General features: G+C 68.2%; 49 protein-coding genes. 26 read left to right on the plus strand and 23 right to left on the minus strand.

Annotated elements, in window-relative coordinates; genetic code table 11:
- Positions 1–8: 8 nt before the first annotated feature.
- The 8 genes from OMP43_RS18890 to OMP43_RS18925 all read right to left on the minus strand — a co-directional run bounded on the left by OMP43_RS18890 (position 9) and on the right by OMP43_RS18925 (position 12,702).
- Positions 9–4,229, minus strand: a complete 4,221-nt coding sequence (locus OMP43_RS18890; protein WP_280281091.1) for a translocation/assembly module TamB domain-containing protein — start codon at positions 4,227–4,229, stop codon at positions 9–11.
- Positions 4,229–6,496 (minus strand): BamA/TamA family outer membrane protein, encoded by a 2,268-nt coding sequence (locus tag OMP43_RS18895; RefSeq protein ID WP_280281092.1) that lies wholly within the window; start codon positions 6,494–6,496, stop codon positions 4,229–4,231. The genes OMP43_RS18890 and OMP43_RS18895 overlap by 1 nt, the downstream gene beginning before the upstream one ends.
- Positions 6,497–6,606: 110 nt before the next feature.
- Positions 6,607–8,640: a malate synthase G gene (locus OMP43_RS18900; protein WP_280281093.1), complete on the minus strand. Its 2,034-nt coding sequence runs from the start codon at positions 8,638–8,640 to the stop codon at positions 6,607–6,609.
- 77 nt (positions 8,641–8,717) lie between these two features.
- Entirely contained in the window at positions 8,718–9,167 is a 450-nt protein-coding gene (locus tag OMP43_RS18905) for a MarR family transcriptional regulator (RefSeq protein ID WP_280281094.1), read from the minus strand.
- Positions 9,168–9,383: 216 nt separating this feature from the next.
- Positions 9,384–9,701: a hypothetical protein gene (locus OMP43_RS18910; protein WP_280281095.1), complete on the minus strand. Its 318-nt coding sequence runs from the start codon at positions 9,699–9,701 to the stop codon at positions 9,384–9,386.
- A 32-nt stretch (positions 9,702–9,733) separates the two neighbouring features.
- Positions 9,734–11,149, minus strand: coding sequence for a coniferyl aldehyde dehydrogenase (locus OMP43_RS18915; protein WP_280281096.1), 1,416 nt, complete (start codon positions 11,147–11,149; stop codon positions 9,734–9,736).
- On the minus strand, positions 11,146–11,904 hold the full coding sequence (locus OMP43_RS18920; RefSeq protein ID WP_280281097.1) for an SIMPL domain-containing protein: 759 nt from the start codon (positions 11,902–11,904) through the stop codon (positions 11,146–11,148). The genes OMP43_RS18915 and OMP43_RS18920 overlap by 4 nt, the downstream gene beginning before the upstream one ends.
- A gap of 30 nt (positions 11,905–11,934) precedes the next feature.
- Complete coding sequence (locus OMP43_RS18925; RefSeq protein WP_280281098.1) at positions 11,935–12,702, minus strand: prepilin peptidase; 768 nt, start codon at positions 12,700–12,702, stop codon at positions 11,935–11,937.
- 120 nt (positions 12,703–12,822) lie between these two features.
- On the opposite strand from OMP43_RS18925, the gene OMP43_RS18930 reads away from it, so the two are divergent.
- Positions 12,823–14,010: an acetyl-CoA C-acyltransferase gene (locus OMP43_RS18930; RefSeq protein ID WP_280281099.1), complete on the plus strand. Its 1,188-nt coding sequence runs from the start codon at positions 12,823–12,825 to the stop codon at positions 14,008–14,010.
- Positions 14,011–14,054: 44 nt separating this feature from the next.
- Entirely contained in the window at positions 14,055–14,339 is a 285-nt protein-coding gene (locus tag OMP43_RS18935) for a hypothetical protein (protein ID WP_280281100.1), read from the plus strand.
- A 279-nt stretch (positions 14,340–14,618) separates the two neighbouring features.
- Here OMP43_RS18935 and OMP43_RS18940 read toward each other — a convergent pair whose 3' ends face one another.
- Both OMP43_RS18940 and OMP43_RS18945 read right to left on the minus strand, forming a co-directional pair.
- Positions 14,619–15,014, minus strand: coding sequence for a lysozyme inhibitor LprI family protein (locus tag OMP43_RS18940; RefSeq protein WP_280281101.1), 396 nt, complete (start codon positions 15,012–15,014; stop codon positions 14,619–14,621).
- A gap of 241 nt (positions 15,015–15,255) precedes the next feature.
- Entirely contained in the window at positions 15,256–15,732 is a 477-nt protein-coding gene (locus OMP43_RS18945) for an SH3 domain-containing protein (RefSeq protein WP_280281102.1), read from the minus strand.
- Positions 15,733–15,828: 96 nt separating this feature from the next.
- On the opposite strand from OMP43_RS18945, the gene OMP43_RS18950 reads away from it, so the two are divergent.
- Together OMP43_RS18950 and OMP43_RS18955 are read left to right on the plus strand one after the other, a co-directional pair.
- Positions 15,829–16,827, plus strand: a complete 999-nt coding sequence (locus OMP43_RS18950; protein WP_280281103.1) for a D-glycerate dehydrogenase — start codon at positions 15,829–15,831, stop codon at positions 16,825–16,827.
- A 294-nt stretch (positions 16,828–17,121) separates the two neighbouring features.
- Positions 17,122–17,559, plus strand: a complete 438-nt coding sequence (locus OMP43_RS18955; RefSeq protein ID WP_280281104.1) for a PilZ domain-containing protein — start codon at positions 17,122–17,124, stop codon at positions 17,557–17,559.
- 52 nt (positions 17,560–17,611) lie between these two features.
- Here OMP43_RS18955 and OMP43_RS18960 read toward each other — a convergent pair whose 3' ends face one another.
- Both OMP43_RS18960 and OMP43_RS18965 read right to left on the minus strand, forming a co-directional pair.
- Entirely contained in the window at positions 17,612–19,015 is a 1,404-nt protein-coding gene (locus OMP43_RS18960) for a nitronate monooxygenase (RefSeq protein ID WP_280281105.1), read from the minus strand.
- Between the two features lie 65 nt (positions 19,016–19,080).
- Positions 19,081–20,214 carry a glycosyltransferase family 4 protein gene (locus OMP43_RS18965; protein ID WP_280281106.1) on the minus strand — a complete coding sequence of 378 codons (1,134 nt, stop codon included), beginning with the start codon at positions 20,212–20,214 and terminating at the stop codon, positions 19,081–19,083.
- An 84-nt stretch (positions 20,215–20,298) separates the two neighbouring features.
- On the opposite strand from OMP43_RS18965, the gene OMP43_RS18970 reads away from it, so the two are divergent.
- Positions 20,299–20,814: a hypothetical protein gene (locus tag OMP43_RS18970; RefSeq protein WP_280281107.1), complete on the plus strand. Its 516-nt coding sequence runs from the start codon at positions 20,299–20,301 to the stop codon at positions 20,812–20,814.
- Here OMP43_RS18970 and OMP43_RS18975 read toward each other — a convergent pair.
- Positions 20,811–21,680: an alpha/beta hydrolase gene (locus OMP43_RS18975; protein WP_280281108.1), complete on the minus strand. Its 870-nt coding sequence runs from the start codon at positions 21,678–21,680 to the stop codon at positions 20,811–20,813. The two genes, OMP43_RS18970 and OMP43_RS18975, sit on opposite strands and share 4 nt — an antisense overlap.
- An 18-nt stretch (positions 21,681–21,698) precedes the next feature.
- Here OMP43_RS18975 and OMP43_RS18980 point away from each other — a divergent pair, with 18 nt between their 5' ends.
- The 12 genes from OMP43_RS18980 to OMP43_RS19035 all read left to right on the plus strand — a co-directional run bounded on the left by OMP43_RS18980 (position 21,699) and on the right by OMP43_RS19035 (position 32,143).
- Positions 21,699–23,048 carry a protein adenylyltransferase SelO family protein gene (locus tag OMP43_RS18980; RefSeq protein ID WP_280281109.1) on the plus strand — a complete coding sequence of 450 codons (1,350 nt, stop codon included), beginning with the start codon at positions 21,699–21,701 and terminating at the stop codon, positions 23,046–23,048.
- Between the two features lie 58 nt (positions 23,049–23,106).
- Positions 23,107–24,522 (plus strand): succinylglutamate-semialdehyde dehydrogenase, encoded by a 1,416-nt coding sequence (gene astD / locus OMP43_RS18985; RefSeq protein WP_280281110.1) that lies wholly within the window; start codon positions 23,107–23,109, stop codon positions 24,520–24,522.
- Positions 24,523–24,744: 222 nt separating this feature from the next.
- Positions 24,745–25,455, plus strand: coding sequence for a Bax inhibitor-1/YccA family protein (locus OMP43_RS18990; protein WP_280281111.1), 711 nt, complete (start codon positions 24,745–24,747; stop codon positions 25,453–25,455).
- 2 nt (positions 25,456–25,457) lie between these two features.
- Positions 25,458–25,739, plus strand: coding sequence for a zf-TFIIB domain-containing protein (locus tag OMP43_RS18995; RefSeq protein ID WP_280281112.1), 282 nt, complete (start codon positions 25,458–25,460; stop codon positions 25,737–25,739).
- Between the two features lie 152 nt (positions 25,740–25,891).
- A complete protein-coding gene (locus OMP43_RS19000) occupies positions 25,892–27,196 on the plus strand; it encodes a cellulase family glycosylhydrolase (protein WP_280281113.1) in 1,305 nt (434 codons plus the stop codon).
- A gap of 6 nt (positions 27,197–27,202) precedes the next feature.
- Positions 27,203–27,607, plus strand: coding sequence for a hypothetical protein (locus OMP43_RS19005; protein ID WP_280281114.1), 405 nt, complete (start codon positions 27,203–27,205; stop codon positions 27,605–27,607).
- An 88-nt stretch (positions 27,608–27,695) separates the two neighbouring features.
- Positions 27,696–28,493, plus strand: coding sequence for a uroporphyrinogen-III C-methyltransferase (gene cobA, locus OMP43_RS19010; protein ID WP_280281115.1), 798 nt, complete (start codon positions 27,696–27,698; stop codon positions 28,491–28,493).
- Entirely contained in the window at positions 28,490–28,786 is a 297-nt protein-coding gene (locus OMP43_RS19015) for a DUF2849 domain-containing protein (protein WP_280281116.1), read from the plus strand. The genes cobA and OMP43_RS19015 overlap by 4 nt, the downstream gene beginning before the upstream one ends.
- 190 nt (positions 28,787–28,976) lie before the next feature.
- Positions 28,977–30,608 carry a nitrite/sulfite reductase gene (locus OMP43_RS19020; protein ID WP_280281117.1) on the plus strand — a complete coding sequence of 544 codons (1,632 nt, stop codon included), beginning with the start codon at positions 28,977–28,979 and terminating at the stop codon, positions 30,606–30,608.
- A gap of 54 nt (positions 30,609–30,662) precedes the next feature.
- The gene (locus OMP43_RS19025) at positions 30,663–31,088 is read left to right on the plus strand and encodes a DUF934 domain-containing protein (RefSeq protein WP_280281118.1); all 426 of its coding nucleotides are present in this window, start codon (positions 30,663–30,665) and stop codon (positions 31,086–31,088) included.
- Complete coding sequence (locus OMP43_RS19030; protein WP_280281119.1) at positions 31,081–31,857, plus strand: phosphoadenylyl-sulfate reductase; 777 nt, start codon at positions 31,081–31,083, stop codon at positions 31,855–31,857. Before OMP43_RS19025 ends, OMP43_RS19030 begins: the two co-directional genes overlap by 8 nt.
- Before the next feature lie 61 nt (positions 31,858–31,918).
- Positions 31,919–32,143: a hypothetical protein gene (locus tag OMP43_RS19035; RefSeq protein WP_280281120.1), complete on the plus strand. Its 225-nt coding sequence runs from the start codon at positions 31,919–31,921 to the stop codon at positions 32,141–32,143.
- Here OMP43_RS19035 and OMP43_RS19040 read toward each other — a convergent pair.
- Both OMP43_RS19040 and OMP43_RS19045 read right to left on the minus strand, forming a co-directional pair.
- Positions 32,127–34,598 carry an ATP-binding protein gene (locus OMP43_RS19040; protein WP_280281121.1) on the minus strand — a complete coding sequence of 824 codons (2,472 nt, stop codon included), beginning with the start codon at positions 34,596–34,598 and terminating at the stop codon, positions 32,127–32,129. The genes OMP43_RS19035 and OMP43_RS19040 overlap by 17 nt on opposite strands.
- A gap of 97 nt (positions 34,599–34,695) precedes the next feature.
- A complete protein-coding gene (locus tag OMP43_RS19045; RefSeq protein ID WP_086129967.1) occupies positions 34,696–36,189 on the minus strand; it encodes a replicative DNA helicase in 1,494 nt (497 codons plus the stop codon).
- Between the two features lie 81 nt (positions 36,190–36,270).
- On the opposite strand from OMP43_RS19045, the gene OMP43_RS19050 reads away from it, so the two are divergent.
- The 4 genes from OMP43_RS19050 to dcd all read left to right on the plus strand — a co-directional run bounded on the left by OMP43_RS19050 (position 36,271) and on the right by dcd (position 39,447).
- Positions 36,271–36,753: a UPF0262 family protein gene (locus tag OMP43_RS19050; RefSeq protein ID WP_280281122.1), complete on the plus strand. Its 483-nt coding sequence runs from the start codon at positions 36,271–36,273 to the stop codon at positions 36,751–36,753.
- A gap of 188 nt (positions 36,754–36,941) precedes the next feature.
- A complete protein-coding gene (locus OMP43_RS19055) occupies positions 36,942–37,634 on the plus strand; it encodes a GH25 family lysozyme (RefSeq protein ID WP_280281123.1) in 693 nt (230 codons plus the stop codon).
- Complete coding sequence (locus OMP43_RS19060; RefSeq protein WP_280281124.1) at positions 37,631–38,071, plus strand: cytidine deaminase; 441 nt, start codon at positions 37,631–37,633, stop codon at positions 38,069–38,071. The genes OMP43_RS19055 and OMP43_RS19060 overlap by 4 nt, the downstream gene beginning before the upstream one ends.
- Positions 38,072–38,895: 824 nt before the next feature.
- On the plus strand, positions 38,896–39,447 hold the full coding sequence (gene dcd, locus OMP43_RS19065; protein ID WP_086129970.1) for a dCTP deaminase: 552 nt from the start codon (positions 38,896–38,898) through the stop codon (positions 39,445–39,447).
- Positions 39,448–39,540: 93 nt separating this feature from the next.
- On the opposite strand, the gene OMP43_RS19070 is transcribed toward dcd, so the two are convergent.
- The 5 genes from OMP43_RS19070 to OMP43_RS19090 all read right to left on the minus strand — a co-directional run bounded on the left by OMP43_RS19070 (position 39,541) and on the right by OMP43_RS19090 (position 42,651).
- On the minus strand, positions 39,541–39,906 hold the full coding sequence (locus OMP43_RS19070; protein WP_280281125.1) for a tetratricopeptide repeat protein: 366 nt from the start codon (positions 39,904–39,906) through the stop codon (positions 39,541–39,543).
- A gap of 188 nt (positions 39,907–40,094) precedes the next feature.
- Positions 40,095–40,517: a biopolymer transporter ExbD gene (locus tag OMP43_RS19075; RefSeq protein WP_280281141.1), complete on the minus strand. Its 423-nt coding sequence runs from the start codon at positions 40,515–40,517 to the stop codon at positions 40,095–40,097.
- A gap of 31 nt (positions 40,518–40,548) precedes the next feature.
- Entirely contained in the window at positions 40,549–41,028 is a 480-nt protein-coding gene (locus OMP43_RS19080) for a biopolymer transporter ExbD (protein WP_280281126.1), read from the minus strand.
- A gap of 97 nt (positions 41,029–41,125) precedes the next feature.
- Positions 41,126–41,887, minus strand: coding sequence for a MotA/TolQ/ExbB proton channel family protein (locus OMP43_RS19085; RefSeq protein ID WP_280281127.1), 762 nt, complete (start codon positions 41,885–41,887; stop codon positions 41,126–41,128).
- A gap of 86 nt (positions 41,888–41,973) precedes the next feature.
- Positions 41,974–42,651 carry an energy transducer TonB gene (locus OMP43_RS19090; protein ID WP_280281128.1) on the minus strand — a complete coding sequence of 226 codons (678 nt, stop codon included), beginning with the start codon at positions 42,649–42,651 and terminating at the stop codon, positions 41,974–41,976.
- Positions 42,652–43,017: 366 nt separating this feature from the next.
- Here OMP43_RS19090 and OMP43_RS19095 point away from each other — a divergent pair, with 366 nt between their 5' ends.
- A complete protein-coding gene (locus OMP43_RS19095) occupies positions 43,018–43,719 on the plus strand; it encodes a hypothetical protein (RefSeq protein ID WP_280281129.1) in 702 nt (233 codons plus the stop codon).
- A gap of 35 nt (positions 43,720–43,754) precedes the next feature.
- Here OMP43_RS19095 and OMP43_RS19100 read toward each other — a convergent pair whose 3' ends face one another.
- Entirely contained in the window at positions 43,755–44,126 is a 372-nt protein-coding gene (locus OMP43_RS19100; protein ID WP_280281130.1) for a dihydroneopterin aldolase, read from the minus strand.
- 192 nt (positions 44,127–44,318) lie between these two features.
- On the opposite strand from OMP43_RS19100, the gene OMP43_RS19105 reads away from it, so the two are divergent.
- The 4 genes from OMP43_RS19105 to OMP43_RS19120 all read left to right on the plus strand — a co-directional run bounded on the left by OMP43_RS19105 (position 44,319) and on the right by OMP43_RS19120 (position 47,386).
- On the plus strand, positions 44,319–44,840 hold the full coding sequence (locus tag OMP43_RS19105; RefSeq protein WP_280281131.1) for an N-acetyltransferase: 522 nt from the start codon (positions 44,319–44,321) through the stop codon (positions 44,838–44,840).
- 196 nt (positions 44,841–45,036) lie between these two features.
- Positions 45,037–45,603 carry a DUF1285 domain-containing protein gene (locus tag OMP43_RS19110; protein WP_280281132.1) on the plus strand — a complete coding sequence of 189 codons (567 nt, stop codon included), beginning with the start codon at positions 45,037–45,039 and terminating at the stop codon, positions 45,601–45,603.
- On the plus strand, positions 45,600–46,190 hold the full coding sequence (locus OMP43_RS19115) for a CoA pyrophosphatase (protein ID WP_280281133.1): 591 nt from the start codon (positions 45,600–45,602) through the stop codon (positions 46,188–46,190). Before OMP43_RS19110 ends, OMP43_RS19115 begins: the two co-directional genes overlap by 4 nt.
- Entirely contained in the window at positions 46,178–47,386 is a 1,209-nt protein-coding gene (locus OMP43_RS19120; protein ID WP_280281134.1) for a CCA tRNA nucleotidyltransferase, read from the plus strand. Before OMP43_RS19115 ends, OMP43_RS19120 begins: the two co-directional genes overlap by 13 nt.
- Here the strand turns inward: OMP43_RS19120 and OMP43_RS19125 are convergent.
- Together OMP43_RS19125 and parC are read right to left on the minus strand one after the other, a co-directional pair.
- Positions 47,356–48,972: a bifunctional diguanylate cyclase/phosphodiesterase gene (locus tag OMP43_RS19125; RefSeq protein WP_280281144.1), complete on the minus strand. Its 1,617-nt coding sequence runs from the start codon at positions 48,970–48,972 to the stop codon at positions 47,356–47,358. The genes OMP43_RS19120 and OMP43_RS19125 overlap by 31 nt on opposite strands.
- Before the next feature lie 159 nt (positions 48,973–49,131).
- Positions 49,132–51,372 (minus strand): DNA topoisomerase IV subunit A, encoded by a 2,241-nt coding sequence (parC, locus tag OMP43_RS19130; protein ID WP_280281135.1) that lies wholly within the window; start codon positions 51,370–51,372, stop codon positions 49,132–49,134.
- Positions 51,373–51,751: the final 379 nt, after the last annotated feature.

Below are 51,751 nucleotides of genomic sequence, written 5' to 3' on the forward strand. Positions count from 1 at the left end.
CGACAGGCTCAATAATCCCGCGAATATTTGAGGCTGACGCTCGAGCCGCCAAAGGAGCCCGCCTGGGAGAGCAGGCTCAGCGTGCGGCTGAGCGATATCTCGATCTGGGTGGCGGTGAAGCCCCGCGCATCGGTGATGATCTCCACATAGATGTCGTTGGTCAGATATTTGCCCGCCGCCAGCGCCGTGCCGCGGCCGGTCGCGTCGTCGGCGCCCAGGATGCGCAGCCGGTCGATGCCGGTCGCCGATTTGAGCTGGCCGAGCGGATTGAGCCCGCCGCCGGTGCCGCTCAGCGACTGGAGGGCCGCGGCGAGCTGGATCGCCTCGGTGGCGGAAAGGTTGGTCACATTAGTGCCGAAGAACAGGCGCGAGAGCACTTCCTCCTGCGGCAGCGCCGGCGTGGAGCTGAACGCGATCTGCGGCTGCTGCGCGGTGCCCGAGACGGTGAGGATCGCCGTGATGCCCTCCGCGGTGGTATTCGCCTGAATGTCCACCGAGGGGTTGGTGAGCGCGGAGCCCTGGAAGCGGATGGTGCCGCGCGAGATGTCGAAGCGGCGGCTGGCGAAGCTGTAGGTGCCGCGCACGATTTCCATCGTGCCGCGAATGTCGGGCGCCAGCGTGGTGCCGCGCACCGTGATCTGCGTGCGCCATTCCGATTCCAGGCCCATGCCGGTGACGAACAGCCGGTTGTCGGCATCGATGCGCAGGTTGAGGTCGAAATCGCCGAACGAGCGGCGGATCACGGGCGCCGGCCCCTGGTCCTCGCCGGTCGGGCTCTTGCGGCGCACGCCGGTGAGCTCGGGCACTTCGGCGGCGCCCTGGCGGATGATCTGGTAATGCGCCTCCGGGATCGTCAGCCGCCCCTCGATCCGCGAGACCTCGGGATTCTTGGTGATGCTGATCTTGCCCGTCGCCGTCGCCCCCAATGCGTCGCTGCGCGCCAGGCGGGCATTGTTGAGGTCCGCGGTGATCGCGATCGGATAGCCGTTGGCCGAGGACAGGCTGACCCTCCCCTGCGCGGCCACCGTGCCGTCCCCCGCCTTGGCGGTGAGCGAATTGAGGATGAACTCGTCGTTCGAAAAGGTGCCGTCCACCTGCATCGCGGTGAGTCGGGTGCCGAAATTCTCATTCTCGTAATGGAGGTTGGTCGCCCGGACGACGCCAGTGAGCCGGGGCTCCTCGACCTTGCCCGAGAAATCCGCCGCGATGCCGATCGGCCCGTCGAGCTGCTGGCCCGAAAGCCCCGCCAGCGAGAAGGGCACCGCCGCCGGCCCATTGTAGCGGATGCCGCCCGACAGCGGGGCGGCAAGCATGCGTTCGGTCCACGGCCCGGCCTCCGGGCCGAGCGGGCTCAGCGTCGCCACCACGCGGCCGATCGTGGCGTTGCCGCGCCGGATCAGCGCCCGCGCGTCGCCGCCATCGGGCAGCAGCTTGCCGACGAAGCTCACCTGCACCGGCGTCGAGAGGCTGGCCAGGCTGGCGCGGGTGAAATCGGCGATCTCGAGCCGCGCATCGGCACTGGGGAAGGCCTCGAACGAGGTCTGGGCGAAATCAAGGCTGCCCGTCGCGGTGCCGCCGATGCCGAGATCGGGGACGAAGGCGTTGACCACCGCCAGGTCCAGGCTGTCGAGGCGCGCCTGCAGCACCATGCCCTTGCCATAGCTGCCCGCCACCCGCGCGCTGCCCTTGTCGAAATCGACCTTGGTGGGAAGCAGGTGATAGATGCCCTCGCGGATCGCGACATGCGCCGGCTGGGCGGTGCGGAACTGCACGCCGCTCCCCTGCCCCTGCACCGCCACCAGCCAGGCGTCGGGCGCGAGCCGGGCATTGGCGGCGACCTGGAACGGCACCCCCGTGGAGCCATTGGCGAAGAGCTGGGCCGTGCCGTTGCCGCCGGCATAGGCGATCTTCGCCCGGGCGGTCTTGAGCACGAAATTGCCCTGGCGCAGGTTCGCGACCTGCACATCGCCATGGATCTCCGGCGTATCGGCCAGCACCACGCTGCCGTCGATCAGCGCGCGGCCGATGGTCAGCCCCGCGGCGCCCGGGATCTTCGCGTTGGCGGCGGTCGCCTTCACATCGGCGCGCTGCAGCTTGCCTTGCGCCGATAGCGTCGCCCGGCCCGTCACGCCCGACCCGTTGAACGCCAGTTCGCCTGCGAACGGCCCGGCCGCGGTCTGCTCGACCTTGCCGGAGACGTCCATGCCGGCGAAACGGCCCGAATTGACGTCGATCGCCAGGCGATTGCCGGTGCGCACCAGGACATCGGCGTCGAACGGCCCATAATCGGTATTGCCATTCGCCACGACCGCCCAGGCATCGCCGCGCCCGCGGATGCGCGCCTCGAGATCCACCAGTCCGATGCCCAGCCCGGGCTTCGGCGCCTTGAGCAAGATCGCGGGCGCGTTCAGCGTGCCGGTCACGCGCGCGGTGAGCGGGCCATATTGATCGGAAACCGCATCGGCATCGATCAGGATCGGTCCGGCGGGATCATAGCGGCCCGAGCCGCGCAGGACGCGGAACTGCGGCGCCTTCATCTTCACCTCGCTGATGCTGATCACCCCCTTGGGATCGAGCACCAGGCGCGCCGACGCGACGGCGTTGCCGCCCAGGAATTCCCGTGCGCCGTCGCTGAAGATCTTCCGGGACTGGCCCGCGATGTGGCCGCGTATGCCCCAGCCGCCGCCGGGGGCGGCGAACAGCTCGGCATCGGTCTTGAGGTCAACCACCCCCACCCCGTCGATCCGATAGTCGTTCACCCGCCCCTTGAGCGCGCCGGTATAGCGCCCGCGGCCGATATCGGCGGCGACGATCGCAGTCGCATCGATCTTGTCGGAACGGATGCGGAGATTGTCGGAGAGCAGCTGCTGGCCCGAGATCGCAAGGTCGCCGCTGACGGTCAGGTTGGTGACCAGCCCCCCAGCCGCCGCGTTGAGGCCGGAGACGCGCGCCGCCCGCGCCCGGATCGGCACCAGGATGCGCTTCGCGTCCACCCGCGCCCGCCCCTCGGCATAGAGCTTCTCGGCAACCGTCTCGCCAAAGCCGAGCGCGCCCGCGGCAAGCTTGTAGTCGACCACCGGCCGATCGAACGCGCCGTCCAGCGCCAGCGAGGCGTGCACCCCGCGCCCGACCAGGTTCGGCGCGATCGCCCCGGCCTTGAGCAGGATCGCATCGACCCTGAGGTCGTGGAACCGGTTATGGCCGAGATCGACCGTGCCGACCGCCTCTACCGACAGCGCGGCGGAGCGCAGCTTGACCACGCCGTCGGCGGCACGATCCGCCCATTTCGCGTCGAGGTCGAGATCGAGCCGCGGCGCCGCCAGCCGCTCGACCGGCCCCTTCATCCACACCCCGGGGTGCAGCGGCCCGCGCAGCTGGAAGCGGCCATTGGTCGCGATCAGGTCGAGATCGGCCAGCGCCGCGCCGCCCAGCGTGCCCCGGGCCTTGCCCTGCCAGCGCGCCCAATCCCCCTTGCCCGCCACCGTGAAGCCAAGCGGTGCCTCCAGCCCGGCCAGCCCGGCGACCAGCCCCCTGGCCGGCGCGTCGAGCTTCAAGTCGATATCCAGCCGGTTCTTCGCGGGCGTCGCGTCGAGCGTGAGCGCCAGCCTGTCGCCCCCCGGCACGCCGCGCGCGGCGATCGTGCCGCCGTCGAGCACGATCTGCGCGCGCCCGTCCGCGAGATGGGCCTTGCCGGCCAGCCGGCCGAGATAGCGCGCGCGGCCGTCCACTTCCCGGGCGATGTCGATCCGGGCGACGTCGAGCCTGCCCACGTCGATGGCGAGATCGGGCAGCAGCGGCGCGTTGGGATCGCCCGAGGGCTGGAGCGCCGGCAGCCGCAGCAGCTTCACTTCCGGGCTGACCAGGCTGCGCACGTCCACCCGGTTGCCCAGATAGGCGAGCGGCCGCCAGTCCATCCTGATCTCGCGCGAGCTGGCGAACACGCCCTTGGTGTCGCGCACCTGCACGTTGCGCAGGATCATCGCGCCGTAGAGCGAGCCGTCGATCCGGCCGATGCGGAAATTGAGGCCCGATTCCAGGGTGATCCCGGCGATCTGGTCGGCGACGAAGCGGCGGCCCGGCTGGGTGTCGAGCCCCAGCACCAGCGCACCGATCGCCAGCGCCAGGCCGGCCAGCACGATCCCCGCCCATTTCGCCGCGCGCTGCCACAGGGGCCGGCGGGCCGCCCCGGCCTCGCGCGCGGGCTCCGGCGCGGAAATCTCTTCCGCCATCAGAAGGCCTGCCCGATCGAGATGTAGAGCGAGACCTTGGATTCGCCCGGCTTGCGGTTGATCGGCGTCGCCACATCGACGCGGATCGGGCCGAAATTGGTGTAGAGCCGCCCGCCGATGCCCGCGCCGAAGCGGATGTTCTTGCCCGTCGGGTAGATGCCCTCATAGACTTGGCCGGCATCGATGAAGGGCACGATGCCGTAATTGCCGAAGCGATAGCGTGCCTCGATCGCGAATTCGTTGAAGCTGCGCCCGCCCACCGGCTTGCCGTCGGGCGAGCGGGGCCCGAGCTCCTGATAGCCGAAGCCCCGCACCGATCCGCCGCCGCCCGCATAATAGCGGCGCGACGGCGGCAGGTCGTCGCGCTCGATGCCCATGATCGATCCGGCGCGCGCCCGCGCGGCGATCACGATGCTGCTGGAGACCGGCTGGTAATAGGTGCCCTCGAGCATGAAGCGCGCATAGGGCCGGGCGGCGCCGCGCACCGACGTCTCCGGGCTGGCATTGGCCTTGATCCGGAAGCCGCGCGTCGGGTTCAGCAGATTGTCGGATCGGTCATAGCCCAGGAACAACGGCGCCGCCGCGATCAGCCAGGTGCCGCGATCGCGCCGGTTGCTGGCATAGTTCCAGCGGTCCTCGTTCGCGGCGACCAGCTCGGCACCGTAGAAATAGATCCAGCGCTTCTGCCAGATCGGCGTCGAATCGCGCGAGAAGCGGAACGAGAGCGTGCCGGTATAGCTCTCATAGGCGTCGTAATCCTGGTGGTTGAGCGCGGCGGCGATCTGGAAGGTCTTGTCGCGCTGCCCGGCGTTCGAGCGGCGGAAGGTGGTGCTGAGCCCCTGTTCCTGCGTGCCGAGCACGCCCGCGACGATCAGCGCCCCTTCGGGCGGGAACAGGTTGCGATGCGTCCAGCTGCCGGTGAGCCGGATGCCCTGGCCGGTGGAATAGCCCAGCTCCGCCGCCAGCGTGCGCGGGCGGCCGGGATTCTGGCGGACGAGCAGGTCGACCACTTCGGTGCCGTCCGGCCCCGCCTCGCCCGTGCGCACCGGCTCGACCGAGACGGTCGAGAACAGGCTGGTCGCGATCATCGCCTCGCGCAGATCGTCGACGGCGCGGACATCGTAGAGCGCGCCCGGCTTGTAGCGGCGCAGCACCCGGATGTGATCGGCATCGAACGCCGGCTGGCGCACGCGGCGCCGGCGTTCCTGCCGCCGCTCGCTGCGGCTCGCGCCCGCGCCCCGCCGCGCGCCGGAATCGCCCCCAACCTCGGTACGGATATCGCCGAACACCGCGCGGGGCCCCAGCTCGATCGGCAGCGTATAGTCGCCGATATGGGTTTCCTCGTCGAGCAGGATGTCACGCTGGCCGACCTTGACGAAGGGATAGCCCTGTTGCGGCAGCCGCAGCGCGACGTTCGCCTCGGCGCCCTGCACGCGCTCAGCCTCGATCGGATCGCCGGGATTGAGGTTGAGCTCGCGCAGTAGCAGCCCGGGCGGCACGGTGGGATCGCTCGCCACCTTCACGTCGCCCAGGCGATACAGCGGGCCGGCCGTGGCGCTGATCGTCGCGCGCACGGTGCCCGGCGTCTGCGGGTTCTGGTCCACGGTCGAGACCGCGGTGGCATCGTAATAGCCACGCGACTGGAGCAGGCGGATCGCGAGGCGCTCGTCCTCCCGCGCGCGCGCCGCGACCATCGCGGTGTTCGCCGCGCGCCCGCCGCCATTTTCCAGCGCCGAGAGATTCTCGAACAGGCCCGCGAGCCCGACCGCCGAGAGCCCCTCCTCGTGCGTGGTGTAGCGGATCGTCACCGATTTCTTGTCGGCGACCTTGTCCTCCACCGGCGGCTCGACCTTGAACTCGGCGAGGGGCGGCAGCGGCCGCGCGAATTCGGGATCCTCGGCCGGCGCCGCCGCGAAGCTCTCCTCGGCCTGTTGCCGCACTTGCTGCGCAGCCTGGCCCTGGGTGACGGGCGCCGGCATGGGCGTGGGTGTGCCGGTAGGCGACGGCATCGCCTCCAGCGGCGCGTTGATATCGCCCTCGATCTTCGGCATCGCCGCCTCGAACTGGGCATCGGGAACGATCGGGCTCTCGTCGACCGGCGCCACCCGCACCGTGCCGTCCTGCGCGGGCGCTGGAGCCGCGGCAGGCGCGGGCGCGGGTCCCGAAGGCGGCGCGCCCTGCCCCGGCTTGGGATCCGAGACCTGCGCATGCGCAAGGCCCGGCACGCATGCCGTGCCGGCGAGCGCCGCCAGCCAAATCCGCTTCACCCCTCTACGCAACTGGCTCCCTTTCGAGCCGCATCCCTAGACCGGCCCTCTCGCCAGCGTAACGACCCAAATGCGCTTTGGGTCCGCACTTTTACGAAAGCCCAGGAAATTCAGCGCGCTATCGCCTTCGCTTCGGCACGAAACCTGTGGAGAAGTGGTTCGGTATAGCCATTTGGCTGCGCCAGCCCCTCGAAGATCAGCGCCCGCGCCGCCTGGAAGGCAAGGCTCGTCGCTTCGTTGCCCGCCATCGGCCGGTAGCGCGGGTCGCCGGCATTCTGCGCATCGACCTTTGCCGCCATCCGCCGGAGCGCGGCATCGATGTCGTCGGCGCTCGCCACGCCGTGGAGCAGCCAGTTGGCCAGGTGCTGCGAGGAGATGCGCAGCGTGGCGCGATCCTCCATCAGGCCGATGTCATGGATGTCGGGCACCTTGGAACAGCCGACGCCCTGGTCGATCCAGCGGACGACATAGCCGAGGATGCCCTGGGCATTGTTGTCGAGCTCGCGCGCGATTTCCTCTTCCGACCAGTTGCGCCCCGGTGCCAGCGGCACGGCGAGCAACGGCGCCAGGCCGGGGATCGCCTCGCCGACGATCTCGCGCTGGCGGGCGAAGACGTCGACCTGGTGATAATGGAGCGCGTGCAGCGTCGCCGCGGTCGGGCTCGGCACCCAGGCGGTATTCGCGCCGCTCATCGGATGGGCGATCTTCTGCGCGAGCATGTCGGCCATCCGGTCGGGCGCCGCCCACATGCCCTTGCCGATCTGCGCCTTGCCCGAAAGGCCGCAGGCCAGGCCGATGCGGACGTTGCGGTCCTCATAGGCCTTGATCCATTCGGCGCCCTTCATCTCGCCCTTGGGCACCATCGGCCCGGCGCGCATGCCGGTATGGATCTCGTCGCCGGTACGATCGAGGAAGCCGGTGTTGATGAACACGATGCGGTCGCGCACCGCATGGATGCACGCGGCGAGATTGGCCGAGGTCCGCCGCTCCTCGTCCATCACGCCGACCTTGATCGTGTGGCGGGGCAGCACGAGCAGGTCCTCGACCGCGTCGAACAGCCGGTCGGTGAAGCCGCACTCCTCGGGGCCGTGCATCTTGGGCTTCACGATGTAGATCGAGCCGGTGCGGCTGTTGCGATACCGGCCCAGCCCGCGCAGGTCGTAGAGCGCGATGGTGCTTGTCAGGATCGCGTCGAGCACGCCTTCCGGCGCTTCGCCGCCCTCCGGCAGGCGCACCGCCGGCGTGGTCATCAGATGCCCGACATTGCGGACGAAGAGCAGCGCGCGGCCGGGCAGCGGGCCGCGATCCGGAGCGAGGCGCCGAGTGAGCGCCTGGCCACCCTTGTCGAAGCGCTCCTCCAGATCGCCGCGCATCAGCCCCAGCCAATTGGCATAGGCCGCGACCTTGTCCTCGGCATCGACCGCCGCGATCGAATCCTCCAGGTCGACGATCGTGGTCAGCGCCGCCTCGAGCAGCACGTCGGCGATCCCCGCCGGATCGTCGCGCCCGATCGGATGCGCGCGATCCACGATCACTTCGATGTGCAGCCCATGGTGGCGGAACCGCCAGGGCCCGACCTGTTGCGCGGGATCCGCCAAGGTCGGCGGCCCGGCCAGCGTGGCCCAGCTGCCCTGCGCCAGCGGCACCGCCGCGTCGAGGAACGCCCTGGCACGGGCGATCACCTGCGCGCCACGCTCCGGATCATAGCCGCCGGGCTTCGCGGCGCCGGGCAGCGCATCGGTGCCATAGAGCGCATCGTACAGGCTGCCCCAGCGCGCGTTGGCGGCGTTGAGCACGAAGCGGGCGTTGAGCGCGGGCACCACCAGCTGCGGCCCGGCCATATGGGCGATCTCGGCATCGACATTGCGCGTGCCGATCTCGAACGGCGCGGGCGGATCGACCAGATAGCCGATCTCGCGCAGGAACGCCGCGTCGCCGGCGCGCCCGGGCGCGGCGTCGATCGCCGCCTGCAACGCGTCCCGCTTCGCGAGCAGCGCACGATTCTCGGGCGCGAATCGCGCGAATATCTCGGCCACGCCCGCCCACCAGCCGGCCGCCTCGATGTCGAGCCCCGGCAGCACGCGTTCCTCGACGAAGCGCGCGAGCGGCTCGGCGACGGACAGGCCGGAACGAATGACGGTCATGAAGAATCCTCCTGCGGCACGGTTTTGCGTTCGCCTGGGGAGGGCACGCCCCGCTTAGGCGATAGCCGGGTCCGGGATCAAGGCCTGTCCTCGAGCGCTTCCACCGCGGCCTCGATCCGGTCCAGCATCCGCCGGAGCTGCAACCGCTCCTCGCGCGTGAAATCGGCGAAGACCCGGCGCTCCAGCTCGATCGCCTTGGGCGCGACTTCCTCGTACAATTCCCAGCCCGCCTTGCTGAGCGCCAGCAGGTGCGAGCGCTGGTCGCCCGGATTGCTCGCCCGGCTGATCAGCCCCCGTTCGGACAGCGCGATCGCCGCGCGGCTCACCGTCACCTTGTCCATGCGCGTCCGGCCGCACAGCGCCTGCTGGCTCATCGCCCCGCCCTCGGCGAGAATGGAGACCAGGCGCCATTCGGGAATCTTCAGTCCGAACAGCGCGCGATAGGCGCTCGCCACCGCATCCGACACCGCGTTGGAGGCGATCGACAGGCGATAGGGCAGGAAATCGTCGAGCTTCAGGGCCGTCATTGCGTCACCCTGCGCAGCAATTCCGGCATGCGCAACTGACAACGTTGGACAGTTGCAATTTCTGCAATGATATCGTTATCACTTCGCACTTGCGATATTTCCCGCTGCGATGCACAAAGATCGGGCCTTTCAGGCATCCTCTCCTAAGACTTTCACGGCCGTCCTTCGGGGCGGCCTTTTTTTTGGCATCGCGCCGCCTGCCCCGCAACCACGGGCTCAATTCGCCGGACGGCTCACTGTCCAGGCCGCCGTGAAATCCGGATCGATCACTTTCTCCCCCGTCTCGCGCAACCGGTAGATGCCCGGATCCGCCGGCGCGAAGGCATCGAGATCGGGCGGCAGCGCGAACAATTCGCCCCCGCGCGCACCTTCGAGGCGCAGCGTGATCCCGCCCGGCCCCACTTCCATCACCGTGCCGAAGACCTGCTCGCGCCGCTCTCCCTCCGCGCTGACGAAGGTCAGCCCGACCAGCACCGTCGCGCCGTCGAGCCTTGCGGCGGCGGCATGATCCCAGTCGGAGGATGCCTCGCTCATGCGTGATTTTCTCCAATGGCCGGCGTCACCGCTCACCCCTTCATCTGCCGCCTGACCGTCGCCCGAGTCGCCTTGCCATAGGGCGGCCTCATGCCCGCCAGTCCGGCCACGTCGATCCGCGGCTGGCGGTACACCGCCTTGGCGTGGCTGAACGTCCGGAAGCCGATCTCGCCATGATAGGCGCCCATGCCCGAGGGGCCGATGCCGCCGAACGGCAGCTCCTCCTGGCTGACATGGAAGATCACGTCGTTCACGGTCACGCCGCCGGAGATCGTCCGGTCGAGCAGTTGGCGCCGCTCGGCCCGGTCGTTCCCGAAATAATAGAGCGCGAGCGGCCGGTCGCGCCGGTTCACTTCGCCGATCGCGTCCTCGATGCGCGCATAGCCGCGCACCGGCAGCACCGGCCCGAAAATCTCCTCCTGCATCACCATCATGTCGTCGGTGGGATTGCGGATGATGTGCAGCGGCAGCTTGCGGGCATTGGCGCCGGCAAAATCCTCGTCCGCCGGATTCACCGCGATCACCTCGGCCCCCTTGGCCCGGGCATCGTCGATCCAGCCGGTGAGGCGCTGATAGTGCCGGTCATTGATCACCGCGGTATAGTCCGGATTCGACAACAGCGTGGGATACATGCGCGAGGCGGCGGCGACGAGGCCATCGACCACCGCGGCCTCCTGCTCCTCGGGCACCAGCACGTAATCGGGCGCGAGGCAGATCTGGCCGGCATTGAGCATCTTGCCCAGCGCCACCCGCTCGGCCGCCTGCGCGACATCCGCCGAGCGGCCCAGCACCACCGGCGACTTGCCGCCCAGCTCCAGCGTCACCGGGGTGAGATTGTCGGCGGCGGCATGCAATATGTGGCGGGCGATGCCGGTCGCGCCGGTGAACAGCAGATGGTCGAACGGCATTTCGGCGAACGCCTTGCCCATCTCCGGCCCGCCGCCGACAAAGGCCAGCTCGGCGGGATCGAAATAGCGCTCCGCCAGCGCCGCCAGCAGCGCCGAGACCATCGGCGTATATTCGCTGGTCTTCACCATCGCCCGGTTGCCCGCCGCAAAGACGCCGGCGAGCGGGCTCATCACCAGCTGCACCGGGAAGTTCCACGGCGCGATGATCCCCACCACGCCCTTGGGCTGATATTCGATCCGCCCGCGCCCGCCGAGCAGCCCCAGCGGGAACAGCACCGGCTTGCGCGCGGGCCTCGACCAGCGCGCCACATGCTTCAGCGCATGCCGCAGCGGCGCTACCGAGGCCGCGATGTCGGTGATCATCGACTGGTCGCGGCTGCGATGGCCGAAATCCTCGCTCAGCGCGTCACAGAGCCCGTCGGCATTGTCGGAGATCATCGCGATCGCCCGCTTCAGCCGGTCGCGCCGCGCATCCAGCGATACCGGCAGCTCGGCCATGAAGGCGGCGCGCTGGGCGTCGAGCAGGTCGCGCATGCTCATCGCGCGATCTCATAGACCAGCACGAGCCGCGCCGTGGTGCTGATCGCCTGGGGAGTGATCGTCACCACCACCGGCTCGGGCACGATGGCCTTGTCCCGCGCGGCGGCGCCGGCAATTCTCTGCAATTGCTCGACCATATAGCCACCATTCTGATCGCTCACCCGCAGCAACCGCCCGAGCTTGCTGCCCGATGCGGCTGCGATCGCCTGTGCCTGCTCCAGGCCGTTCACCACGGCGGCTGCCATCGCGCGCTGCCGCGCCCCACCCGGGTCGGTGGCGCGAAAGTTCGAAAGACGCACGTTGCTGGCCCCCGCCCTGCCGGCCAATCCCGCCAGCGTGCCCGAAAGCGCGACCGGACCGACATCGGCCGACGCGTCCATCGTCGCGACATAGCCCTGGATCGCGCACGCGCCGGTCGACAGGCGCGGTGCATCCTCGTCCTCGCCGGAGCCGCGGCAGTCGCGCCCGCGCACCTCGGTGATCGCGACATCTCCGGTCTCGACCCGGAAGCTGGCCTTGTCCAGCGAGCCCATCGCGGCTTCCACCGCCTCCTTGCGCGCCACCAGCGCGCGCAGCGCGTCATCCGATCCCTTGCCTTCGCCGCGCAGCGTGAAGGAAATATGCGCGAGGCTCGGCGCATCCTCCACCGTGCCGACGCCAAGCACCTGGATCGTCGCCTCCATGGGCTTGTCCTGCGCCAGCGCCCCATTCGCAACGAGCACGCCCAGCGCGGCTCCCAGCATCAAGCTCCGCATGCCGATTCCCCTGGCTGTCCGGAACGGAGCCTAACCCGGCATCGGCCCGATCGCCAAGCCGAGCCACACCGCGAACGCCGCCGCCGCCAGCATCACGCCAAAAGGCAACCGGTCGGTCCCGGTCACGCGCCGCCCGCCCAGCATCAGGCCCAGCACTCCCGCCAGCCCGATCAGGCAGGCGGCGAGCAGCACCAGCGGCAGGGCCTGCCAGCCGAGCCACAGCCCGATGCCGCCGAACAATTTGGGATCTCCCCCGCCCAGCCCCTGCCGCCCGCGCAGCCGCCGATAGCTCCAGGCGACCAGCCACAGCACGCCGAAGCCGGCCGCCCCGCCGATCAGCCGCGCCTCGAGCGGCGGGCCGAGGCCGGCGAGCCCCGCCGCCAGCCCGGCCGCCGCCAGCAGCCCGGTCAGCCCATTGGGCAGCCACAGCGCCGCCACGTCGAGCGCCGCCAGCGCGAGCAGCAGCCAGCCGAACACCGCCCCCGCCGCCCCGGCCGGATCGGGCGAGGCGATCGCCGCCGCCACGCCGATCGCGCCGCCCAGCAGCTCGGTCAGGACATGGCTCATCCGGATCGGCGCGCCGCAGCCCCGGCAGCGGCCGCGCTGGAAGAGATAGCTCATCACCGGCACCAGCTCGCCCGCGCGCAGCCCCTTGCCGCAACTGTCGCATTCGGATCGGCCACGGCCCACCGCCCGCCCCTCGGGCCAGCGGATCGCCAGCGTCGCGATGAAGCTGCCGAAGACGAGCCCCAGCACGCCGAGCAGCACGCTCCAGCCCCAGACCGGATCAACCGTCATGCGTCAGCATCCGAGAATCTCGATCGGGTCCATGGTCCATCCCGTCATGCCGGGGCGCGCGGCTTTTGCAAACCGTCGCGCGCGATACTAGATGCGCCCCAACCAACGAGAGGATCCAATATGTCCGCCGACGACATCGTCATCGCCTCCTATGCCCGCACGCCGATGGGGAGCTTCCAGGGCGTGCTGGGCGAGGCAAGCGCCACCGATCTCGGCGCCGCCGCCGTCGGTGCCGCGGTGGAGCGCGCCGGCCTCAAGGGCGATGCGATCGAGCGAATCTACATGGGCTGCGTGCTTCCCGCCGGCCTGGGCCAGGCGCCGGCGCGCCAGGCGGCGCTCAAGGCGGGCCTGCCCAGCCATGTCGAGGCGACCACGGTGAACAAGATGTGCGGCTCGGGCATGCAGGCCGCGATCATGGCGGCCGAAGCGCTCGCCGCCGGCTCGGTCGATCTGCTGGTCGCGGGCGGCATGGAGAGCATGACCAACGCGCCCTATCTCTCGCTGCGCCATCGCGCGGGCGCGCGCATCGGCCATGACCGGCTGATGGACCATATGTATCTCGACGGGCTCGAGGACGCCTATGAACCCGGCAGGCTGATGGGCAGTTTCGCCGAGGAAGTCGCGCAGGAATATCAGTTCACCCGCGCCGCGCAGGACGATTTCGCCATCGCCTCGCTCGAGCGCGCCAAGGCCGCCCAGGCCAGCGGCGCTTTCGATCGCGAGATCGTGCCGGTCGAAGTGAAGACGCGCAAGGGCGCCGTCTCCGTCACGCTCGACGAGCAGCCCGCCAAGGGCGATCCCGCGAAGATCCCCACGCTCAAGCCCGCCTTCGCCAAGGACGGCACGATCACCGCCGCCAACGCCTCCTCGATCTCGGACGGCGCGGCCGCGCTGGTGATGACGCGGCTCGGCGTGGCGGAGAAGCTCGGCCTGACCCCGGTCGCCCGCATCGTCTCGCATGCCGCGCATGCCCATGCCCCGGCCCGCTTCACCACGGCGCCGGTCTTCGCGATGAAGAAGGCGCTCGCCAAGGCCGGCTGGGCGATCGGCGACGTCGACCTGTTCGAAGTGAACGAAGCCTTCGCCGCGGTCGCGATGATCGCGATGAAGGAGCTTGGGCTCGATCACGCCGCGCTCAACGTCAATGGCGGCGCCTGCGCGCTCGGCCATCCGATCGGCGCGAGCGGCGCGCGCGTGCTCGCCACCCTGCTCTCGGCGCTCGAGGCGCGCGGCGCCCGGCGCGGCCTGGCCTCGCTGTGCATTGGCGGGGGCGAGGCGACGGCGATGGCCGTCGAGCTGCTGGACTGACCGCATGGCCGCCCCCCCTTCGCGGGGCGGCGAAGGAAGGAAAGATGGTCTTCGACTTGCGCGGCGCGCTGCTGAAGAAGGGCGAGATCGAATCGGCGCGCCTCGACGATTTCGAGTTCCGCCTGCGGGCCCGGACGATGCGCCTGCTCGCGCCGCTGCTGGGCGTTGCGCCGGGAGAGCTGGTCGACCGGGTCGCGTCCGAGACCGACGCGGCGATCCTCGCCTCGCTCCCCGAGACCGCCCGCGCCTGGTTCGACCAGGCCCGCATCGAAGCGCGCCGCCAACTCGTCGAGGAACTGGGCGACCCGACGCCTCACCGGCCGGCTTGAGGCGGGAAGCCCCGCCCTCCCGAGAAAGCGGGAGTGAGGGTTTTGTTGCCTGAACCAGCGGCCTAGGTTGAGAACCCAAACAAGCCCTTGAAACCACACCCGTCATCCCCGCGAAGGCGGGGATCCAGGGTAGCAGGGGACGATCGAAGCGATCACGCGGGTGCTTGCCGGAAACGGCAAGGCGAGCCGCGCCGTCCTTGCCCTTGGCCCTGGATCCCCGCCTGCGCGGGGATGACGCTGGAGAAGCGGGGATGACGCTGGAGAATATGAGTCCTCAACCTAGCGCCGCGCCAGCGCCTTCTCGCGGGCCCTGGTCACCTCGACCCAGCATTGCGCCACCACGACCGGCGCGATCGTCCCGCCGCGATAGGCGTCGCCCCGGGCGATGCAGCCGCGATCGCGCTCCGCCAGCCATTTGCGCTGCTCGGCCAGCAGCCGCTGCCGGGCCGCCGGCCCGGATCGCCCCCGCAATTCCGCATAGCGCGCGCTCATCCGCGCATCGGCGACGCGCAGTTCGTGCGCCGCGCAATGCTGCATGTCGAAGCTCGTCTCGCACTCGGCCGGCGCGGGATCCTTGAAGGCCGGGTTCTGCATGAAGGCGCCGGCGGTCTGCGCCGATGCGCCGGACGCGATCAGCGATCCGGCGAACACGGCCACGGCAAATCGAAAGGTCATGCTCTTCTCTCCCGCCGCGAAACGCCGACGCCCCGCCCCGGTTCGCGGCTTCCAATGTAGGGTTCCGCCTGTCATGCCGAACAGGCTCTTTCTCATCGCGAAGAAATGTCGTGCGGATTCCAGCCTCCGCCGGGCAGGGGATTCATTCCACCAGGGTAATCCCGATGCGCCGGAGATGGGTTTGGGCTTCTCTATTGACGTTAGGGCCTTTGCGACCTTTGGCGCCCAATTCGGGTAAAAATCAGTTCACCGCCTCGCCCGGATCGGTGCCCCAGATATGGCTCTGCTCGATATAGCCGCCGCGCCCGGCCACATCGAACCAGCACCAGTTGCTCGCGCAGCGGCTCACCCGGCCGACCACGCCGGGCGCTGCGCGCCAGCTCACTCGCGCATTGAAGCGGGGGGCGTCGCGCATCTCGCTCACGGTGCCGATCACCATTGCCGTGCGCACGTCGTCGAGCAGGTTGGCGAGCATCCAGCCCTGGGTGCCGTCCGGATCCTCGACCTTGCGCCATTCGCCATAGATGTCGATCACCTTCAGCGGCAGGCCGCGGCGCTGATAGAGCCAGTTCGAGGGATAGTTGCGCCCCGGGCCGGTGCGCATCCGGGCCTTCTCGGCCTTGATCGAGACGAAATAGGGCGTCTTGCGCTGGGCCGATGCGGGAACGGCCAATCCCAGCGCGACGACGCCGAGCACGGCCCATTTCCCAAAACGCATGCGACCCTCATGAACTAGTGTCCGCGCTATCTACGCCGAGCAGCGCCTCGCCATCAACCGTTGACTGGCGCCGCGCCACCGGCCAAGCCGCCCTTTATGGCACATGGCCCGCGCCCTTCCCGTCCCCGGGTGATCGTCACCCGCGCGCTGCCCGACGGCATCGAGGCGCGCATGGCCGAATTGTTCGATGTCGTAACCAATGCCGGCGACACGCCCATGTCGCCCGAGGCGCTCGGCGCGGCGATGGCGGATTGCGACGTGCTGGTGCCCACCGTCACCGATCGGATCGATGCCGCCCTGCTCGCGGCCGCGCCCGGCCGGCTGCGCCTGATCGCCAATTACGGCGCCGGCGTCGGCCATATCGACCTGAAGGCCGCCAGGGCGCGCGGCATCACCGTCACCAACACCCCCGGCGTGCTCACCGAGGATACCGCCGACATGGCGATGGCGCTGATCCTCGCCGTGCCGCGCCGCCTGGTCGAGGGCGACGAGCTGGTCCGCGCGGGCGGCTGGACCGGCTGGGCTCCCACTTCGATGCGCGGGCACCGGATCGGCGGCAAGAAGCTCGGCATCCTGGGCATGGGCCGGATCGGCCAGGCGGTGGCGATGCGGGCACGCGCCTTCGGTCTCCAGATCCATTATCACAACCGCCACCGCCTGCCGCAGGTGCTCGAGGCGCAGCTGGGCGCCACCTGGCACCCCGAGCTCGATTCGATGCTTGCGGCGGCGGACATCCTCACGATCCACACCCCGCATACCGGCGCCACGGGCGGCCTGATCGACGCGCGACGGCTCGACCTGCTCGGTTCCCGGGGCTGGCTGATCAACACGGCCCGCGGCGAGATCGTGGACCAAGAGGCGATGATCGCCGCGCTCGCCCAGCGGCGCATCGCCGGCGCCGGGCTCGACGTCTATGTGAACGAGCCCGCGGTCGATCCGCGCCTCGTCGCGCTCGACAATGTCGTGCTGCTCCCCCATCTCGGCTCCGCCACTTTCGAAGGGCGCGAGGATATGGGCGTCAAGGTGATCGCCAATATTCGGGTCTGGTCCGATGGGCATCGGCCGCCCGACCAGGTTCTCGATGGCTGGCTATAGGCTGGGGACCATTCTTCCTTCGGCACCCCGGCCTTGAGCCGGGCTCTTGCCGGCGGAAGCAGAAGCGGGATCGCGGCCCGGGGCCGGAACGACGGCGAAAAGATCAGACAATTGTTCAGGCCATGAACCTGCGATCATCTTGCCGATACTTTGCGGATTCTAGCGCGATACCTCCGATCCGGGGCATCTTCTTCGCGGTTAACCATGGCCGGCAAGGCAGCGGTAAGCGCGATACTGCGTAACTCCTCCCGCGCGATCCCCGCCATCGGGGCAGCCGCGCCGGGGGATCACCAGATGCAATCGAGAGAATCGCGGCGGGAAGTCGTCATCCCCGCCCAGATGCGCAGCAAGGGGGGATGGTGCGACGTGACCATCCGCAACATCTCGCCGCACGGCATGATGCTGCTGGCACCGTTCCCGCCCAGGCCGGGAACCTATGTCGAGGTCCGCAAGGCCTCGCTGGCGCTGGCGGGCCGGGTCGTGTGGGTGAAGGGGAAGACGCTCGGCATCCAGTTGCTGGAGCGGCTGAACTTCAACGCGCTGCTCCGCGCCGCCAACGAAAGCTGGGCCGCCGGCCAGGGCGGCACGCCCCGAAAGGGCGGCCGCCGGAGCGAATCCCCCGCGACCGACCGGCCCGCGCGGAGAACACCCCATGCCCTTCGCGGCTGGCTGCTCGCCGGCGTCGCGATCGCCTGTGCCGGCACCGCCGCGATCACGCTCTGGCACCCCTGACCAACGCTTGCCGATGCTCCCGAGACGCGGTCCGAACCGCGCCGGAAACCCCTTAGTCGCCCGTCAGAATCCGGTCCACCAGCTGCTTCACCGTCGGAACGAAGCCGTTCGAATAGAACGGGTCGCGCTTGAAGCTATAGGCGGCATGCCCCGCGAACATCAGATTCTCGTCGGTCGGGCCGCCATGGGCGATGTCCTGCAGCGTCTTCTGGATGCAGAAGCTGCGCGGATCCGCCAGCCGGCCGGTCGAGTTGGTCTCGGTATCGGCCCAGGACGAGAAGGCGCACTGGCTCAGGCAGCCCATGCAATCCGCCTGGTCCTTGCGGATGATGCCCTTCTCCTCCTCGTTGACGAACACCAGCGTGTTGTCCGGCGTCTTGAGCGCCGAGGTGAAGCCGTTGCCGAACCATTGGCGGGCCCGGAGCAGGTCGTTGCGGGTCACCCAGAAATTCTTGCCCTTCACGCCGACGTCGAGCTGGAAGGTATGGTCGCCCGCCTCCTCGGTCGAATAGGGGATCTGGCGCTCCGAGCGCGCCTCGAGATTGCGCAGGAACGGGTTGCGCACCGCCGACGAATAGAAGCCGGTCGGCGAGAAGCGGTGAAGCAGCACCTCGCCTTCCTCGATCTCCATCAGCTTGGCCTTCCAGCCATCGGGAATCGGGCTTTCCTGGGTGAGCAGCGGGCGGGTGCCGAACTGGAAGGCGATGCGGCCGAGCTCGGGATTGTCGATCCAGTCGTTCCAGTCGCGCAGGTACCAGACGCCGCCGGCCATGACGATCGGCACCTCGTCCGGGATGCCGCCCTCGCGCATCACGTCGCGCAGTTCCTTGACGCGGGGATAGGGATCCTGCGGCTTGAGCGGATCCTCGGCATTGGACAGGCCGTTATGGCCGCCGGCGAGCCAGGGATCCTCATAGACCACCGCTGCCAGCCACTCGCTCGCCTTGGAATAGGCGCGCTTCCACAGCGCGCGGAAGGCGCGGCCGGAGCTGACGATGGGGAGATAGTTGACGTTGTACGACGCCGCGATCTCGCTGAGCTTGTAGGGCATGCCCGCGCCACAGGTGACGCCGGCGACCATGCCGCGGGTGCGCTCCAGCACGCCGTGCAGCACCCGCTGCGCGCCGCCCATCTCCCACAGCACGTTGATGTTGATCGCGCCCTTGCCGTCGCCGATCTCGAAGGCCTTCTTGACCTGCTGGACCGCGCCCTCGATCGCGTACTGGATCAGTTCCTCGTGCCGCTCGCGGCGCGTGAGCGCGCGATAGATCTGCGGAATGATCTTGCCTTCGGCGTCATAGCTGTCGGCATTGACCGCGGAGACCGTGCCGATGCCCCCCGCCGCGGCCCAGGCGCCCGCGCTGGCATGGTTGGTGGCAGCCACACCCTTACCCCCCTCGACGATCGGCCAGACCTCGCGGCCGTTGTACAGGATGGGCGACAGACCCTTGAACACAGAACCTCCAGACTAAAATTCGCGCGACGCTAGACGGATCGGACGCAACAAGCGAGCAACAATCGTCACTGCAGTGCGTCAGGCCGTCCCATCGCGGCGCCGTAGAGGCGCGCATAGGCGGCGATCATTTCCCCTTCGTCGAACAACGCACGGGCGCGCGCGCGGTTCTCCTTCCCCACCATCTCGCGCTCCTCGGGATGCCGGGCGAACATGTCGATCCGGTCGCGCAGCACCACCTCGGTGCGCTCGGGCGGCAGGAAATGCTGGTTGCGCTCGCCGACCATCTTGGGGATGTCGCCCACCGGCGGCGCCACCACCGGCAGGCCGGCCGCCATCGCCTCGAGCACCGAGATCGGCGCCTGCTCGCTCCTCGACGAGAGCGCGAACACGTCGAACAATCCCATATAGCGATGCGGCTCGCGCAGGAATCCGGGCAGGATCACCGCATCCTCGATCGCCATCGCCTCGGCGGCGTCGAGGATGTTCTGCCGCTCCGGCCCCTCGCCGACGATCACCAGCTTGAAACGCGTGTTCAGCCCGGCCACCGCGCGGACCAGCAGCGGCAGGTCCTTCACCGGCCTGAGGCCGGCGACACAGCCCACCACCAGCGTCCCGGGCTTCTTCTGCTTGAGCTCGGGAATCAGCTCGATATCGGGCTTGCCGGCATAGAGCTTGGTCGGGATGCCGTTGGCGATGCGGAACAGGCGCGCGCGCGGCTGGCGCCACTGGTTGAGCGCGATCCGCTCGAGCACTTCGGAAGGCACGACCAGCGCATTGGCCGCGGGCAGCGCGATGCGGCGATACATGTTGCGGACCGGATTGAGCTTCTCGGCCTCGTCCTGGTTGAACCCGTCCTCATGGTGGATCACCGGCGGCAGTCCCTTGCCGAACACGCGCGCCGCCATCACGCCGTCGATCGCCCCCCAATTATAGGTGAGCACCAGGTCGAAGCGGCGCATGTAGCGCGCGATCGCCTCGTAGCGCTTCACCGAGGGCCGGCCCGAGAGCGGCGGCGGATCCTGCGCGATCTCGTACTTGATCCCCTTGGCGATCATCGCCCGCGCCTCGAGCTGATCGGGCATGGCCGAGACGATGGTGTGCCGCGCCTTGTCGCCGAACGCGTTCATCAGCCGCACGGCGCGCGCTTCCTTGCCGCCGAGGTTGAAGGTCGAGTGGAGGTGGAGGATGTGGATCGGCATCGTTGGATGGGGTGCTTAGCGGGGGATTGCGCGGACGTCACGTCCGTTGGACATTCCGCTGACGCCGCCAAGGGGATCAAGTCCGTGAAGACAGTGATATGCGCGGCCGTGCCGGCGCTTCTCTCCGCAATTGCGCCCGCCCGGGCCCAGGCGGCCGCACCGGCGGGCTGCGCCATGCCGGCGACACGGAACATCAGCGATGTCTATGCCACGCTCAGCCAGCGCGCCATCGCGATCGTCGAACACGCCGCCGCCGGGGGATGGCAACGCGATTCCGAGCTCCGCGCGCTGGTGCGGCCCGATGCGGAATTCGATCTCGGCTCGGGCGATGTCGGCGGCCCCCTGGGGAAGGGCCCCGCGGGCGCACATGCGCTGGCCGCCGAAATGAAGGCGGATTCCTTCCACTATCTCCCCTGGAGTTCGATTCCGATGGTGGTCGATCCCTGCGACGAATGGAGCGTGAAAGTCGCGTTCATCGATAGCCGCGCCTCGACGCTGGCCGATGTGGAATTCACGTTCCGCGGCGGCGTGCTCGTCTCGGCGAAAGGCTGGTCACAATCCTATGTCGCCGGGCAGATCAAGCCCGTCGCCAACCGCTAGCCCGCCACCTTCGCCAGCAACCGCTCGATCCCCGCCATCGCTTCCGGCTCCTCCAGCGTCGGCGCGTGGCCGACCCCGGGCACCGTCACCAGCTCGGCGCCCGGCACGCGCTCCACCATCCGGGCCGCCGTCTCCTCGCTCAATATGTCCGAGCGCTCGCCGCGCACGATCAGCAGCGGTCGGCCGGCAATGGCGTCGATCGTCGGCCACATGTCCGGTCCGGCCTCGTTGCCGGGCACGCGGAACGGCTCGGCGATCTTCATGTCGTAGTCGAGCACGATGCGGCCCGAGCTGTTCACTCGGTAGAGCCGCTTGGCCATGCGCAGCCAGTCCTCGATCTCGTACCCCGGATAGACATCGGCATTGCTGCTCGCCAGCGCGCGCGCCGCGTGCATCCAGGTCGGATACCAGACCGCCTTGCCGACATAGGTGCGGATGCGCGCCAGGCCGGCAGGGTTGATCTCCGGCCCCACATCGTTGAGCACCACGCCGGCCAGCTTGTCGCGCTCGGTCGCGGCGAGCAGCATGGTCACCAGCCCGCCCAGCGAAGTGCCGACCGCGATGAACTTCCCGATCTCCCGCTCCTCGAGCAGCGCTTCGACGTCCTGGAAATAGGTGAGCGGAACATAGCTCATCGGATCCTTGGCATAGCCGCTCTCGCCGCGCCCGCGAAACTCGATGCAGAGCACGCGCCACTGGCCCGCCAGCCGCTCGGCCAGCCCCTCATAATCGCGCGCGTTGCGCGTCAGGCCGGGGAAGCAGAGCACGGGCGGCCGGTCCGCCGGCCCGGCATATTCGCGATAGTGGAGACGGATGCCGTCCCGCGACCACCAGAAACCGTCGGAATAGTTGCGCCGATCGCCCATCCTTCCCCATATCGCCGCATGGACTTCACTCCGCAACAGGCGATCCTCGAACTGGGCGACGCCTTCTACGATCCGGTCGCGGCGGCGCCGTTCCCGCAGGCGATCCTGCGCTTCCGCAACGACCGGGCGGCGGCGGAGGTCGGGCTGGACGGCCTGTCGGACGCGGAATGGATCGCGCATTTCGGCCGGTTCGAGCCGCTGAAGGGATCGCTCGCCGCGCCGCTGGCGCTGCGCTATCACGGCCACCAGTTCCGCGTGTACAATCCCGAGATCGGCGACGGCCGCGGCTTCCTGTTCGCGCAGATGCGCGACCGGGGCGGCCGGCTGATGGACCTCGGCACCAAGGGATCGGGGCAGACGCCCCATAGCCGCTTCGGCGACGGGCGCCTCACGCTGAAGGGCGGCGTACGCGAGATCCTCGCCACCGAGATGCTGGAGGCGCTGGGCGTCGAGACGTCGCGCACCTTCTCCCTCATCGAGACCGGCGAGGCGCTCCACCGCGGCGACGAGCCCTCGCCCACCCGCTCGTCGGTGCTCGTCCGCCTGAGCCACGGCCATATCCGCATCGGCACGTTCCAGCGCCTCGCCCATCTCCAGGACCGGGACGGGCTCCGCCAACTCACCGCCTATGTGCTGCGCCACTATCATGGCGAGGAATATGGCGAGGACGGCCCCGCCCGCCTGCTCGCCCATGTCGCCCGGCGGACCGCGCGGATGGCGGCGCGCTACATGGCCGCCGGCTTCGTCCATGGCGTGCTCAACAGCGACAACATCAACGTCACCGGCGAGAGCTTCGACTATGGCCCATGGCGGTTCGCGCCGTTCTGGGATCCGGGCTTCACCGCCGCCTATTTCGACCATGCCGGCCTCTACGCCTTCGGCCGCCAGCCCGAGGCGATCTACTGGGACGCGATGCAGCTCGCCATCTCGCTGCGCCCGATCGCCGAGGAGGAGGCGCTGATCGAGGCGATGGAAATCTTCCCCGAGGCCTATCGGCGCGAAGTGACCGACGCGCTGCTCTGGCGTCTCGGCGTCGTCCCACGCGGCACCGAGGCGGACCGGGTGCTGACCGGCTCCCTCGAAAAGGCGCTGGCCGAGACGCTGACCCCGCTGGACGAATTCTTCTTCGACGCGTTCGGCGGCGCGCTTCCTACCCATTATGGCGAAGCGTTCGACGATCTGCGCGGCCAGCTCGAGCATTACCGGCCACGCAAGGCGCGCGACCATGGCTATTGGTCCGGCACTCCCTGCGCCATGCTGATCGAGGAGGTGGAGGCGATCTGGGCGTCCATCGCCGAAGCGGACGATTGGGGACCGCTGCACGCCAAGATCGCCGCAATCCGGCGCATGGCCGAGGCACTGGCCTAGCCGCCAAAATTCGTGCAAGAGCAGGGGATCCTTTCTGAGAGCCCTTCCCCGACATCGAATGCCCGGCACGGAAATCATCTCGACCGAACCCGCCACCGGCGCCGTTCTCTGGCGCCAGACGCGCGGAGACGCCGACAGGGAAGTGGCGCTTGCACGCCAGAGCTGGGCCGCCTGGGCGGCCCATCCGCTCGCCTATCGCATCGAGGCGCTGCGCCGCTTCGCCAATGTCGTGCGGCAAAAGGCCGATGCCTTTACCGACCTGCTCGCCCGCGAGACCGGCAAGCCGCTCTGGGAAGCGCGCACCGAAGTCGAGACGGTGATCGCCAAGGTCGACATCTCGATCACCGCCTTTTCCGAGCGTACCGGCCAGCGCCGCATCGAAGCGCCGATGAACACGCGCCTGGCGCTGCGCCACAAGCCGCACGGCGTGCTGGCGGTGCTGGGCCCGTATAATTTCCCGGTCCACCTGCCCAATGGCCATATCGTCCCCGCGCTGCTTGCCGGCAATGCGGTGGTGTTCAAGCCGTCCGAGAAGACTCCCGCCTCGGGCGCCTTCCTGGTCGACTGCTATCGCGCCGCCGGCATTCCCGAAGGCTGCATCCGCCTGCTGATCGGCGGCCCCGAGGAAGGCAAGGCGCTCGCCGGCCATCCGGACATCGACGGGCTGCTGTTCACCGGCTCGGCCAATACCGGCATCGCCCTGAACCGCCAGTTCGCCACCCGGCCGGAGAAGATCCTCGCGCTCGAGATGGGCGGCAACAACCCGATCGTCGTGTGGGACACGCCCGATCTCTATTCGGCCGCGGTGCTCGTCGTGCAATCGGCCTTCACCACCGCCGGCCAGCGCTGCACCGCCGCGCGCCGCCTGATCGTCGACCAGAAGCTGTTCGACCCGCTGATGACCGAGGTCAACAAGCTGATCGGCCGGCTGATCATCGGCGAGCCGCATGCCGATCCCGCCCCCTTCATGGGCCCGGTGATCGACAATGACGCGGCCGACATGCTCACCGAGAGCTTCCTGGCGTTGCTCACCATGGGCGGCCGCCCGATCCGCCACATGGAGCGCCCGATCGAGGGCCGCCCGTTCCTCACCCCCGGCGTGATCGACATGACCGGCGCGAACGAGAAGGTGGACGTCGAGCTGTTCGGCCCGATCCTGCAGGTCTTCCGGGTGAGCAGCTTCGAGGAGGCCATCGCCGAGGCGAACGATACCCGCTACGGCCTCTCGGCCAGCCTGGTCGCGCAGAACCCCAAGCTCTACGACCAGTTCTGGGCCAATATCCGCGCCGGCATCGTCAACTGGAACCGGCCGACCAACGGCGCGTCCTCGGCCGCGCCGTTCGGCGGGGTCGGCTGGTCGGGCAACCATCGCCCCAGCGCCTATTACGCCGCCGACTATTGCGCCTATCCGGTGGTCTCGTCGGAGAGCGACTCCGCCCGTGCCTCGATGGGCGTGGGCCTGCGCGACGCCTGAGCAACACTTTGTTACAGCAGCGTCATTGAAGCGGACATGACCGCCGCCTAGATTATCCCTTGCGGACCGGGCCCCTCTGGCGAGGGCTTTTCCAAGCCCTCGTGATGTCGGACCGCATCGAGCGCGCTCGGTGCAGGTTTCGGACGGCCAGTCCCCCTCCCCACCGAGACCGGACCGAGTGGCGCTCGATCGAATGCCTTGCTTCGATTGGAGTTTTCACACGTGAACCCTCTCTACCAGATCCCCCGCACCGGCGCCGCCGCCGCGCGCTTCGACGAGGGGCTGCGCCAGCACATGCTGGGCATCTACCGCAACATGGGGATCGGTCTGGCGATCACCGGCCTCGTCGCGCTCGCCGTGGCGAACACGCCGGCGCTGGTCGCGCTGATCTTCGGCACTCCGCTCAAATGGGTCGCCATGTTCGCGCCGCTCGCCTTCATCTTCTTCTTCCAGTTCCGCATCGAGCGAATGAGCGTCGCCGGCGCGCGCACCGCCTTCTTCGCCTTTGCCGGCGTGATGGGCGTGTCGATGGCCAGCATCTTCCTGGTCTTCACCGGCCAGAGCATCGCCATGGCCTTCTTCGCCGCCGCCGCGATGTTCCTGGCGCTCAGCCTGTTCGGCTATTCGACCAAGCGCGACCTGACCGGCATGGGCACTTTCCTGTTCGTCGGCCTGATCGCGGTGGTGCTGGCGAGCATCGTCAACATCTTCCTCGGCTCGTCGCTGCTGCAGATGCTGCTCTCGGTCGTCGGCGTGGTCGTGTTCGCCGGCCTCACCGCCTGGGACACGCAGCGCCTGAAGAGCGAATATGCCCATTACGGCCGCAGCGAGGCTGCCGACAAGCTCGCGATCATGGGCGCGCTGTCGCTCTATCTGAACCTGATCAACATGTTCCAGCTGCTGCTCGGCCTGATGGGCCAGCGAGAGGAGTGACCATGGCCAGCTTCACCTGCCCCGTCGACGGCACCGTGCTGGTGCCGGTCGAGCGCTCGGGGATCGAGATCGACCATTGCCCCAGCTGCCGCGGCGTGTGGCTGGATCGCGGCGAGCTCGACAAGATCATCGAGCGCAGCGCCGCCCCGGCCGCGGCGCCGGCGCCGGCGCCTCAGTATCGCGACGAACGGCCCCGCTACGAGGAGCGCGGCCATGGCTATGGCCATGGCGGGCATCATCCGCAGAAACGCCGCAAATCGTTCCTCGAGGACCTGTTCGACTGATCCGTTCCCGCCCGCGTGCAGGCGCATTACACGCGGGCAGACGGCGGCGCGGCCCTTCCCCCTCTCTCACCTGCGAGGGTCGCGCCCCGTCCACCCACTTCCTCCCCGCGCCGTTGCGGCTATGATGTGACCGCTAACAGGGGAGGAAGACCATGTTCACCCGCAGGTCCGTGCTCGGATCGGGCGCCGCGGCGCTGGCCGGCGCCGCGCTGTCCCTCCCCGCCGCCGCCAACCCCGCCGCGCCCGGCGATTTCGTCACGCGCAAGGGCATGGGCCTGCTTCTCGGCGGCAGGCCCTATCGCTTCGCCGGCGCGAACCTGTGGTACGCCGCCTGGCTCGGCGCCGACGCCCCCTGGGGCAATCGCGATCGCCTGCGCCGCGAGCTGGACTCCCTCGCCGCGATGGGGGTCGGCAACCTGCGCATCGCCGCCTCGGCCGAGGATTCGTCGCTCCGGAACTCGGTGAAGCCCGCCTTCCGCACCCGGGGCGGCGCCTGGAACCCGGCCCTGGTCGACGGCCTGGCCTTCGCGCTTTCCGAGCTTGGCACGCGCGGCATGAAGGCCGTGCTCTACCTCACCAATTTCTGGGAATGGTCGGGCGGGATGATGACCTATCTCAGCTGGGCCAATGGCGGGAAATATCTCGACATGAACGATCCCGCGCACCCCTGGCCGGCATTTCCGGACATGGCCGCGCAATTCTACGCCAATGCCGAGGCGGTGGGCCTGTATCACGATTATGTCCGCGCCACCGTGCAGCGCCACGCCGGCGACCCGGTGGTCATGGCCTGGCAGCTCGCCAACGAGCCGCGCCCCGGCGGCAGCGCCAAGGCGGCGGAACCGCTGCTCCCGGCCTATCGTGGCTGGATCCAGGGCACCGCCAGGCTGATCAAGGCGCTTTCGCCCCGGCATCTCGTCTCGACGGGCAGCGAGGGCCTGATGGGCTCAATCCAGCGAGCCGACGTCTACAAGGCCGCCCATGATTTTCCGGAGATCGACTATCTGACGGCGCATGTCTGGCCGCTCAACTGGGGCTGGGTCGATGCCCGGGACATTGCCGGCACCAACGAGGCGAGCTTCGCCAGGGTGCGCGAGTATCTCGCCAGGCACGTCACGCTCGCCACCGAGCTGGGCAAGCCGCTGGTGATCGAGGAGTTCGGCTATCCGCGCGACGGCGGCGGCTATGATCCCGAGTCGGCGACCGGCTTCAGGGACCTGTTCTACAAGCTGATCTATGCCGAGGCGGAGGCCAATCCGGGCATCGTCGCCGGCTCCAATTTCTGGGCATGGAACGGCGAAGGCCGGCCGGTGCACGGCGACCACCGCTTCCGCCCCGGCGACACCGCCTGGCTCGGCGATCCGCCGCACGAGCCGCAGGGCTGGTACGGCGTGTTCGACGGCGACGCCTCGACACGGGCGGTGGTCCAGGCGCATGCCAGGGCCTTGGCGGGGAGCTGAGAAGCTATGGAAACCTTTGGCCTCTTCCTGATCGGCGGCGAGGATGACGAGCAGGGCACCCTCGTTCTGCACGAAGATCGAGGCCGCACCTGCCGCCTCACCTTCCGCTGGCGGGACCGCGAAACCGAAACCGAAGCGACCGATTGTTTCGAGGCGTTCTGCGGCATCCAGCGCGTGCTCGAAACCGAAGGCCTGATTCCCTTCTGCTACGGCGCCAGCCTCAACGTCTATCCCTCTTCCATGGCGCGCGACATGGGCCGCGGCCTGAAGGCCTATCGGATCACCGAAGGCAAACATGCCCGAAAGGAAGATCTGGTCTTCATCTTCGACCAGGGGCCGGACGTCATTCCCGCCAGCGTCGACATGCAGCGGCGCTTCTTCGACGATTGGGTCGCGGCACCTCGTGCCTGAGCCGGCGGGCGGCACCCGATAGTTTCCCTAGCCCCACCCCAAGCAACCGTCCGTTGCCCCTTGCGCCGCCGGGGCCCATTTGCCGCCAATGGCAACGCTCCTCGATCCCACCGCGCGCGGGCGCGTGATTCTCGTCGGCGCGGGCCCGGGCGATCCGGGCCTGCTCACCGTGCGCGCCGTCGAAGCGCTGAAGCAGGCCGATGTGCTCGTCCATGACGGGCTGGTCGATCCCCGGGTGCTCGATCTCGCCCCCCAGGCGCACCGCATCTCGGTCGCCAAGTCGCGCTCGAAGCACACGCTGCCGCAGGACGCGATCAACGCCCTCATCGTCGCGCATGTGAAGACCGGCGCGATCGTCGTCCGCCTCAAGGGCGGCGACCCGTTCATCTTCGGCCGCGGCGGCGAGGAAGTGGAGGCGGTGCGCGCCGCCGGCCTGCCGGTGGAAGTGATCCCCGGCATCTCCGCCGCGCTGGGCGCCGCCGCCGAGGTCCACCTGCCCCTCACCCATCGCGACTGGTCGAGCGCGGTCAGCTTCGTCGCGGGCCAGTGCAAGGGCCTGTCCGAGCAGGACTGGTCCGGCCTTGCCGGCAAGGGCCGCACGCTGGTGATCTACATGGGCGTCGCCACCTGCCCGGACATTTCCGAGAAGCTGATGAACGACGGCGTCGCGCCCGACATGCCCGTCGCCGTGCTCGAGCGCGGCACGCTGGCAGGCAGCCGCGCGCTGCGCACCATCCTCGCCGATCTCGGCCCGATGGTGGCGCGCGAGCAGGTGCGGAGCCCGGCGATCATCGTGGTCGGCGAAGTGGTGATGCTCGCCGACGCGCAGGACAAGCTCGCCGCCTGGGCGAAGACGGCGGAGAATCTGGAAGGACTGGGCGCGTGAAGATCCTGACCGGCAACGATCTCGCCACCGGCGACGTCACCTGGTGGACCGGCTCGGGCTGGTCGCGCCATGTCGAGGATGCCGCCGATGTCGGCGACCAGGGCGAGGCGATCGCCCATGCCGAGGAAGGCGCGCGCCGGGTCAACGGCCCTTATGTGATCGACGCCGCCGCCACGCCCGAGGGCCCGCGCCCCGCACACATCAAGGACCGCATCCGGGCGCTCGGCCCCACCGTCCGCCCGGACCTGACGCTGAAGCCGGCGGACCCGAATGCGGGGAGCTGGGTGATATGACGTTCGCACGCGAAGGCGCAGAGAGAAAGGCGGGCGCGTCAGCGCGCTTCTCGCCTTTGTCAGGGGTTGAGAGGCTGCTGGCGCAGCCAAGCGAGGCACCTCCGCGCGCTCTGCGCCTCTGCGCGAACCAATTCCTCTCTACTCTCGTGTCCACGCGCGCCCACACGAACAAAATCGAAGCGACCCGCTGATGTACAAATACGACGAATATGACCATTCCATCGTCGCATCCCGCGTCGAGGAATTCCGCGACCAGGTGCAGCGCCGCCTCGCCGGCCAGATCACGGAAGACCAGTTCAAGCCGCTGCGGCTGATGAACGGCCTCTATCTCCAGCTCCACGCCTATATGCTGCGCGTCGCGGTGCCCTATGGCACGCTCGACAGCCGGCAGATGCACATGCTGGCGCACATCGCCCGCAAGTACGACCGTGGCTATGGCCATTTCACCACGCGCCAGAACCTGCAGTATAACTGGATCAAGCTCGAGGATGCGCCGGATATCCTCGCCGATCTCGCCACGGTCGAGATGCACGCGATCCAGACCAGCGGCAACTGCATCCGCAACATCTCGTCGGACCAGTTCGCCGGCGCCGCCGCCGACGAGCTGACCGATCCGCGCCCCTGGGCGGAGCTGCTGCGCCAGTGGAGCACTTTCCACCCCGAGTTCAGCTACTTGCCACGCAAGTTCAAGATCTGCGTGATCGCCGCCGAGCAGGACCGCGCGGCGATGCGCCTGCATGATATCGGCATCCGGATCGTCGAGCGGGACGGCCGGCTCGGCGCCGCCATCTATGTCGGTGGCGGCATGGGCCGCACCCCGATGATCGCGCCGCTGATCAAGGACTTCGTGCCCTTCGACGATTTCGTCAGCTATCTCGAGGCGTGCCTGCGCGTCTATAATCGCCATGGCCGGCGCGACAACATGTACAAGGCGCGGATCAAGATCCTGATCCACGAACTCGGCGCGGAGCAATATGCCGCCGAGGTGGAGGAGGAGTTCAGGGCCGTGAAGGCGCTGGGCATCGATCCGCCCCAGGCCGAGTTCGACCGCATCGCCGCCCATTTCGCGCCGCCGGCCTTCGATGCGGACGCAGCGGAGGAACTCGATCGCAGCGACCCCGATTTCGCGGTCTGGCTCGATCAGAACGTCTCGGCGCACAAGCAGCCCGGCCATGCAGTGGTGACGATCAGCCTCAAGCCGATCGGCGGCATCCCCGGCGATGCCAGCGCCGACCAGATCGACCTGATGGCCGACCTCGCCAGGCAGCACAGCTTCGACGAGCTGCGCGTCACCCACGCCCAGAACATCGTGCTGCCGCATGTCCGCAAGGCCGATCTCCACACCATCTGGCAGAAATTGCGCGACGCCGGGCTGGCCGAGGCCAATCTCGACCTGATCAGCGACATCATCGCGTGCCCGGGCCTCGATTACTGCTCGCTCGCCAATGCCCGCTCGATCCCGCTCGCGCAGAAGATCGCCACGCGCTTCGCGGACATCGGCCGTCAGCGCGAGCTGGGCGAGCTGAAGCTCAAGATCAGCGGCTGCATCAACGCCTGCGGCCATCATCACGCCGGCCATATCGGCATCCTCGGCGTCGATCGTAAGGGCGTGGAGAACTACCAGCTGCTGCTCGGCGGCTCGGGCGCGGAGGACGTGTCGCTCGGCACGATCACCGGCCCCGGCTTCAGCGAGGACGGCATCGTCGACGCGATCGAAAGGGCCACCGACGTCTATCTGCGCGAGCGCGACAAGGGCGAACGCTTCCTCGACACCTATCGCCGCGTCGGCATGGCCCCGTTCAAGGAGGCGATCTATGGATAAGCCAACTCCGGCGCTTGCCTTCCGTGCTCCCCTTCCGCTTGCGGGAGGGAACATATGAGCGACGTCCTCCGCTACCGCGACGACGAGGCGCATGAGGAGCCGGCGGTCACGCTCGACAGCTTCCTCGGCCAGTCCAACGCCACCGCCGTCCGCATCGAGAGCGGCGAGGATGCGCGCCTGCTCCTGCCCCATCTCGATCGGCTCGCCCTGGTCGAGGTGAGCTTCCCCAAGTTCCGCGATGGGCGCGGCTATTCCACCGGCCGCATCCTGCGCGAGGCGGGCTATGCGGGCGAGCTGCGCGCCCAGGGCGATGTGCTGGTCGACCAGATCCCCCTGATGCGCCGCTGCGGCTTCGACAGCTTCGCGCCCGAAGCGCCGGTCGACGAGGCCGTGCTGGCCGCGTCGCTCGCGCGCTACGAATATCATTATCAGGCGGCGGCCGATCCCGCCGTGCCGGTATGGAAACGCCGGCATGGCTGAGGCCGCGCGCAAGCTGGATCGGGAGGTCGATCGCATCGACGTCGCCCCGCGCTGGACGGCGGCGGACGCGATCCGCCTGAACAACCTGTTCCGCGGCACCGACACGCCGGAGATGCTGCGCGAGGCGCTGGGCAATCACATGCTCGGCGACGTCGCGCTCGTCTCCTCGTTCGGTGCCGAGAGCGCGGCGCTGCTGCATCTCGTCGCCCAGGCCGATCCGAACACCCCGGTGATCTTCCTCGACACCGGCAAGCATTTTCCCGAGACGCTGGCATATCGAGACCAGCTCGCCGAGCGCATCGGCCTCAAGAATCTCCGGATCGTCGCGCCCGATGCCGAGGTGATCGAGAAGCGCGACGCCACCGGCCTGCGCTGGTCCTATGACCCCGATGGCTGCTGCGAGATCCGCAAGGTGATCCCGCTCGAAAAGGCGCTTGCCGGCTTCGACACCAGCATCACCGGCCGCAAGGCGTTCCAGGCATCGACCCGCAACGCCCTGCCCCGCTTCGAGCTTGACGGCGACCGGCTGAAGTTCAACCCGCTCGCCACCTGGACCAAGCAGGACATCGAAGCGTATTTCGGGGCGCACAGCCTGCCCCGCCACCCGCTGGAAGCCCAGGGCTATCTCTCGATCGGCTGCGCGCCGTGCACCAGCGTGGTCAAGCCGGGCGAGGATCCGCGCTCGGGCCGCTGGCGCGGCTGGGACAAGACCGAATGCGGCATCCATACGCCGATCGAGGATGGCGATCCCAACCAGCCGAGCTTCTGAAACAGGGTTGCGCCCGCCTTTCCTCGCGCTAAGCCGAATGACCGCGACAGGAAGGAATCCGATGATCGATCCCAGCGACTGCCCGAAATGCGGCGGCGGCTTCCGCGAAGGCTATGTCGCGGACCAGACTCGCATGGGCGCCGTGGCCAGCACCTGGGTCGAGGGCGCGCCGGTTGGGCTCCTGGCCGATATCAGCCGGGGCGGCACGGAGCGACATCAGATCAGAACCTGGCGCTGTGACGGCTGTGGCTATCTGGAGAGCTACGCGCCTAGCGCTCGCGCATGATCCGCTCGACGCGGGCGGTGAGGTCGTCGACCGCGAAGGGCTTGGTCAGCACTTCCATGCCATGCTCGATATGGCCGTGGTTGAGCACCGCATTCTCGGCATAGCCGGTGACGAACAGCACCTTGAGCTCGGGTCGCGCCGCCCGCGCCGCATCCGCCACCTGGCGCCCGTTGAGCCCGCCCGGCAAGCCGACATCGGTGATCAGCAGGTCGATCCGTTCGGCGCTCTCCAGCAGCCTCAGGCCCGCCGGCCCGTCCGCCGCCTCCAGGCAGGAATAGCCGAGCTCGCCCAGCGCATCCACGATCAGCATCCGCACCGTCGGCTCGTCATCGACCACCAGCACGATCTCGCCCTCATGGCTGGCCGGCGCCACGACATTGCCCGCCGCCGGCCCCGGCGCATCCTCGTCGCCCAGGTGCCGCGGCAGGTAGACGCACACCATCGTCCCCTGGCCCAGTTCGGAATAGATGCGGACCTGCCCATGGCTCTGGCGCGCGAAGCCATAGACCATCGACAGCCCCAGGCCGGTCCCCTCGCCCAGGGGCTTGGTGGTGAAGAAGGGATCGAACACCCGGTCGAGTATCTCCTTCGCGATGCCGGTGCCGGTGTCGCTCACGCAGATGGTGACATATTGGCCCGGCTCCAGCCCCCGCTCACGCGCGGTGCGGTGATCGAGCCATTTGTTGCCCGTCTCGATGGTGATCCTGCCGCCGCCGGGCATCGCGTCGCGCGCGTTGATGCAGAGGTTCAGGATCGCGTTTTCCAGCTGGTTGGCATCGACCAGGGTGGGCCAGAGCCCACCCGCCGCGATGGTCTCCACTTCGATCGCCGGCCCCACCGTGCGCCGCACCAGCTCGACCAGGTCGGCGAGCAGCCGGTTGATCACCACCGCCTTGGGGGAAAGCGTCTGCCGCCGCGAGAAGGCGAGCAATCGGTGCGTCAACGCCGCAGCGCGCCGAGTCGCGCCCTGGCCCGCCGCGAGATATTTCTCCACCTCGCGGCCGCGTCCCTGCGACAGCCGCGTCCCGATCATCTCGAATGCCCCCGATATGCCGGCGAGCAGGTTGTTGAAGTCGTGCGCGATCCCGCCGGTGAGCTGCCCAACCGCTTCCATCTTCTGCGCCTGGCGCAACGCTTCCTCGGCCTGGCGCAGCCGCTCCTGCTCCTTCAGCCGCTCGCTCACGTCATAGACGAAGGAGAAGGCGCCGATCTTGCGTCCGTCGGCGTCGCGCAGCGAGCTGAAGCGCTGCTCGTAGAAATGGAGCGCGCCATCGGGCGCTTCATATTCGATGATGTTCGAATAGCCGTCCTCGGCGAGCGCCCGCTCCCATACGCCGCGCACCTTGTCCTGGTGCACATGGCCGTCGAGCAGATCGACCTGCCGCGCGCCGATCTGGGGCTGCACCCCGAAGATCCGCTCGAACTCGACCGTCGCCGCGTGGTTCACGGCGATCCAGCGGCCTTCCATGTCGACTACCTGGACAAAGGCCTCGCTGCCATTGACGATATCGGCGAGCACCGCGCGCTCGGCCAGCGCCTCGGCCACGCGCGCTTCCAGCGTGCGGTTGAGCGCAAGCAGGTCGTTTTCCGCCCGGCGCCGCCCGGTCACGTCCTGGAACAGCACCGCCACCTGCCTGCGGCTGGGCGGTTCGATCCGGAAGGCCGACAGCGACAGATAGCGCCCGGTCGCCTCCAGCTCGCGCTCGAAGCGGATCGGATTGCCGGTGCGCAGCACATCGCCATAGCGCGCGACCCAATCGTCCGCTTCGTCCGACACCATCTCGCGCAGCCGCTGCCCCACCACGTCCGGGATGCCGGCGTGCAACGCATAGGCCGCATTGGCCTCGACATGGACATAGTCGCTCATCGGCCCATGCGGCCCGTCGAGGAACTCGATGATGCAAAAGCCCTCGCCCATCGTGTCGAACAGGGTGCGATAGCGCAGGTCCGTCTCGTCGCGCAGCTTGAGCTCGCGCCGAAGGTTCAGCTGGTGCATCACCTGGTGCCCGAGCACTTCGAGCGTGCGGCGCTGGAGCTCGGTGAGCGTCCGGGGCTTGGCGTCCAGCACGCACAGGGTCCCGATCGGCAGCCCCTCGGCAGTGCGCAGCTGGGCGCCCGCATAGAAGCGGATGTGCGAATCCCCGGCCACCAGCGGCGTCTCGGCGAAGCGCGGATCCTGCGAGGCGTCCGGAACGAGCATCAGCTCGTCCTGGAGCAATGCGCTCTCGCAGAACGACATGTCGCGATCCATGCCGAGCAGGTCCACGCCATGCGCCGCCTTGAAGAACAGGCGGTCGCTGCCCACGAAGCTCACCAGCGCGATCGGCGTCTCGCAGATGTCGGCCGCAAGCCGCACGACCTCGTCGAACGCCGGCTCGCGCGGCGTGTCGAGGATCTCATATACCTCCAGCGCTTGCAGCCGCAGCTGCTCGCGATCTTCTCGCTCGTCCGTCATCAGGCCGGATCGCCGCCCTTATCCCCGCGCGCCCCGTCGGCCGCGCGTTGCTAAGACGCATCTTGCCCGATTTTGTTTCGTCGCGCGAACGAAAGCGTCAATAGCCGCCCGGCGCCAGGTCGCTGAACTTGGTGAACTGGCGGTCGAAACGCAGGTCGACGGTGCCGGTGGCGCCGTGACGCTGCTTGGCGATGATCACGCTCGCCTTGTTCGCCACCTGGAGCTGATGGTCGTGCCAGGCCTGGTATTTGGCGATCTCGTCGGGCGTCGAATTGCCGTCCGGGGCCTTGGGCGCCTTGAAGTCGTGATAATATTCGTCGCGGTACACGAACAGCACGATATCGGCGTCCTGCTCGATCGAGCCCGATTCGCGCAGGTCCGAAAGCTGCGGCCGCTTGTCCTCGCGGCTTTCCACCGCGCGGCTGAGCTGGGAAAGCGCCAGCACCGGCACGTGCAGCTCCTTGGCCAGCGTCTTCAGGCCGCGGCTGATCTCCGAGATTTCCTGCACGCGCCCGTCGCCCGAAGCCTTGGCCGAGCCGGTGAGCAGCTGGAGATAGTCGACCACCACGAAGCCGATCTTGTGCTGGCGCTTCAGCCGCCGCGCGCGAGTGCGCAGCGCGGCGATGGTGAGGCCGGGCGTATCGTCGATATAGAGCGGCAGCCGCTCCAGATCGCCCGCCGCCCGCGCGAACTTCATGAACTCGGGCCCCGAGATATTGCCCGTGCGCAGCTTCTCCGACGAAACCTCGGACTGTTCGGACAGGATGCGCAGCGCCAGCTGGTCGGCCGACATTTCGAGGCTGAAAAAGGCCACCGGCGCGCCGATCGACTTCTCCTCGGGGATGCCGGCCTCCATGTCGTCGAGATAGCGCTTGGCCGCATTGAACGCCATGTTGGTGGCAAGCGAGGTCTTGCCCATGCCCGGGCGCCCGGCGAGGATCAGCAGGTCCGATCGGTTGAGGCCGCCGGTCATCGCGTTGAAGTCGGTCAGGCCCGAGGTGATGCCCGAAACGCTGCCGCCGGAATTCATCGCCCGCTCGGTATGGCGCACCGCCACTGTCGCCGCACGAGTGAAGCTCTTGGCGCCGGTATCCTCGCCGCCCTTCTCCGCCACTTCGTAGAGCTTGAGCTCCGCCTGCTCGATCTGCTTGGCCGGATTGATCTCCTGGCTGGTATCGAGCGCATTGTCGACGAGCGCGCGGCCCACGCCCACCAGCGCGCGCAGCATGGCTAGATCATAGACCTGGTCCGCGAACGCCCGCGCGCCGATCAGGCTGGCCGGATTGCCGGTCAGCTGCGCCAGATAGGCCGGGCCGCCCAGCTCCTTCATCGCCGCGTCGGCCGTGAACAGCGGCTTGAGCGTCACCGGCGTCGCCAGCCGGTTGTCGCCCACCAGCGTGGCGATCGCGTCGTAGATCCGCCCATGCAGCGGCTCGAAGAAATGCTCGGGCCGCAGCTTCTGGAGGACATCCTCCGCGACTCGGTTGTCGATCATCATCGCGCCGAGCAGCGCCGCTTCCGCCTCCACGTTCGCGGGCAGGCTCAGGCCCTCGGGAGAATCGGGAATCGGAAGGGGGATAGGCTGGGCCATGACTCTCCTGTGACGCGCCCATTCGGCGGCATCAACGTTGCGTGCTTGTGGATAACGGGCATGACCGGATAGGAGCCGGTCATGGCCGATCCGCGCATCATAGACGTGACGCTCGACGAACGCACTATCCTTTGGCGCTCGGCGGATATCGAGCAGGAGCGCCGGATCGCGATCTTCGACCTGCTCGAGGAGAACAGCTTCGCCCCGCAGCGCCCGCAGGCGGACGGCTATGCTGGCCCCTACAAGCTCCACCTGGCGGTGCAGGAAGGGCGCCTGGCGCTGGAAATCAAGCGCGAGGACGGGTCCCTGCAAGAGGCGTTGATCCTCGGCCTCGCCGCCTTCCGCCGCCCGATCCGCGATTACTTCGCCATCTGCGACAGCTATTATGCCGCGATTCGCAACGCCACTCCCGCCCAGATCGAGACCGTCGACATGGCGCGGCGCGGCATCCACAACGACGCGGCGTCGCTGCTCAAGGAACGGCTGGAAGGCAAGATCGACGTGGATTTCGACACTGCCCGCCGCCTGTTCACGCTGATCTGCGTGCTCCACATCAAGGGTTAAGGGGCCTGCAGCGGGTGCTAGAGGGAGTCGAGACGGGTCGGCATTTGTCGTCTGGCGAGGAGCCAGTAGGGAGCGATGCGCCATGCATCGTGGCTGACGATGCGACGACATCCAGGCGGCAAGGGCAGAGCCGCCGCTTCGCGGTCGCCCATGGCGCGTCCCTCTCCAACACCGGTTGCAGGCCCTAAGTGCACATACGCGTTCTCGCGCGCCGGCTGCGTTTCGTCGTGCCGGGGCTGATCCTCCTGGGCCTGCTCGGCTGGAGCGCCTGGCTGTTCGCCTCGCGCTGGCGCCCCGCCCCGAGCGATTTCCCCGTGCAGGGAATCGACGTCTCCGAAGAAACCGGGCCGATCGAATGGTGGACCGCCAAGAAGGCCGGGATCGACTTCGCCTATATCCGTGCCACCACCGGCGCCGATGCGCGCGACCTGCGCTTCCCCGAGAATTGGCGCTGGACCTTCGAGGCCGGCATCCGCCGCGGCGCGCTCCACGTCTATTCGCTATGCCAGCTCGCCGCCGACCAGTCGGGCAATTTCATGACGACGGTGCCGCGCTCGGACGATCAGCTGCCGCCCGCGGTGGAGATCGACTTCCAGCCCGATTGCCCCGCCCGGCCCGAGCGCCAGGTGGTGCTCGGCGAGCTCGGCCGTTTCCTGCACGATGTCGAAACCCATATCGGCAAGCCGGCGATCCTGATGGTATCGAGCCGCGTCGAGAGCGAATATCGCCTCAGCGACGCCTTTCCGCGCCTGCTCTGGGCGCGCCAGGCCTTCTTCCCCCCCTCGTATTTCGCGCGGCCATGGTCGATATGGCAGGCAACGCGCCACCGCCGCATCGAAGGCGTCGGCGCTCCGGTCAATTGGGACGTGATGGCGAAATGAGCGAAGTAAACCCCCAGGCACTGATCGAGGCCGCACGCGAGGCTTCGAGACACGCCTATGCCCCCTATTCGAATTTCGCGGTCGGCGCCGCGGTGCTGCTCTCGGACGGGACCGTGGTGACCGGCGCCAATTTCGAGAATGCGAGCTACGGCCTGTCGCTCTGCGCCGAGACGGTGGCGCTGGCCAAGACGAGCAGCGAGGGGCGCCTGGCGGACGTCGTCGCGATCGGTGTGATCGGCGGCCGGATGGGCCATGCCGACACCGCGCCGGTCAGCCCGTGCGGCCGCTGCCGCCAGATCATCAACGAAGCCGCCCAGGTCGGCGGACGCGACCTGCCGGTGTTCTGCGGCGGTACGACGGGAGACGAGATCGCGCGCTATACGCTCTCGCAGCTGCTTCCGGCGGCGTTCGGGCCGAAGGACCTGGGGCTGGCCTGAGGCAGGCCTGGCTTCCGATCCGTGGATCCATCATCCCCGCATGGGCAGGGATCCAGCCAGTCGCGGCGTATCGGCCCGCCGCGCGGACGCTCTCCGCAGAGAAAACAGAGCCTTCCCGCACCTGCGCCGCTCCCGGCCCCGGAACCCCGTCCGCTGACGCTGCCTTCCGGCACCATCCGCTCCCACAGCCGGAATGGATCCCCGCCTGCGCGGGGATGGTGCGGTTTGCTGAGTGAGGCGTGACCCCAGGTTGGGAACTCCTATCCCTTCAGCTGTCATCTTCCTTCAACCGTCATCCCCGCGCAGGCGGGGATCCAGGGCCAGGAGCAATGGTCGCGAGGCTGGTTTTGCACCTCCGGTAACCCTGCACGCGATTGCTTCGATTGCCCCGTGCTACCCTGGATCGCCGGCTCCGCACGGATAAGCCAAGCAGGTTCAACGGCTCGTTTGCGCTCTCACCCCAGGTCTCGAACTCATATGAAGCGTTGATCCGCGTGGCGGCGGGGCTCTCATTTCGTCATCCCCCGCGAAAACGGCGATCGATCCGCTGGACCGGCCCCGGGCTTCACCGGCATATTTCGGAGAGCACATGCGATGGGTCTCCCTTCTCGCAGGGCTGAAGGTCAACCCCCAACCCCGGCCGGCCCGTCTTCCCGCGCAGTCCACGCGGAAGCAAGCTTCCGCTCCTGCCCGTCGCGCGGCGCCGCCTCTGCAATGCCCTGTCCCTGTGGATCGATCGCATCCTTCCGCTCGCGGCATGCACGGGCGCACCCCGGGCGCGACGGGGACTTGCCCTGCCGCCCGCTTCCGGCAAAACCGGCGCCATGATCCTTTCAGACCGCTGGATTCGCGAACAGGCCCTCTCCACCGGGATGATCGAGCCCTTTGTCGAGGCCCAGCGCCGCGAAGGCTGCATCAGCTACGGCCTCAGCTCCTATGGCTATGACGCGCGCGTCGCCGACGAGTTCAAGATCTTCACCAATGTCGATTCGGCGGTGGTCGATCCCAAGGATTTCGCGGCGAACAGCTTCGTCGATCGCAAGACCGACGTCTGCATCATCCCGCCCAACAGCTTCGCCCTGGCCCGCACCGTGGAATATTTCCGCATCCCGCGCGACACGCTGGTCATCTGCCTCGGCAAATCGACCTATGCCCGCTGCGGGATCATCGTGAACGTGACGCCGCTGGAGCCCGAATGGGAGGGGCATGTCACGCTCGAATTCTCGAACACCACGCCGCTCCCCGCCAAGATCTATGCGAACGAGGGCGCGTGCCAGTTCCTGTTCCTCAAGGGCGACCAGCCCTGCGAGACCAGCTACGCCGATCGCGCGGGCAAATATATGGGCCAGCGCGGCGTCACCCTGCCGCGGCTCTGAGGCCGATCCGGACATGAAATCGGCGCCGCGATGGGCGGCGCCGCTGGTTCGCCGCCGGCCGCGCCTCACGCAGCCGGGCGGCGGAAAACGGGTTCAGCGCGCGCTCAGCTGGAGCGCACGGATGTGCTGAAGCCCCTTGTTGGCGATCGCGTGCGAGGTCGACACGCGGTCGGCCGAAAGGTCCATCTCGAAATCGCGCTGCTGGAGCACCCGCAGATAGAGCGCCCGCGCCTGGGACGTCCGTCCGGTCTGCGCATAGACCGCCGCGAGATTGAGCAGCAGTTCGGGCTGGTCGGGATCGAGGCGAAGCCGGCTGTTGAGCTGCGCTTCGGCCTTCGAGAAATTGCCGTCGAAGATCGCGGCACTTGCGACGGGATCCCCGTTGTCACGCTGGGCCTGCGCCGGAAACGCGGCGAGCGCGAACGGGGCGACGGCAAGGACAATGAGCGCGATGCGCATAACTCCTACTCCTTCTGTTACGTCACGAAGACAGTTTCGTGACTCTTTGAAGACAATAGTGTTACACTTCCGCGTCACGCATACAAGCCACTTGTCGCCCGCGGCCTGGCTCCGGGACAAAAAGAAAGGCGGCCCCGAAGGACCGCCTTCCCTTGTCTCAAATCCGGCCTCGCTGGGGAGGCGGCGGATCAGAAATCGTTACGATACTGCTCGTTGCCGACGAAGCCGAGCTTGTTCACGTTCGCGCGCTTGATGATCGCGAGAACACGGTCGACGACTTCGTAGCGCGTCTGCGGGTCGGGCTGGAAGTGCAGCTCCGGCTCCGGCGACATCTGCAGCGTCTGATCCAGATACTGGCGCAGCGTCACGTCGTCGATCGGCGCGCTGTTCCAGTAAACCTGGCCCTGCGCATCGATATAGACCTTGTTCTTTTCCGGCTCGACGATGTTCTGCGGCCTGCTGTTCGACTGCGGAAGGTCGACCTTCACAGCATGCGTCTGAATCGGGATCGTCATGATGATCATGATCAGGAGCACCAACATGACGTCGATCAGCGGCGTCGTGTTGATTTCCATCATCGGGCCGTCGTCACCGCCGCCGCCCACGCTCATACCCATAGTCTAAACTCCTTTGAGCAGGCCGTCAGAGACGGACCGTGGCCGAGCCGGCGGGCGGTTCGGAGATGAAGCCGACCTTGACGAACCCAGCCATCTGCATGGCGAAGATCGTGCCGCCGATGCAGCGGTAAGGCGTGTTCACGTCGCCGCGGATGTGCACTTCGGGAAGCTCGAGGCCGGCGGCGTTGATGCCACCCTGCTTGTCGATTTCCTTCCTCAGCTTCTCCGTCGCCTTCTCGACCAGCTCTCTGCTCGTCACCGGGGTCATGCCCCAGAACACTTCGCACCTGCCGCCATTGGCCGTGACCGAGAGCGAGACGTTCTCGGGCTTGGTGGTCGTCGGCTCGAACTGAACCTTGGGGAGCTCCAGCTTCACCGTCTGGATCACGACCGGAACCGTGATCAGGAAGATGATGAGGAGCACCAGCATCACGTCGACGAGCGGCGTGGTATTGATGTCCGACATGGGAGCGTCTTCACCGCCCCCGCCTACGCTCATCGCCATTGCGCGCTATCCTATCCTTCTAATTCAAGCTCCGGCCGAAGCCGGAGCCGGACCGCGCATCCCCGGGGAATGCGCGGCCCCGCATATTCCAGATCGCTTAGGCGCGCGGCGCGGTGCTGGTCGTCGCGGCCGGAGCGGCCTTGGCGGGAGCAGCCTTGCCGGCGGCCGGACGCACGCGGCCGTCCGAAGCGAGATAGCCGAGCAGATCGTTCGAGAAAGCGTTCAGGCTCTCCGAGATCTTCTTGTTGCGGGCCTGCAGCCAGTTGAAGGCGAGCACGGCCGGAACGGCGACGGCAAGACCGACGGCGGTCATGATCAGCGCTTCACCGACCGGACCGGCTACCGCGTCGATCGACGCCTGGCCAGCGGCGCCGATCTTCACGAGCGCGCGGATGATGCCGATAACGGTACCGAACAGGCCGATGAACGGCGCGGTCGAACCGACGGTGGCGAGGAACGACAGGCCGCTCTTCAGCTGCGAGTTGATCAGGTCCTCCGAGCGGGCGAGCGAGCCGTGCAGCCAGTCATGCGCCTCGACCGGATCGGTCAGCTTCGAGTGCTGCTCCTGAGCGGCCAGGCCGTCGTCGACCAGCTGGCGATAGGCCGAGTTCTTCTCGAGCTTCGCCGCGCCTTCGCGCAGGCTGTTCGCATTCCAGAAGCCGGCGCGGACGCGCTTGGCCTGGTTGAGGATCTTCTGCTGCTCGAACAGCTTGGTGAACAGGATGTAGAGCGAGAAGAACAGCATCAGCACCAGGATGCCGAACACCGTCTGCGAGATCAGGCCGCCCTCACGGAGCGCCGGAATCAGGCCGTACGGATTTTCCTTGGGCGCCGCGGCGGCGAGAATGGTCGTGAGCATTGTCGGTTCTTTCCTCTAACTAAATAGCGCTTTTTATCCAATCGCCCGGCGCGCCCCGCGGGGAGCGCGCCGGTGAAACACACGGGCTAGCTCGGGATCTTCCAGGTGAAGCTGCCGTTATACGGTGCCGGGATCTTGTTCCCGCTCTCGTCCTCGGCCGGATTGAACCGGGCGCGGCGCTTGAGCAGCGAGCAAGCCGTGCTGTCGAGAACGGACACGCCGCTCGAACCCGTCACGGTGCAGTTGGTCACCTTGCCCGTCGCGTCGACGTCGAGGCGGAAGCGGACGGTACCGGCCTGCTCGGCGCGCAGCGCCGCGGCAGGATAGTCGTCATCCGTCACCCAGCCCTGCGGCGAGCCGCGCGGCGTGAGCTTCTTGGCGATCCGCGGCGGCGGCGGCGGGGCCGGAGCCGGAGCCGGCGGCGCGGGCGGCGCCGGCGGCGTGATCGGCGGCGGCGGCGGAATCACCGACGTGGTCGGAATCGGCGGCGCCTGGGTAGGCACTGGAACCGCGGCCGGCGGCACGACGATCTGGGTGGGCGGCGGCGGCACCGGCGTATCCGGCGGCGGCGGCGGCGGCGGCACTTCCTCGGGCGGGGGCGGCGGCTCTTCCACGTCGAACGTGTTCAGCTTCTCCGCCTGCTTCTTGATATATTGATATGCAAGGCCCGTGACGAAGGCGTACCCCATGCCAGCCACGATGATCGCGACCAGTATGATCGCGATGACGCGACTGCCACTTGTATTACGGTCAGCGTAAGACATCCGGCAACGTCACTCCTCTAATCCTGACATGCAACCCCGTGCGGCGGGATTCTGCGACCCGTGCACAAGCCTGCCCGCCGTGCGCTATATGCGTCATGATCGGCAGCGGGCGAGTCTCTATCGCGCGCACCGGGTGGACGCAAACCCTTTGTCGGACAATCAGGGCGTACGGTCGCCCGGCGGCGGAATTATTTCTGTATAGCCGTGGCACAATCCGGTAATCCGAACGATATGAACCGCACCTTTCCAGCCATGTTTTCTTGCGCGATTGCGCTCGGTGCACCCTTAGGTGCAGCCGCTAAGCCCCAGCAAACGCAGGCACAAACCGCAGCCGTTTTACCCAGCTACGCCACCTTGGCGAAGCAGGTGACCACGGCCCCGCTGATCATCGACGCCCGCATCCGCAAGGCGGACCGGCTGAAGCCCGAAGAATCGCCCGGCCTAGCCGCCGATACGGCCCGTTTCCTGGTCGAGGCCGATGTTTCCGCCCTGATTCGGGGCACCCAGGCCATGGCCTCGCGCATTACCTACACCGCCGACGTACCGCTCAATGCCAGGGGCAAGCCGCCCAAGCTCGCCAAGCAGCGCGTGCTCCTCTTCGCCCGCCCCGTCCCGGGCCGGCCCGGCATGGTGCAGCTCACCGGATTGCAGAGCCAGATGAACTGGTTGCCCGAGCTGGACGCGCAGGTTCGCGCCATCACCAGGGACGCGCTCGCGGCCGATGCGCCGCCCGCGATCACCGGGGTCGGCAACGCCTTCCACGTGCCCGGCTCGCTCCCCGGCGAGGGCGAGACCCAGGTCTTCCTGCAGACCGCGAGCGGCGCGCCGGTATCGCTCCAGATTCTCCGCCGTCCGGGCGAAGCGACGCGCTGGAGTGTTTCATTGGGGGACATTGTCGACGAATCGGCGGGCGCACCGAATGCGAATACCTTCCTCTGGTATCGCCTCGCCTGCGGCCTGCCGCGCAGCCTGCCGGCCGACAGCGTCGAGTCGGACGACGCCCAGAACGCCGCGAAGGCGCGCGAGGACTATCAGTTCGTCCTGCGTTCGCTGGGGCCGTGCACCTAGTTGGAGACTCGTCCCGGCGAAAGCCGGGATGACGCTCAGCGGCGCGCGCGCACCAGCGTGATGCCGATCGATTCGCCCTGCTCGGCGATGGCGAGCTTGACGATGCGCACCTCGACGCGCCGCACCCGGGCATCGCCCACGAACAGCGTGTCGCAGATATGCTCGGCCACGGCCTCGACCAGCGTGAAATGCACGTCCTTGGGCAGCGCGTCGGTCGCCGCGTGCTTCACGTCCATATAGTTCTTCGAGGCCTTGAGCGGCGTGTCCGGTTCGAAGCGCTCGGGCATGTCGATGTCCACCGTCACCGAGATGCGCAGCGGCTGCGGCAGGTGCGTCTCCTCGGAATAGACGCCGGTGAGGACTTCGACTTCCAGGTCATGCACCTGGAGCTGCAGGGAATCGGACAAGTGGCCTGGGCCTTTCAGGGAGGACAGGCCGCGCCCAATAGCAGATGCGCGCGCCCGCGAAACCCCGGCCTCCCCGCTTGCGCGCGGCGCAACGTCGGGCGCGATATATTCAGTATTGCGAAAGCGCCGATCGGCGCTATTTCGCGCGGCCCCGAGTCCAAGTCTCGGGGCGCTATGAAAGGAATATATGAAGTGATCGCATTGCTGCCGCTCGAGACCGTGGATCCTCAGGCCGTCGAGACTCTGCTCGACCGCGCTTTTGGTCCGGGCCGACGCGCACGCACTGCGTACCGGGTCCGCCTCGGCACTTCCGAGATTCCGGAGCTCAGCTTCGCCGCGGTGGCGGACGATGGCGGCCTGATCGGCACGATCCAGTGCTGGCCAGTCGCGCTGGAGTGCGACGGTGGCGGCAGCGTGCCGATGGTGATGGTGGGGCCCGTCGCGGTCCAGCCCGATCGCCAGCAGGGCGGCATCGGCCGCATGCTGATGGAGCGGATGCTCGACGCCGCACAGGCCTCGCCGCTTCCCGGCGCGGATGCGCTGATGCTGATCGGTGACCCCGAATATTATGGCCGCTTCTTCGATTTCACCGCGGAAAGGACCGGCGACTGGCGCCTGCCCGGCCCGTTCGAGGCCCGCCGCCTGCTCGCGCGCGGCGCCGGCGTGCCGGCCGGCCCGGGCCTGGTCGGAGCCCGTCTTCGACGCGCAGCCTGAGTGTTGAGGCCCGTCTTCCGGGGGCTTCCAAAATAGGGCTTTGTCTGCTTGGGTCCCCGGCATGGCAGACCTTTCGCCACGCCGCCGCCGCGCCCTTCGCGTCCCTGGTCATCCGGCACGCGGAAATCAGGGTCCCCGTAGCGCATGTTCCGTAAACTTCCGCGGCGCCGTCCGCGCTGCCGGCTGAAGCGAATCGATGCCCTCCCCGCCTCCACCCGACTTTGCCAGCCTCTCGCTCGCCGAGATCGCGCGCCTCGCCCAGGAGGATCGGCTGCCGCCGGTCGAGAGCTGGAACCCCGCGCATTGCGGGCATAGCGACATGCGCATCGCCCGCGACGGCACCTGGTTCCATCAGGGCTCGCCGATCGGCCGCATGCCGATGGTGCGGCTGTTCTCGATGATCCTGCGCCGCGAGGCGGATGGGCGCTTCGTCCTCGTCACGCCCGTGGAGAAGCTCGACATCGACGTGGAGGATGCGCCCTTCGTCGCGGTGGAGATGAAGCGCGAAGGCGAAGGCGCGGGCATGAAGCTCGCCTTTCGCCTGAACACCGGCGACCTCGTCGCCGCCGGCCCCGATCACGGCCTGCGCTTCGAGGAACGCGAGGATGGGCCCCGCCCCTATCTCCATGTCCGCGGCGGTCTCGAGGCGCTGGTCGCGCGCAATGTCTATTACGAACTGGCCGAGATCGCGCTCGCCAATGGCAGCGCGCCGCCGGGCGTATGGAGCAATGGCGGCTTCTTCGCGCTGGAGCCCGGCGCATGAGCCTGGCCGACCGTCTGCGGGCCGCCCTCGCGGCCGATCACTCGCCGCTGCTGCTGCCGGGCGATCATTTTGATTTCGATCCGGCGGTGCAGGGCAATCCGGCCGCGGTGCTGATCGCGGTCACCGATCGCCAGGTTCCCGGCGTGATCCTCACCCAGCGCACCGAGACGCTGCGCCGTCATGCCGGCCAGGTCGCCTTTCCGGGCGGCCGCATCGATCCGGGCGACGCGGGCCCGGTCGGCGCGGCGCTGCGCGAGGCGCAGGAGGAGATCGCGCTGCCGCCCGATACCGTCGAGGTGGTCGGCATCACCGACAGCTATCGCACCGTCACCAACTATGTCGTCACCCCGGTGATAGGCGTGGTCCCGCCCGACCTGCGGCTCACTCCGTCCGAGGCCGAGGTCGCCAGCGTCTTCGAGGTGCCGCTCGCCTTTCTGCTCGATGCCGCCAACCAGCACGAGCGGGTGGCCGAATATCAGGGCCGCGAGCGGCGCTATTACGAGATTCTGTGGCAGGATCGCCGGATCTGGGGCGCGACGGCCGCGATGCTGGTCAATCTGTCGAGGCGGCTGCAATGGGCGGTGTGATCCTTCCCGATGCCGAATGGCGCCATCGCGCCGGACTGGCGCATCTGATCGAGACGCTCGGCGCGGTGCGGTTCGTCGGCGGATCGGTGCGCGATACCCTGCTCGGCATCCCCGTTTCGGATCTGGACGTCGCCACGCCGCTTCCGCCCCAGCGCGTGGTCGAGCTGCTCAAGGGCGCCGGCATCCGCGCCGTGCCCACCGGCATCGGGCACGGCACGATCACCGCGGTGCTGGAGGGCGGCCCGGTGGAAGTCACCACGCTGCGCCGCGACGTCTCGACCGACGGGCGCCGCGCCACCGTCGCCTTCACCGACGACTGGCGCGAGGATGCCGCGCGCCGCGACTTCACGATCAACGCGCTCTATGCCGATCCGGCGACCGGCGCGATCTTCGACTATTTCGGCGGCCTGGCGGATCTGGAGGCACGCCATGTCCGCTTCATCGGCGATCCGCTCCAGCGCATCGCCGAGGATCATCTGCGCATCCTGCGCTTCTTCCGTTTCCTCGCCCGGTTCGGCGATGTCGCGGATCCGGCGGGGCTGGAGGCCTGCACGGCCCGATCCCGGGACCTGATGGCGCTCAGCCGCGAGCGGATTCGCGACGAGCTGCTCAAGCTGCTGGTCGCCCGCGATGCCGTGCGCGTCGTGGAGTTGATGATCGCGCGCGGCATCTTCGCGCCGGTTCTGCCCGAGATCGGGCCGGAGGGCGCCGAACGGCTCGCCCGCCTGGCAGCGGCGGAGGCGGCCAGCGAGCTACCTCTCGACCCGATCCGCCGCCTCGCCGCGCTGATTCCGCACGATGCCAAGGCAGGGGAAGCGATCGGCGCCAGGCTCAAGCTCTCCAATGCCGAGCGCAAGGCGCTGCTATCCGCGCTCGTGCCGTTCCGGGGCTCGCCCTATGCGCTCGCCTATCGGATTGGAACACGAGCGGCGATCGATCGCATCCTGCTGAGCGACTGGGAGCCGTTCGACAGGGACCTGGCGGTCCGGCACCTGGGGCATTGGGAAGTTCCGGTCCTGCCGCTGTCGGGCGGGGCGCTGGTCGAGCGCGGGCTGAGCAAGGGCCCGGAAGTCGCGCGGACGCTGCGGCTCGTCGAGGAGCAATGGATCGCGGAACGGTTCCCCGATGCGGCACGCGTGGCCGAGCTGGCCGATGCAGCCGTGGCTCAGGCGTTGCGCTCGGCGAGCAGCGCATAGGCTTCGTCGCGCTCCAGCGCGCGCGAATAGAGAAAGCCCTGGCCATAGGTACAGCCCAGCGCCGCGAGGGTCTGGGCGAGCTCGTTGGTCTCGATGCCCTCGGCCGTGGTCTGCATGCCCAATGCCTGGGCGAGGCTGAGGATGGCGCGGACGATGGCGATCTTGTCGCGGTCGGCCAGCATGCCGGAGACGAAGCTGCGGTCGATCTTGAGCAGGTCGATCGGCAGCTTCTGGAGATAGGCGAGATTGGAGTAGCCGGTGCCGAAATCGTCCATCGCCAGCGTGGCGCCCATGTCCTTGAGCGCGTTCATCGTCTGGGCGATGCGGTCCGGATCGGTGACGATCGCGCTCTCGGTGAGCTCGAGGGTCAGGCGCTTGCCGTCCACGCCGTGCCGCTCGAGCGCGCCCCTGACCATGGCGGGGATATGATCGCGCTGCAGCTGGATCGCCGACAGGTTGACCGCGACCTTGATGTCGCAATTGCCGTCCGAGGCGCGATCCCAGGCGGCGATGGTCTGGGCCGCTTCCTCCATGGCCCAGCGGCCCAGCGGGATGATCAGGCCCGATTCCTCGGCGACCGGGATGAAATCATTGGGCGAAAGGCGCACGCCGTCCTCGGTGGTCCAGCGGGCCAGCGCCTCGAACGAGGTGATCTTGCCGGTCGCGAGATCGCAGATCGGCTGGTAGCAGAGCGTCATCTGCCCATTCTCGATCGCCCGGCGCAGCTCCGTCTCGATGCCGAACTGCTCGCGGGCGATGTCGAAAGTGTGGGTCTGATAGATCTCGGTACGTCCGCTCTTCTTCGCCCGCTTCACCGCGAACTGGGCGTTGCGCACCAGGTCCTCGGGATCGCCGTCATTGTCGGCGCCCAGCGCGATGCCGATCGAGCAGTCGACCCGGATCTCGAAGTCCGAGAGGCGGAACGGGTTGGCCAGCGCCGCCTGGATGCGCTTGGCCACGTGCAGCGCATCGCCGGGCCCCTCGTCGAGCGTGAGCAGCACGCCGAACTCGTCGCCGCCCATCCGGGCCAGCGTGTCGCGGCTGCGCAGCGCGCCCTTCATCCGCCGCGCCACGGTGATCAGCAGCTCGTCGCCCGCCAGGCCGCCCATACAGGCATTGACCCGGCTGAACCGGTCGAGATTGACCACCAGCACCGCGAAATCGCGCGCATTCTCCGAAGTGATCGCATGTTCGAGCGCGTCCGAGAACCCGGCGCGGTTGGGCAGGCCGGTTAGGCTGTCGGTCGCCATCTCGCGGCGCAGGCTGTATTCGGTGCGCAGCTCCGACGTGTGGTCGACCAGGGTGACCATGCAGCGCGGAAAGGAACGACGGTCGGCGCGCTTGGCGAGCATCACCCGGAAATGCCGGGCATCCACCTCGTCGCCGAACTGCCAGCTGATCTCGCACTGGATGTCGCTCGACTCGATGAAGCGCCGGAGGCGCGGGCCGAGCAGGCGGATGAGCGGCGATTCGCTGGCGACGGTGCCGAGCCCGGCCAGCCGGAAGGGCCGGTTCACCGCGTCGAAGGCGAAGCCATGTTCCTGCAGCTCGATGATCGCGGCCGGCACCGGCAGCATGTCGAGCATCATCGCCGAAGCGCCCGGGCCGAAGGCAAGCGGATCCGCCGGCTGCGGCAAGGGCAGCGGAGCCGCGACACGGCTTTTCTTCGTCCTGGCGAACACCATCGCCTCCGGCCTAGCCCCGATTGGTTAAAACCGCCTGAAACAACAACGATTAGAACGACATCAGAAACGATTATCGCGCGGAAAACCGTTGGGCGCCATCCGCCCCGCCGCACCGCGCGCCGCGCGCCAGGGCGAAAGGTCCGGCTCGGTGCGCGTCCGGCCGCTCTCACCGCCCATCGCCCAGCTCAGGCCCTCGGCCATCGTGAAGGTCCGCGCGTCGCTCAGGCCGCCGTCGCGGTAGCGCTGCAGCTGCACCCCCTGCCCGCGCGCCAGCTCGGCGACTTCGGCGAGCGGGAAGACCAGCAGCTTGCGATTGTCGCCCACCGCGGCCACCGCATCGTCCTCGGGGCCGACCGGCCTGACCAGCTTGAGATGCGCGCCCGTCCGCGGCGTCACCACCTGCTTGCCCTTGCGCGTCTCGGCGATCACATCCTCGGCCTTGACCACGAAGCCGCGCCCGTCATCCGCCGCCACCAGCAGCCGCGCCGCCGCGCTCGCCGGCAGCAGGGCGACGATGTTCCGCTCGCCCTCCAAGTCGATCATCAGCCGCACCGGCTCGCCAAAGCCGCGCCCGCCCGGCAGCTTGTCCGCCGCCAGCGTGTAGAAACGGCCATTGTCGGCGGCGAGGAGCAGCTTGTCGGTCGTCTGCGCATGGAAGGCGAGATAGGCCGCATCGCCTTCCTTGAACTTCAGCGCCTCGCCCGACAGGTCCTCGACATGCCCCTTCATCGCGCGGATCCAGCCGCGCGCCGACAGGATCACGGTGATCGGCTCGCGCTCGATCATCGCCTCGAGCGGAATCTCGCGCGCGGGCGCGGCTTCCTCCACCAGGGTCCGCCGCCTGCCCAGCGCCGTCTCCGATCCGTAGCGCTCGATCATCTTCGCCAGGTCGCGCTTCATCCGGGTCCGCTGGCGGGCATCGGACGATAGCAGCAGCTCCAGCTCGGCCTTTTCCTTCTCCAGCGCCTCCTGCTCGCGCTTGAGCTCCATCTCCTCGAGCTTGCGCAAGCTGCGCAGCCGCATGTTGAGGATCGCCTCGGCCTGGCGATCGGTGAGCTGGAACTCGGCGATCATCACCGGCTTGGGCTCGTCCTCGGTCCGGATGATCTCGATCACCCGGTCGAGGTTGAGAAAGGCGATGATATAGCCGCCGACCAGCTCCAGCCGGTCGGCGATCTTCGCCACGCGATGCTCGGACTTGCGGCGCAGCACCACGAACTGATGCTCGATCCAGGCGAGCAGCGCTTCCTGCAGGCTCATCACCCGCGGCGTGCGGTGCTTGTCGAGCACGTTCAGGTTGAGCGGCACGCGCGTCTCCAGGTCGGAGAGGCGGTAGAGGCTGTTGATCAGATCCTCGGCCACCACGGTGCGGCTGCGCGGCTCGAGCACGATGCGGATGTCGTCGGCGCTCTCGTCGCGCACGTCCGCCAGGATCGGCAGCTTCTTCTCGTTGATGAGCTCGGCGATCCCCTCGATCAGCTTGCCCTTCTGGACGCCGTACGGAATCTCGGAGACGACGAGGTGCCAGCCCCCGCCCTTCTCGGTCACCTTCTCGATCTTGGCGCGGACCCGGAAGCCGCCGCGGCCGGTATTATAGGCCTCGGCGATGGCCGCCGGGCTGTCGACGATGATGCCCCCGGTCGGCAGGTCCGGCCCCTGCACATAGTCGAGCACATTCGCCTGGGGATTGTCGATCAGCGCCACCGCGGCGTGCATCAGCTCGGCGGCATTGTGCGGCGGGATGCTCGTCGCCATGCCGACCGCGATGCCGGCGGCGCCATTGGCCAGCAGGTTCGGGAACAGGCCCGGAAACAGCTCGGGCTCCTCGTCCTCGCCATTATAGGTCGGGCGGAAATCGACGGCATTCTCGTCGAGCCCGTCCATCAGGTCGATGGCGACCTGAGTGAGCCGCGCCTCGGTATAGCGATAGGCCGCCGCGTTATCGCCGTCGATATTGCCGAAATTGCCCTGGCCGTCGACCAGCGGATAGCGGAGGGCAAAGGTCTGGGCGAGGCGGACCATCGCGTCATAGACCGACTGGTCGCCATGCGGATGGTATTTGCCGATCACGTCGCCGACGACGCGCGCGCATTTCTTGTAGCCGCTCGCCGGATCCAGCCGCAGCAGCCGCATCGCCCAGAGCAGGCGGCGGTGCACCGGCTTCAGCCCGTCCCGAACATCCGGCAGCGAGCGCGCGGTGATCGTCGAGAGCGCATAGACGAGATAGCGTTCGGAAAGCGCGCTGTCGAAGGGGACGTCGGAAGGCGCGCCGGAATCTTGAAGTTCGGTATCGAGGCTCATTGCCGCACCCGGATAGCAGCAGCGGAAGCAAAGCGCCAAGCCGGGGCGCGGCAAGGTTCAACCATATGGCTGGCCTTTTCGATGCTCAACCAGGTGGTTGAATGGCTAAGCAACGAATTCCCCGGGATTTTACGGAAATGCTCGCCGAGAAATGTTGAATCGGTTGACTCCCCGCGCGGGTGCGGGAGGCGCGACAGTGGCCGGGATTGCGCGGGGGCTGCGGAAAGAGAGGTCATCCAGGAACCAAAGCAGAACATTCCCAACATTGCCAGTGGTGGATTCCCTGAGCCAGGCCAAGACCCGAAGGCGCCTTCGAACCGGGTTGGGGAATCATACTCTCCGGCACCATCCCCGCCACTCCTTCCCCGTCACCCCTGCC

The sequence above is a fragment of the Sphingomonas sp. CBMAI 2297 genome, from assembly GCF_029870595.1.
Taxonomy (GTDB): Bacteria; Pseudomonadota; Alphaproteobacteria; order Sphingomonadales; family Sphingomonadaceae; genus Sphingomonas.

What these genes read in the sequence shown, in the direction of transcription:
- OMP43_RS18890 (WP_280281091.1), bottom strand. Translation starts at nt 4,229, where the DNA reads ATGGCGGAAGAGATTTCCGCGCCGGAGCCCGCGCGCGAGGCCGGGGCG.
- OMP43_RS18900 (WP_280281093.1), bottom strand. Translation starts at nt 8,640, where the DNA reads ATGACCGTCATTCGTTCCGGCCTGTCCGTCGCCGAGCCGCTCGCGCGC.
- OMP43_RS18905 (WP_280281094.1), bottom strand. Translation starts at nt 9,167, where the DNA reads ATGACGGCCCTGAAGCTCGACGATTTCCTGCCCTATCGCCTGTCGATC.
- OMP43_RS18910 (WP_280281095.1), bottom strand. Translation starts at nt 9,701, where the DNA reads ATGAGCGAGGCATCCTCCGACTGGGATCATGCCGCCGCCGCAAGGCTC.
- OMP43_RS18915 (WP_280281096.1), bottom strand. Translation starts at nt 11,149, where the DNA reads ATGAGCATGCGCGACCTGCTCGACGCCCAGCGCGCCGCCTTCATGGCC.
- OMP43_RS18920 (WP_280281097.1), bottom strand. Translation starts at nt 11,904, where the DNA reads ATGCGGAGCTTGATGCTGGGAGCCGCGCTGGGCGTGCTCGTTGCGAAT.
- OMP43_RS18925 (WP_280281098.1), bottom strand. Translation starts at nt 12,702, where the DNA reads ATGACGGTTGATCCGGTCTGGGGCTGGAGCGTGCTGCTCGGCGTGCTG.
- OMP43_RS18930 (WP_280281099.1), top strand. Translation starts at nt 12,823, where the DNA reads ATGTCCGCCGACGACATCGTCATCGCCTCCTATGCCCGCACGCCGATG.
- OMP43_RS18935 (WP_280281100.1), top strand. Translation starts at nt 14,055, where the DNA reads ATGGTCTTCGACTTGCGCGGCGCGCTGCTGAAGAAGGGCGAGATCGAA.
- OMP43_RS18940 (WP_280281101.1), bottom strand. Translation starts at nt 15,014, where the DNA reads ATGACCTTTCGATTTGCCGTGGCCGTGTTCGCCGGATCGCTGATCGCG.
- OMP43_RS18945 (WP_280281102.1), bottom strand. Translation starts at nt 15,732, where the DNA reads ATGCGTTTTGGGAAATGGGCCGTGCTCGGCGTCGTCGCGCTGGGATTG.
- OMP43_RS18950 (WP_280281103.1), top strand. Translation starts at nt 15,829, where the DNA reads ATGGCACATGGCCCGCGCCCTTCCCGTCCCCGGGTGATCGTCACCCGC.
- OMP43_RS18955 (WP_280281104.1), top strand. Translation starts at nt 17,122, where the DNA reads ATGCAATCGAGAGAATCGCGGCGGGAAGTCGTCATCCCCGCCCAGATG.
- OMP43_RS18965 (WP_280281106.1), bottom strand. Translation starts at nt 20,214, where the DNA reads ATGCCGATCCACATCCTCCACCTCCACTCGACCTTCAACCTCGGCGGC.
- OMP43_RS18975 (WP_280281108.1), bottom strand. Translation starts at nt 21,680, where the DNA reads ATGGGCGATCGGCGCAACTATTCCGACGGTTTCTGGTGGTCGCGGGAC.
- OMP43_RS18980 (WP_280281109.1), top strand. Translation starts at nt 21,699, where the DNA reads ATGGACTTCACTCCGCAACAGGCGATCCTCGAACTGGGCGACGCCTTC.
- astD (WP_280281110.1), top strand. Translation starts at nt 23,107, where the DNA reads ATGCCCGGCACGGAAATCATCTCGACCGAACCCGCCACCGGCGCCGTT.
- OMP43_RS18995 (WP_280281112.1), top strand. Translation starts at nt 25,458, where the DNA reads ATGGCCAGCTTCACCTGCCCCGTCGACGGCACCGTGCTGGTGCCGGTC.
- OMP43_RS19000 (WP_280281113.1), top strand. Translation starts at nt 25,892, where the DNA reads ATGTTCACCCGCAGGTCCGTGCTCGGATCGGGCGCCGCGGCGCTGGCC.
- OMP43_RS19005 (WP_280281114.1), top strand. Translation starts at nt 27,203, where the DNA reads ATGGAAACCTTTGGCCTCTTCCTGATCGGCGGCGAGGATGACGAGCAG.
- cobA (WP_280281115.1), top strand. Translation starts at nt 27,696, where the DNA reads ATGGCAACGCTCCTCGATCCCACCGCGCGCGGGCGCGTGATTCTCGTC.
- OMP43_RS19020 (WP_280281117.1), top strand. Translation starts at nt 28,977, where the DNA reads ATGTACAAATACGACGAATATGACCATTCCATCGTCGCATCCCGCGTC.
- OMP43_RS19025 (WP_280281118.1), top strand. Translation starts at nt 30,663, where the DNA reads ATGAGCGACGTCCTCCGCTACCGCGACGACGAGGCGCATGAGGAGCCG.
- OMP43_RS19030 (WP_280281119.1), top strand. Translation starts at nt 31,081, where the DNA reads ATGGCTGAGGCCGCGCGCAAGCTGGATCGGGAGGTCGATCGCATCGAC.
- OMP43_RS19035 (WP_280281120.1), top strand. Translation starts at nt 31,919, where the DNA reads ATGATCGATCCCAGCGACTGCCCGAAATGCGGCGGCGGCTTCCGCGAA.
- OMP43_RS19040 (WP_280281121.1), bottom strand. Translation starts at nt 34,598, where the DNA reads ATGACGGACGAGCGAGAAGATCGCGAGCAGCTGCGGCTGCAAGCGCTG.
- OMP43_RS19045 (WP_086129967.1), bottom strand. Translation starts at nt 36,189, where the DNA reads ATGGCCCAGCCTATCCCCCTTCCGATTCCCGATTCTCCCGAGGGCCTG.
- OMP43_RS19050 (WP_280281122.1), top strand. Translation starts at nt 36,271, where the DNA reads ATGGCCGATCCGCGCATCATAGACGTGACGCTCGACGAACGCACTATC.
- OMP43_RS19060 (WP_280281124.1), top strand. Translation starts at nt 37,631, where the DNA reads ATGAGCGAAGTAAACCCCCAGGCACTGATCGAGGCCGCACGCGAGGCT.
- dcd (WP_086129970.1), top strand. Translation starts at nt 38,896, where the DNA reads ATGATCCTTTCAGACCGCTGGATTCGCGAACAGGCCCTCTCCACCGGG.
- OMP43_RS19070 (WP_280281125.1), bottom strand. Translation starts at nt 39,906, where the DNA reads ATGCGCATCGCGCTCATTGTCCTTGCCGTCGCCCCGTTCGCGCTCGCC.
- OMP43_RS19075 (WP_280281141.1), bottom strand. Translation starts at nt 40,517, where the DNA reads ATGAGCGTGGGCGGCGGCGGTGACGACGGCCCGATGATGGAAATCAAC.
- OMP43_RS19080 (WP_280281126.1), bottom strand. Translation starts at nt 41,028, where the DNA reads ATGGCGATGAGCGTAGGCGGGGGCGGTGAAGACGCTCCCATGTCGGAC.
- OMP43_RS19085 (WP_280281127.1), bottom strand. Translation starts at nt 41,887, where the DNA reads ATGCTCACGACCATTCTCGCCGCCGCGGCGCCCAAGGAAAATCCGTAC.
- OMP43_RS19090 (WP_280281128.1), bottom strand. Translation starts at nt 42,651, where the DNA reads ATGTCTTACGCTGACCGTAATACAAGTGGCAGTCGCGTCATCGCGATC.
- OMP43_RS19110 (WP_280281132.1), top strand. Translation starts at nt 45,037, where the DNA reads ATGCCCTCCCCGCCTCCACCCGACTTTGCCAGCCTCTCGCTCGCCGAG.
- OMP43_RS19115 (WP_280281133.1), top strand. Translation starts at nt 45,600, where the DNA reads ATGAGCCTGGCCGACCGTCTGCGGGCCGCCCTCGCGGCCGATCACTCG.
- OMP43_RS19120 (WP_280281134.1), top strand. Translation starts at nt 46,178, where the DNA reads ATGGGCGGTGTGATCCTTCCCGATGCCGAATGGCGCCATCGCGCCGGA.
- OMP43_RS19125 (WP_280281144.1), bottom strand. Translation starts at nt 48,972, where the DNA reads ATGCTCGACATGCTGCCGGTGCCGGCCGCGATCATCGAGCTGCAGGAA.
- parC (WP_280281135.1), bottom strand. Translation starts at nt 51,372, where the DNA reads ATGAGCCTCGATACCGAACTTCAAGATTCCGGCGCGCCTTCCGACGTC.